Source organism: Nocardia brasiliensis, assembly GCF_011801125.1.
Taxonomy (GTDB): Bacteria; Actinomycetota; Actinomycetes; order Mycobacteriales; family Mycobacteriaceae; genus Nocardia; species Nocardia brasiliensis_C.
The window spans coordinates 6,986,486-7,044,156 of sequence record NZ_CP046171.1; the positions used below are offsets into that span (position 1 = coordinate 6,986,486).

The 57,671-nt window shown below is 69.5% G+C and carries 18 protein-coding genes (2 of these 18 running past the window's edge); 7 read left to right on the forward strand and 11 right to left on the reverse strand.

Annotated features, from left to right (window positions below; genetic code table 11):
• A protein-coding gene (locus tag F5X71_RS32005; protein ID WP_203218235.1) for an NAD(P)-dependent alcohol dehydrogenase crosses the window boundary here: on the reverse strand, positions 1 to 1,007 show its 5' portion. It extends 4 nt beyond the left edge of the window; the window shows 1,007 of its 1,011 coding nt (coding positions 1-1,007); the start codon lies at positions 1,005 to 1,007; its stop codon lies beyond the left edge, outside the window.
• 90 nt (positions 1,008 to 1,097) lie between these two features.
• Between F5X71_RS32005 and F5X71_RS32010 the strand changes: the two genes are divergently transcribed.
• Positions 1,098 to 1,805 (forward strand): TetR/AcrR family transcriptional regulator C-terminal domain-containing protein, encoded by a 708-nt coding sequence (locus F5X71_RS32010; protein WP_167465345.1) that lies wholly within the window; start codon positions 1,098 to 1,100, stop codon positions 1,803 to 1,805.
• Here the strand turns inward: F5X71_RS32010 and F5X71_RS32015 are convergent.
• Positions 1,774 to 2,244 (reverse strand): MarR family winged helix-turn-helix transcriptional regulator, encoded by a 471-nt coding sequence (locus tag F5X71_RS32015; protein ID WP_167465346.1) that lies wholly within the window; start codon positions 2,242 to 2,244, stop codon positions 1,774 to 1,776. The two genes, F5X71_RS32010 and F5X71_RS32015, sit on opposite strands and share 32 nt — an antisense overlap.
• A gap of 108 nt (positions 2,245 to 2,352) precedes the next feature.
• Here F5X71_RS32015 and F5X71_RS32020 point away from each other — a divergent pair, with 108 nt between their 5' ends.
• Complete coding sequence (locus F5X71_RS32020; RefSeq protein ID WP_167465347.1) at positions 2,353 to 3,579, forward strand: GDSL-type esterase/lipase family protein; 1,227 nt, start codon at positions 2,353 to 2,355, stop codon at positions 3,577 to 3,579.
• A gap of 27 nt (positions 3,580 to 3,606) precedes the next feature.
• On the opposite strand, the gene F5X71_RS32025 is transcribed toward F5X71_RS32020, so the two are convergent.
• The 3 genes from F5X71_RS32025 to F5X71_RS32030 form a co-directional block, all read right to left on the reverse strand.
• Positions 3,607 to 4,050, reverse strand: a complete 444-nt coding sequence (locus F5X71_RS32025; RefSeq protein ID WP_342803751.1) for a Uma2 family endonuclease — start codon at positions 4,048 to 4,050, stop codon at positions 3,607 to 3,609.
• Positions 3,969 to 4,181: a Uma2 family endonuclease gene (locus tag F5X71_RS37320; protein WP_238816097.1), complete on the reverse strand. Its 213-nt coding sequence runs from the start codon at positions 4,179 to 4,181 to the stop codon at positions 3,969 to 3,971. The genes F5X71_RS32025 and F5X71_RS37320 overlap by 82 nt, the downstream gene beginning before the upstream one ends.
• Before the next feature lie 118 nt (positions 4,182 to 4,299).
• Positions 4,300 to 4,923, reverse strand: a complete 624-nt coding sequence (locus tag F5X71_RS32030; RefSeq protein ID WP_167465348.1) for a TetR/AcrR family transcriptional regulator C-terminal domain-containing protein — start codon at positions 4,921 to 4,923, stop codon at positions 4,300 to 4,302.
• A 71-nt stretch (positions 4,924 to 4,994) separates the two neighbouring features.
• Here F5X71_RS32030 and F5X71_RS32035 point away from each other — a divergent pair, with 71 nt between their 5' ends.
• Entirely contained in the window at positions 4,995 to 5,555 is a 561-nt protein-coding gene (locus F5X71_RS32035; RefSeq protein WP_174817173.1) for a peroxiredoxin-like family protein, read from the forward strand.
• 55 nt (positions 5,556 to 5,610) lie between these two features.
• On the opposite strand, the gene F5X71_RS32040 is transcribed toward F5X71_RS32035, so the two are convergent.
• The 5 genes from F5X71_RS32040 to F5X71_RS32060 form a co-directional block, all read right to left on the reverse strand.
• A complete protein-coding gene (locus F5X71_RS32040) occupies positions 5,611 to 49,374 on the reverse strand; it encodes a non-ribosomal peptide synthase/polyketide synthase (protein WP_167465349.1) in 43,764 nt (14,587 codons plus the stop codon).
• 376 nt (positions 49,375 to 49,750) lie between these two features.
• The gene (gene cobM / locus F5X71_RS32045; RefSeq protein WP_167465350.1) at positions 49,751 to 50,500 is read right to left on the reverse strand and encodes a precorrin-4 C(11)-methyltransferase; all 750 of its coding nucleotides are present in this window, start codon (positions 50,498 to 50,500) and stop codon (positions 49,751 to 49,753) included.
• A 51-nt stretch (positions 50,501 to 50,551) separates the two neighbouring features.
• A complete protein-coding gene (locus tag F5X71_RS32050) occupies positions 50,552 to 50,977 on the reverse strand; it encodes a PPOX class F420-dependent oxidoreductase (RefSeq protein WP_167465351.1) in 426 nt (141 codons plus the stop codon).
• 84 nt (positions 50,978 to 51,061) lie between these two features.
• Positions 51,062 to 51,679 (reverse strand): LuxR C-terminal-related transcriptional regulator, encoded by a 618-nt coding sequence (locus F5X71_RS32055; RefSeq protein ID WP_167465352.1) that lies wholly within the window; start codon positions 51,677 to 51,679, stop codon positions 51,062 to 51,064.
• The gene (locus F5X71_RS32060) at positions 51,676 to 52,863 is read right to left on the reverse strand and encodes a sensor histidine kinase (RefSeq protein ID WP_167465353.1); all 1,188 of its coding nucleotides are present in this window, start codon (positions 52,861 to 52,863) and stop codon (positions 51,676 to 51,678) included. Before F5X71_RS32060 ends, F5X71_RS32055 begins: the two co-directional genes overlap by 4 nt.
• Before the next feature lie 130 nt (positions 52,864 to 52,993).
• Here F5X71_RS32060 and F5X71_RS32065 point away from each other — a divergent pair, with 130 nt between their 5' ends.
• Genes F5X71_RS32065 through F5X71_RS32075 form a run of 3 tightly spaced genes read left to right on the forward strand, consistent with a single transcriptional unit; the run spans position 52,994 to position 55,737 of the window.
• Positions 52,994 to 54,052 (forward strand): ABC transporter permease, encoded by a 1,059-nt coding sequence (locus F5X71_RS32065; RefSeq protein ID WP_167465354.1) that lies wholly within the window; start codon positions 52,994 to 52,996, stop codon positions 54,050 to 54,052.
• A gap of 18 nt (positions 54,053 to 54,070) precedes the next feature.
• The gene (locus F5X71_RS32070; RefSeq protein ID WP_167466900.1) at positions 54,071 to 54,832 is read left to right on the forward strand and encodes an ABC transporter ATP-binding protein; all 762 of its coding nucleotides are present in this window, start codon (positions 54,071 to 54,073) and stop codon (positions 54,830 to 54,832) included.
• Positions 54,833 to 54,876: 44 nt separating this feature from the next.
• Positions 54,877 to 55,737: a hypothetical protein gene (locus tag F5X71_RS32075; protein WP_167465355.1), complete on the forward strand. Its 861-nt coding sequence runs from the start codon at positions 54,877 to 54,879 to the stop codon at positions 55,735 to 55,737.
• Between the two features lie 19 nt (positions 55,738 to 55,756).
• Here F5X71_RS32075 and F5X71_RS32080 read toward each other — a convergent pair whose 3' ends face one another.
• Positions 55,757 to 56,677 (reverse strand): LysR family transcriptional regulator, encoded by a 921-nt coding sequence (locus tag F5X71_RS32080; RefSeq protein ID WP_174817174.1) that lies wholly within the window; start codon positions 56,675 to 56,677, stop codon positions 55,757 to 55,759.
• 140 nt (positions 56,678 to 56,817) lie between these two features.
• Here F5X71_RS32080 and F5X71_RS32085 point away from each other — a divergent pair, with 140 nt between their 5' ends.
• A protein-coding gene (locus F5X71_RS32085) for an MFS transporter (RefSeq protein WP_167465356.1) crosses the window boundary here: on the forward strand, positions 56,818 to 57,671 show its 5' portion. It continues 538 nt past the right edge of the window; the window shows 854 of its 1,392 coding nt (coding positions 1-854); the start codon lies at positions 56,818 to 56,820; its stop codon lies beyond the right edge, outside the window.

Sequence of the window (57,671 nt, forward strand, 5' to 3'; positions counted from 1 at the left end):
ACCACGAGCACCGTCTTGCCCTGGGCGTGTCCGGCGATGATGTGGTCGAGTGCGACGCCGGCCTGCGCCAGCGGATGCCGCCGCTCGATCAGGGGACGCACCTTACCCGCGGCGACGAGCTCGGCGAGGTATTCGAGGTCGGCTCGCCGCGGGCGCACGAGATGCACCGCGATCCGCTGGCGCACGAACAGGTTGGCCGGCATCATCTTTCCCATCCAGACGAGCGGGCCCGCCCAATTCCCGCCCGGCGCACCCGCGGACGCGACGAACACTCCCCTCGGGGCGAGCACTCGACGACAGTCCCGCAGCGTGCGATTGCCGACCAGGTCGAGCAGCACGTCATAGCGCGCCGCGCCGGTCGTGAAATCCGCTGCGGTGTAGTCGATCACGTGATCTGCGCCGAGTTCTCGCACGGCGGCGACATGGCGGGTGCTGCACACCGCGGTCACCTCGGCGCCGAGCGCCTTGGCGAGTTGGATCGCGAACGTGCCGACACCGCCAGAGGCGCCGTTGATCAGCACCCGCTGACCCGCGCGCAGCCGCCCCGCGTCGCGCAGGCCCTGCAACGCGGTCATGCCCGAATCAGGCACGGCCGCAAGCTCTTCGAGGGGCACCCCGGCCGGAGCGAGCGCCAACCGCTCGGTGGAGACACAGGCGTACTCGGCGAAGGCACCCGCACCGACCTCCCCGAAAACCCGGTCGCCCGGCCGGAATCCGGTGACATCCGCGCCGACCGCGACCACCTCGCCTGCCAGATCGTGCCCGATGACCGGGTCCTTGGGCCGACGCAGGCCGAAGCCCAGGCGCAGCAGGTAGGGCGTGCCGGTGAGCAGGTGCGCGTCACCCCGGCACACCGCCGCCGCACGAACCCGGACCAACACCTCGCCAGCGCGCGGGTTCGGCCGGGCGACCCGCTCGGCCCGCAGCACCGCACCGGTGCCGTAACACGGTGCCACCACCGCCGTCATCTCGGCGGCGGTCACGGTGGTGTCCTCGATCTCGGGCATCGGATTTCCTCGCTACGCGGAGACTTACAGCGTAAGTCACTCCCCTCGGACGGTACGCTTACACCGTAAGTACGTCAACCGAGAGGGTCCATGCCCAAGCCACCCGCCACCGACACACCGCGCACCCCACTGAACCGGGAAAAGGTGCTGCGCGCCGCCGTGCGCGCAGCGGACGAGCACGGCCTCGCCGCGCTGTCCATGCGCAAGCTGGCCCAACCGCTCGGGGTCGAGGCGATGTCGCTGTACAACCACGTCGCCAACAAGGACGACCTGCTCGACGGCATCGCCGACCTGGTGATCGCCGAGATGGCCGCGCCCGCCATCGGCGGCGACTGGAAGGCGGCCATGCGCGAGCGCGCACACTCCGCACACGAGGTGCTGCTGCGGCATCCGTGGGCCACGGGACTCATCGGCTCCCGCCTGAACGTCGGGCCCGCGATGCTGCGCTACATCGACGCCACCCTGGGTTGCCTACGCGCCGCAGGCTTTTCGTACCAGCTCGCCGATCGCGCCTGGAACGCGATGGACAGCCACATCTACGGCTTCACCATGCAGGAGAACAACTTTCCGCTCCAGCCGGACGAATACGCCGCAGCGGCGGCACAGTTCCTGCCACACATTCCGCCGGATCGGTTCCCGTACATGAACGCGCTCTCCCAATTGGTAATCGATGGAAAGCACACGGGCATAGCAGATTTCGACTTCGGCCTGGACCTGATCCTCGACGGACTGGACCGCCTGCTCGCTAGGTCCGGCCCCGCCGAACTCAGTCCAGACCCGCGGTCGCCTCGGGGTTGACCGTGTCGCGCACGATGCGCAGCGCGGTAACGAGCCCGTCGAGCTGCTGCGGGGTCAGCAGCCCGGTCAACCAGCGCTCGACCGCGCGCAGATAGTCCGGCAGCACCTCCGCGAGCCGCCGCGCCCCCGCCGCGGTGAGCACGGCATAGGCGCTGCGCCGATCACCGGGGTCGAGTTCCCGCTCGACCAGTCCAGACCGGGTCAGCCGATCCACCAGCCGGGTCACGCCGCTGGTGGACAGCGCGGTCTGCGTGGCGAGATCAGTCATGCGCAACCGTCGGCCCGGCGAACGACTAAGGCGCATCAGGGCATTCAGATCCATGCCGGTCAAGCCGTGCGCCCGCCAGGTCGGCTCCAGCCTGGCCACCACACCCGCGTGGGCCTCGAACAGCAGGCCCATCGTGGTCAGCCGGGAATCGTCGAACAGGTCCGCGTCCATGCCACCAACCTACCGGAAGTAATTGACCCAGGGATAGTTGACAAGAGGAATACCCCACTGTAGAAATATGCATACGCATTATTCCTCGCAGCAATCACTGGAGTTCCGATGTCTGACACCACCCACTGGGTCGCCGGCTTCCGTTCCGCCGTCATCAGCCCCTATGAGCAGGTCAAGCTCGCCGACTCGCGGGCATTCGCCGACGAGACCGTGCGCCAGGTGCTACACCTGGCAGGCGGCGGCGATCAGGTCCGGATTCGGCTGACCAACCTCTTCGGGCGCGACGCACTGGTCATCGGCGCCGCCCGGATCGCGCTGCGCCGCTCCGGCAGCGCGATCGTCACCGAAACCGATGCGGCACTGCGCTTCGGCGGCGCGGAACAGGCGGTCGTGCCGGTCGGCGGCGAACTCGTCAGCGACCCGGTCGCACTGGCCGTCGCAGCGGGCGACGACCTGATGCTCAGCCTGTACCTACCCGAGCCGACCGGGCTCGCGACCTTCTCGCACCAACCGTCCGAAATCGCCTACATCGCAAGCGGAAACGTCACCGCCGACCCGGATCTCGCTGCGGCGGAAACCTATCCGGCGCGCTTCTTCGTCTCCGGCGTCGACGTGGCCGCCCCGGCGGGCACACCGGTCGCCGTGGCGTTCGGCGATTCCTGGTTCGAGGGCGTCGGCACGACCGTGAGCGCGAACCGCCGCTCGGTGGACGTGCTGAACGGCAGGCTCGACCGCGGCTGGGCGGTGAACCAGGGCATCGCCGGAAACCGCCTGCTCACCAACGAGATCGGCACGCCAGGACGCCTGCGCTTCGATCGCGACGTGCTCAGCGTGCCCGGCGCGGCGGCGGTGCTGTGCAACTTCGGCATCAACGACCTCATCCTCGGCGGCATGTCGGGCGAGGAGCCCGCCACCGCAGACGAACTGATCGCGGGCTTCACCGACCTGGCCCGGCGTGCCCGTGCCGCGGGCCTGACCGTGCACGCCGCCACCATCGGCCCCTACGCCGGGGTCATCTACCCCGGCATGCCCGTCGCCGAGACCGTGCGGACCCGCCACGCGGTCAACCAATGGCTGCGCACCACAGACGTTTTCGACTCCGTCTTCGACGTCGCCCGCGCGGTGGAAGACCCCGCCCGGCCCGACTTCATCCGTCCCGACTACAACAGCGGCGACGGCATGCACCTCAACGACGCCGGCGCCCGCGCCATGGCCGAAACCATCGACACCACCGCTCTATTCGCCCCCGCGATGCCGAAAGTCACCACACCCCACCGCATCCCCCGCCGCGTCAACCAGACCCACGCCAAAGACCTCCTGGCCCTGGCAGTCTGACCCACTTGCCGCACCCCGGCAACGAGATCAGGGCAGGAGAGATCCAGGATCAATCGTGAACTCGAACGGACTGCGCAGGGTGGTCGCCCGACCAGCGGCCACCCGATGGGTCAGCTCATACGCCTGCGCGGTCCCCAGCTCATGAGCGAACAGCACCGGCAACGACTCTCCCGCCGGCTGCCCCTTGAAACTCTTGGGCTCGAAACGCCAGTAGTTTCGAATACCCGCTTCCGCATAGACGACCGGCTTCACCATTCGGTCATGAAACGTCGTCGACTTCGAGACGCCTTCGACAACGAGTAGCACCTGCTCAGGAGGTATTCCTCGAGCGTGCAAATCGATCGGTCCCGTCGCGACGATCAGATCGGGAATCGGTTCGTCGTCCCCGATCAGTACGCCGACACCTTCCAGCGCAAAGCAGTCAGACGGGAGGCGGCATCCAGCGCACGCCCCAACCACTCGAGCAGCCACTGATGCCGAGGCTTCGGCGCCGCGTGCACAACGAGCTGACCGTTCAACACCTCGTGACGCAGTCCGTCGTCAGGGATGTTTTCCAGGTCGGCGGACGTCCAATGGTCGGCATGGGGCATCGGCGTCGCCATCGGAACACCTCCAGACCACGTCGCGCCAGGGCATCTCCAGCCCGCCGATTTCGGTCCGAGTCCGGCCGAACGGGCGGCTCGGGTCGGAGTGCCGTCTTGGGGTGCGGGTGCGTCGGGATCAGTCGTGCGCTGGGTAGTTCAGGCCGCGTAGGACGATGTCGAGGCCGGTGCGGAATTCGTCGTCGCTCGAGATCGTGCGGGCCTCGGTGGCGGTCTCGGTCAGCAGGGGGAAGGTGTCGGTGTCGAGGGCGGCCATGGTGGCGGTGCCCTGGCCGGACAGGGCGGCGTAGTGCTCGTTCTGCAAAGCCCCCAGAAGGAAGGCGACGAGGGTGCGTTGCGCGAGCACGCGGTCTCGACCGGCGAAACCGCCGTCGGCGAGCACGGCCAGCATCGTCTCGATCATGCGCAGCGAGTTCGGTGCCGATTGCCGATGACGCAGCACCAACGGCACCGTTTCCGGGTGCGCCGCGACCGCCGCGCGGCTGCGTTCCAGCAGGATGGTCAAGCCCTCCCGCCAGGACACCCCGGGCGGGAGGGAGCTGTCGATCGCGGCGTAGACCTGGTCGACGATCAGCACCTCGAGCGCTTCGCGGTCGGCGACGTAGCGGTACAGGGCCATGGTGGCAGTGCCGAGCTCCTTGGCCACGGCACGCATGGTCAGCGCGGACAGACCGGCGCGGTCGAGCACCGCGAGTGCGGCGGTCGCCAGATCCGCGGCGGTGAGGGAACGAGGGCGGGGCATGGGTTGACAGCGTACAAGGTACGCGCATACTTGACGTAGGCGTACACAGTATACTTACGAAGGGAACTCGAATGCCCCTGCCGACCACCGTCGCCGATCGGGTGCTGACCACCGTCGCCGATCGACAGGTCTATCTACCCGACCCGAACCGCCTGATCCACTTGCAATTCCGCCGCTTCGCGGGCTGCCCGGTCTGCCACCTGCACCTGCGCTCGATCGTCACCAGGCACGACGAGATCGTCGCAGCGGGCATCCGCGAGGTCGTCGTATTCCATTCCAGCGCAACAGAACTACGCAAGTACACCGAGGGCATGCCGTTCGATCTGATCGCCGACCCCGGCAAACAGCTCTACCGGGACTTCGGTGTGGAATCCTCCCCGCGCGCGCTACTCGATCCGCGTGGCTGGCCCGGCATCGCCCGCGGCCTGACCCACGCCGCGGTGGCGACCCTGCGTCGCAGGCAGCCCACTCCCCCGACCAAGCCCGAGGGCGGCAGCCTCGGCCTGCCCGCCGATTTGCTCATCGCCCCCGATGGTCAGGTCCTGGCCGCCAAACACGGCACGCACGTCGACGACCAGTGGTCGGTGGACGAACTGCTCGCCCTGGTCCCGAAACGGGCACCGCTGCCGTGACCGGGAACCGCCGGTGCGGCGCCTCGAAGGCGCTGCACCGGCGGAGCTTCCGGCGCTACTCGGCGATGACGATCCGCACCTCGGGCTCGGCCACCTCGGTGGCTTCGGCCGGGGTGACGAACCAGTGCGTGACCTCGTTGTCGGCGAGATCACCGGCCGGGTCGCCGGTCGGCAGCACCGACAGGGCGCCCGCGGTGGCGGCGGCCAGGAACTCGAGCACGGCGGCGCGGCCGGAAACGGCCGTGGTGTACGTGGTCGACTCGTAGTCGAGCTCGTAGTCCTCGCGCACGTGTTCGGCCTGTGCCAGCGCCTCGGTCTGGCTGATCGAGAGCACACCGCCACCGGTCACGACGACGAAGGCCGGATCGTCTTCGCCGAGCGGGCGGACCCGGTCGGCATAGGACACCGGATGCGACGCCGCGGCGGCCAGCTCGGACTCGATGTCGGCGGGCACCAGCCAGTGAATCGTGCTGTCCGGCAACGGGTTCGACCCGATACCGAAGGTGGCGCCTGCCTCGGCCAGTTCATCCACCGCGAGCTCGCCCGCGAACAACAGTGCCGCACCGGCCTTGTGCACCGCCCACGCCGCGACCACCGCGTCCAGCGAGCGCGGCAGCGCCACCGCGACGATGTCGCCCGGTCCCGCACCGCGATCGATGAGCACCCGCGCCAGCTGCGAGGAGCGTCGATCCAGTACGTGGTAGGCGATCTCGTCACCGTCGGCGAGCAGCGCGGGCGCCTGTGGATCCTCCTCGACGACCTCGGCGAGCACCTTGGCGACCGTCTGCGCGCCGACCCTGGCCGTGGCCTCCGGCGCGGAAGCCGTTGCCGTGATGCCGGATTCGGTGAGCAGGCGGGCCCGTTCACCGGCATCGAGGATGTCGATGTCGCCGACCAGGGCGTCCGGATCACCGAGCAGCGCCTCGAGCACCCGGATCAGCCTGGCGGACAGGGTGCGCACCTCGTCCTCGGTGAACCGGCTGCCCAGGTACTTGAGCGTCAGCTCGATCGTCGACTCCGCGGTCACCAGCAGGGTCATCGGATAGTGCGTGGCGTCGTTGACGCCGACACCGGTCACCGACATGCCGTCGATGGAGCTGGCCGCCGAAATGGCTTCCTTGTCCATCGGATACGACTCGAACACCAGCAGCGTGTCGAACAGCGACCCGGTGCCGACCACCCGCTGGATGTCGGTGAGCCCCACATAGTGGTGCTCGAGCAGGTCGGCCTGGTCGTGCTGCAACCGCTCGAGCAACTTGCCGATGCTCTGGCGGTCGTCGATGCGCAGGCGCACCGGCAGCGTGTTGATGAACAGGCCGACCATCGATTCCACGCCGGGCAGCTCGGCCGGTCGACCGGAGACGGTGGCGCCGAACACCACATCGCCACGGCCGGTGAGCCGTCCGAGCAGGATGCCCCACGCCGCCTGCACCAGCGTGTTCACCGTGACGCCCAATTCCGCGGCGTGCTTGGTGAGTTGCCGGGTGCGGTCGGCGTCGATCTCGGTGATCTGCTTGCCGATCGCGTACTGCTCGGTCGAACGCGGTTGCGGCGCGAGCTGAGTCGGCTCGGTGACGCCGTCGAGCGCGTTCGCCCAGGCCCGCAGTGACGCTTCCCGGTCCCGCCCGGCCAGCCAGCCGAGGAAGTTGCGGTAGGAGGCCACCCGCGGCAGTGCGGACTGATCACCGCGAACCGCGTAGAGCACCAGCAGATCCCGCATGAGCAGCGGCATCGACCAGCCGTCCAACAGGATGTGGTGGGTGGTGATCGCCAGATGCCACTGCGCCTCGTCGGAGCGGAACAGGGTGAACCGCAGCAGCGGCGGCACCGCCATGTCGAAGTGCGTCGCCTGGTCGGCCGCCACCTGCCTGCGCAGTTCGGCGGTCCGCTGCTCGGCGGGCAGTTCGGTGAGATCCACCTCGCGCCAAGGCGCTTCGATCCGATCGAGCACCACCTGCACGGCCTGTCCGTCGGAATCGGTGACGAACGCGGTGCGCAGGTTGGGATAGCGGTCCACGATGCTTTGCGCGGCCGCGTGCAACCGCTCGACATCCAGTGCGCCGCCGAGGTCGACCACGGCCTGCATGGTGTACACGTCGACCGTCGCCTGGGTCATCATCGCGTGGAACAGCAGCCCGGACTGCAGCGGCGAGAGCGGCCAGACCTCGGCGAGCGCCGGGTACCTGCGTTCCCACTGCTCGATATCGGCCTGTCCGACCCGCACCAGCGACATGTCCGACGGGGTGAAACCGCCCGCGTCGGGCCGCTTGGCGTGGGAAGCCAGCGCGGTGAGCGCGGCGACCCAGAGATCGGCGAACTCCTGCACCTGTTCGCGCGTCAGCAGCCCGGTCGGGAAGGCGAACGACGCGCCGAGCTGCGGACCGTCCGTGCCGTCGGTGACGATCGCGTTGATATCGATCGTCGCGTTGGCCGGCATGTCCAGATCCATCTCGCCGTCGAGCTGACCGAGGTCGGCCACCGGCACCCAGCCGATTTCGGCGAGCTGCTCGGGGATCTCCCCGGCCGACATCCGGCCCAGGTAGTTGAAGCTGATCTGGCCCGCACCGCCGAGTCGCTGACCGGTGGCCGCGTTCAGGTACCGCAGCAAGCCGTAGCCGACACCCTTGTCGGGCACCGAAAGCAACTGCTCCTTCACCGATTTCACGATCTCGCCCAGCGCGGCCCCGCCGTCGAAGGCGTCGGCGAGGTCGGCGCCGTGCAGATCGAGCCGCACCGGGTAGGCCGTGGTGAACCAGCCGACGGTGCGCGAGAGATCCGCGCCCGCGACGACTTCCTCTTCGCGGCCGTGGCCTTCGAGCTTGATCAGGGCGGAGTCACCGTCGCGCCAGCGCGCGACCGCCATGGCCAGTGCGGAGAGCAGACCGTCGTTCACGCCGCCGCGGTAGAGGCCGGGGATCGCGGTGAGCACCGCGTCAGTGACCTCGGCGGGCAGCGTGACCTCGACCCGTTCCACGGTGGCGAAGGTGTCCACCTTCGGGTCGAAGGCACGCGCGCCCAGCAGCGGGTCCGGGGTGTTGGTGACCTGCTGCCAGAACGGCAGTTCCGCGACCCGCGCGGGTGCGGTGGCCTCCTCGACCAGGCTGTGCGCCCAGCGCCGCATCGAGGTTCCGTTGGCGGGCAGCGCCACCTGCTGGCCGGCGGCCAGCTGCGACCACGCGACCGCGAAGTCCGGAATCAGGATGCGCCAGGACACGCCGTCGACCACGAAGTGATGCGCGACGATGAGCAGCACATCACGCCGCTCGCCGGCGAAGGCGAACCAAATGAACTGCGCCATTACCGCGTTCGCCGGATCGAGCCTGCCGAGCGCGGCGTCGAAGGCCGCACTGCCGACCCGCTTGAGCTCCGCGTCGTCGACATCGGCGGCGAGCTCGACCCGGTGCACCAGGGCACCCACGTCGACCGCACCCTGCGGCAGCGCCTCGAACGTCCACTGATCGCCGCGCCCCGGCTCGTCGGAGCCGGTGCGGCGCAACCGCGTCCGCAGCACGTCGTGATGGTCGAAGACCGCCGCGACGGTGCCGACCAGCGTCTCCCGATCGATGCCGTCGGGCAGGCGCAACGCCATGGTCTGCGAGAAGCGATCGTAAGCCGAACCACCGCCGAGGATCTGAGTCATGATCGGCGTCAGCGGGATCTCGCCGACCCCGCCGCCGGGCAGCTCCTCGAGCTTGACCTGCTCCGAACCCGCGCCCAGGGTGGCGATCTCAGCGAGCGAGGCGACACTGCGCCGCTCGAACACCTCGCGCGGGGTGAACACCACGCCGCGCGCCTTGGCCCGCGAGACCAGCTGGATGGACAGAATGCTGTCGCCGCCGAGGGCGAAGAACGAATCGTCCAAACCGATCTGCTCGACACCGAGCACCTCGGCGAAGACCTCGGCGATGATCGCCTCGATCTCGCTGGCCGGCGCCCGGAACTCGCGCGGCGCCAGTACCGGCTCGGGCAGTGCCTTGCGGTCGAGCTTGCCGACCGGGGTCAGCGGAATCTCGTCGAGCACCATGATCGCCGAGGGCACCATGTGTGGCGGCAGGCTGCGCCCGGCGTACTCGCTCAGCGCCGCCGTGTCGATCTCCCGACCCGGCACGGCAAGCACATAGGACACCAGAATCGTTGCGCCCGCTGCGGTTTCGCGACCCAGGGTGATCGCGAACTCGACATCGGGATGACCGGCGAGCACGGTATCGATCTCGCCGAGCTCGATCCGGAAACCACGGATCTTCACCTGGAAGTCCGAGCGGCCCACGTAATCCAGTTCCCAGCGCACCTCGGGCACTGCGGCATTGCCCGCCCGCTCGCCGGGTTCGGCGAACCAGCGCACCACGTCACCGGTGCGGTACATGCGCGCGCCCTCATCGCTCCACGGGTTCGCGACGAAGCGCTCCGCGGTGAGGTCGGGCCGGTTGTGGTAACCCCGCGCCACCGCGCCACCGGCGAGATAGAGCTCACCGGCGACACCCGGCGGCACCGGGTTGAGGCGGTTGTCGAGGACCAGCGCCGACATGCCGCGCACCGGCAGACCGATGGTGACATGGCGTCCCGGCGTCAGCGACGCGTAGGAGGAGATGATGGTCGTCTCGGTCGGGCCGTAGGCGTTGAAGTACTTGCGGCCCGGGTACCACTTGGCCAGCAGCTCCGGTGTCGTGACATCGCCACCGACGGAAGCGACTTCGAGCGCCTCCATGCCCGCCGGATCCATCGTGCCCAGCACCGCCGGGGTGATGATGGTGTGGGTCACCTTCTCGGTGCGCAGCAGCTCCGCCAGCTCCGGACCGCCGATGATGCTCGACGGCACGATCACCAAGGTGGCGCCGGTGTATGCGGCACACAGCCATTCGAGCACCGACGGGTCGAAGCTCGGCGAGCAGATGTGCAGGAACCGGTGGTGCGCCTCGAGCTGGTACAGATCGGTCGCGACACCGACCAGCCCACCCATGCCGGCGTGGGTCACCGTGACGCCCTTGGGCATACCGGTCGAACCCGAGGTGTAGATGACATACACCGGGTGGCGCATCGCCAGCGACGCGATCCGGTCGGCGTCGGTCACCGACGCCGGGGATTGCGCCTCGATCGCCGCACCCAGTTCGGGATCGTCCAACCGCAGCCACTCGACATCGCGCGGCAACCGGTCCACGAACTCGGTGGCGGTGATACCGATGACCGCACCGGAGTCGTTCACCATGTGCCGCATGCGATCTTCGGGGTAGGTCGGGTCGATCGGCACGTGCGCGCCGCCGGCCTTTGCCACCGCCCAGAACGCCGCGACCATCTCGTAGGAACGCGGGAACGACAGCGCCACAATGCGTTCCGGGCCGACACCGCGATCGATCAGCACCCGAGCCAGTCGCGAGGAGTACTCGTCGAGCTCGCGGTAGGTGATCGAACGACCCTGGTAGCGGATGGCGATCTGCTCCGGGTTCAGCTGCGCGCCACGCTGCAGCAGGTCCGGCAGCAGACCTGTGGCCATCACGTCTTCGCCGTGCACGTGGGTGAGCAGCTCGTACTCGGCCTCGTCCAGCAGCGGCAGGTCGCCGATCGGGGTCTGCCGGTCGGTCGCGATCGCGTGCAGCAGTCGGGTGAACCGCTGCGCGAAGACCTCGACGGTCTCGTCGTCGAACAGGTCACGGGCGAAGGAGAACTCCGCGAACATGCCCGCGTTCGCGGACTCCGGTGCTTCCCGGATCGTCAGCGACAGATCGAACTTCGCGGTGTCGACGTCGAAATCGACCGCCGCGACCTGCAATCCGGGCAGCTCGAAGCTGGACTCGGGCAGGTTCTCGAACGACAACGCCACCTGGAACAACGGATGCCGCGCGGTCGAGCGCTCCGGGTTGAGCAACTCGACCAGCCGCTCGAACGGCAGGTCCGCGTGCGCGAACGCCTGCAGATCCGCATCCTTGGTCCGCGCGAGCAGGTCACCGAAGGTCAGGTCGCCCTCGACGTGCGAGCGCAGCACCAGCGTGTTGACGAACATGCCGATCACGTCGTCGAGTTCGGCCTCGCCGCGGCCCGCGATCGGGGTGCCGATCGCGATGTCGTCGGTGCCCGACATCCGCGCCAGGAACAACGCCAGCGCCGCGTGCACGACCATGAACATGGTCGCGTTGTGTTCGCGGGCGATCTCGGTGAGCCCGGCATGCAGCTCGCGCTCGATCGGGAACACCACGCGGCCACCCGCGAACGACTGGGTCGTCGGACGGGTCCGGTCGGCAGGCAGGTTGAGCTCGTCCGGCAGCCCGGCCAGCGCCGCGCGCCAGTACTCGGCCTGCTGCGAGATCAGGCTCGTCGCATCGGTTTCCGCGCCGAGCACCGCACGCTGCCAGAGGCTGAAGTCGGCGTACTGCACCGGCAGCGGCGCCCAGCCCGGGGCCACCCCGGCCGAGCGGGCCGCGTAGGCGAGCATCACGTCACGGGTCAGCGGGCCCATCGACCAGCCGTCGGCGCTGATGTGATGCGCGACGAACACGAGCACGTATTCCGCGTCGGTGACCCGGAACAGCTTGGCCCGCAACGGAACCTCGGTGGTGACATCGAAACCGGCGGTGACCACGTCGATGATCCGTGCCCGGATGTCCTCGGCAGCCACCGTTTCCGGCGTCAGGTCCGGCACCGCCTGCTCGGCGGGCAGGATCACCTGATGCGCGACCCTGCCCTGTTCCGGGTAGACCGTGCGCAGGGTCTCGTGCCTGCCGATGACGTCGGCCACCGCCTGCTGCAGCGCCTCGACGTCGAGTTCGCCGGTGAGCCGCACCGCGACAGGAATGTTGTTGACCGCCGAGGCGGTGTCGAACTGGTTGAGGAACCACATGCGCTGCTGCGCCAGCGACAGCGGAATCTGTTCCGGCCGTGTCCCGGCCACCAGCGCCTTGCGACCACCGGCACCGGCGTGCTGTTCGACCTTCACGGCCAAACCGGCCACCGTGGACGCCTCGAACAGCATCCGCACCGGCACCCGCGCGTCCAGTGCCGCACCGATGCGCGCCGCGACCTGCGTCGCCAGCAGCGAATTGCCGCCCAGCGCGAAGAAGTCGTCGTCCGCACCGACCCGCTCCACCCCGAGCACCTCGGCGAACACCGACGCCACGATCTCCTCGATCGGCGTCGACGGCGCACGAAACACCTGAGCCTCGAACTCCGGCTCCGGCAACGCCTTCCGATCCAACTTCCCATTCACGTTGAGCGGAAGCGCGTCGAGCACCACAAACGCCGACGGCACCATGTACGACGGCAACTCGGTCGACAGCACCGACTTCACCTGCGCCACATCGACATCCCCTGCCGCGGCGACCAAGTACGCCACCAGGCGATCACCGGTCTTGGGATCGGACTTGGCCACCACCGCCGCCTGCGCGACCTCGGGCAGCGCGAGCAACGCCGCCTCGATCTCACCGAGCTCGATCCGGAAACCACGAATCTTCACCTGGAAGTCCGTACGCCCCCGATACTCCAGTTCACCGGAACTGTTCCACGCCACGAGGTCACCGGTGCGGTACATCCGCACCCCGTGCTCGAACGGATTCGCCACGAACCGATCCGCGGTCAAATCCGCACGACCGAAATAACCCCGCGCCAACTGCGCACCCGCGAGGTAGAGCTCGCCGGACACACCGTCGGGCACCGGCTGCAACCGCGCGTCGAGCACATACACCCGGCTGTTCCATTCCGGCGCACCGATCGACACCGAGGTCTGATCCGCCCGGGTCACGCGGTGGCTGGTGATCGAGACCGCGGCCTCGGTCGGGCCGTAGAGGTTGAACAGCTCCACCCGCGGATAATCACGCACGAACCGCTGCGCCAACGCACCCGGCAACGCCTCACCAATCGCCAGCACCCGCCACAACGAGTTCGGGAAATCACCCGCAGTGAGCGCATCCAACATCGAGGGAACCACATGCAGCGTGGTCACCCACTCCCGCGCCATCAACTCATTCAAATACCCCGGATCCTGATGACCATCCGGCGCAGCAATCACCAAACGACCACCACACACCACAGCCGACCAAAACTCCCACACCGAAAGATCGAACGTCGCCGCAGTCTTCAACAAAACCGCATCAGCAGCATCCAAACCGAACTCGGTCACCTTCCACCGCAACTGATTCGCAATCGCCGCATGCGAAACCGCAACACCCTTAGGACGACCCGTCGAACCCGACGTGAAAATCACATACGCCGAATTCTCCGGACGCAACGGCGCAACCCGATCCACATCACCAACCGGCGCCGAAGCAAAACCCGCCAAATCCAGCTCATCAACACACACCACAGGCGCGACACCAGTAACAAACCCCGCCTCGGCATTGGTCAACACACACACCGGAGCAGCCGTCTCCAAAATGTAACCCGTGCGCTCAGCAGCATGATCCGGATCCACCGGCACATACACACCACCGGACTTCGCCACCGCATACATCGCCACAACCAAATCCACCGAACGCCGCAACGCCAACCCGACCCGCGACTCCGGACCCACACCAACAGAAATCAAATACCGCGCAAGACGATTCACCCGCGCATCCAACTCACCGTAGGTGATCGACGCACCGTCCTCGGTGACCAGCGCGACTTCCTTCGGCCCCGCCGCCACGGAGGCATCGAGCAGCGACACCAGCGTCGCCGCCGTATCGACCTCGTAGTCGGTCGCGTTGCGGCGCTCGAGGATCTGCGTCCGCTCCGCGTCGTCGAGCAGCGCGATATCACCGACCGCGGTGCGCGGCGCGGCGATGATCTCGCCGAGCAGCCGCGCGAACCGATCGACGAAGCCCTGCACCGTGTTCCGATCGAACATGTCGGTGGCGTAGGTGAAGAACCCGGTGATGCCTTCGGGTTCGCCCGCGTCGCCGTAACGGTCGGTCGCGATCAGGTGCAGATCGAACTGCGAGAGCTCGGTGTCGATGTCGAGCCCGGCCACGGTGAGTCCCGGTAGTTCCAGCGCCGACTGCGCCAGGTTCTGGAACGAAAGGCCGACCTGGAACAGCGGATGCCGTGCGGTGGACCGGACCGGGTTGAGCACCTCGACCAGCCGCTCGAACGGCACATCGGCGTTGGCGAACGCCTGGATGTCGGTCTCCCGTTGCCGCGCAAGCAGTTCGGTGAACGGTTCACCCGCATCGATACGGCTGCGGAACACCAGCGTGTTGACGAACATGCCGATCAGGTCGTCGAGGGCGGCCTCGCCGCGACCCGCCATCGGGGTACCGATGGCGATGTCGTCGGTACCCGAGAGCCGGGCCAGCAGCACCGCGAGCGCGGTGTGCACGACCATGAACAGCGTCGCGCCCTCGGTGCGGGCCAGTTCGATCAGCGCCCGATGGGTCGCGGCGTCGATCCGCAGCTCGACCTTGCCACCGGCGAAGGACTGCACCGCCGGACGCGGCCGGTCCGAGGGCAGGTCGAGCTGGTCCGGCAGCTCCGCCAGCGCGGCACGCCAGTAGGCGACCTGCTTGGCCGCCAGCGATTCCGCGTCGTCCTCGCTACCGAGCAGCTCCCGCTGCCAGATGCTGTAGTCCGCGTACTGGACCTCCAGCGGCGCCCAGGTCGGCGCCTCACCCGCGGAGCGCGCGGCGTAGGCGATCATCAGATCGCGGGTCAGCGGGCCGACCGACGAACCGTCACCGGAGATGTGGTGGATCACCATCGCAAGGACGTACTCGACCTCGGCGGCGTCCTCGGCCACCGAACCCGCGCTCTCCCCGGCGACCTGGAACAGCGCGACCTTCATCGGGACCTCGGTGGTGACGTCGAAGATCGTCGAAGTCAGTGCCACCACGGCGGATTCGATATCCGCCGGTGCGACCACGCGCACCTCGAGCCGCGGCACGGCCTGCGCGGGCGGCAAGATCACCTGTACCGGACCGCTGTCGGTCTGCGGGTAGATGGTGCGCAGGATCTCGTGCCTGCTCACCAGGTCGGTGATGGCCGCACGCAGCGCGGCCACATCCAGCGCACCGGTCAGCCGCACCGCGATCGGCACGTTGTAGGCCGCCGACTGGGTGTCGAACCGGTTCAGGAACCACATGCGCTGCTGCGCGAGCGAGAGCGGAATGTGCTCCGGGCGCGGCCCTGCGGTCAGCGCCTTGCGCCCACCGGCGTCCGCGTGCTGCTCGACCCGCACCGCGAGCGCGGCGACGGTCGAGGCCTCGAACAGCAGGCGCACCGGCACCCGAGTGTTGAGCGCCTCGCCCAGACGCGCGGCGACCTGCGTCGCCAGCAGCGAGTTACCGCCCCAGGCGAAGAAGTCGTCGTCGAGGCCGAGTCGTTTCGATTCGGCCCCTTCGCGATCCGCGATCCGCAGCACGTCGGCGAAGGTGTTCGCGACGATCTGCTCGATCGGGGTGACCGGCGCCCGGAAGACCGCCTTCTCGAAGGTGGGCTCCGGCAACGCCTTTCGGTCCAGCTTGCCGTTCGCGTTGAGCGGCAGCGCGTCGAGCTGGATGAGCACCGACGGCACCATGTACGACGGCAGCTCAGCGGCCAAGGCCGACTGCAACTGCCGCTTGTCGAGCTCACCCGCCCTGGTCACCACGTAGGCGACCAAGCGGTCCCCGATGCTCGGATCGGTGTGCGCGAGCACGGCGGCGGCCGTGATCGCCGGCTGCCGCAGCAGCGCGGCCTCGATCTCGCCGAGCTCGATGCGGAAGCCACGGATCTTGACCTGGAAGTCGGTGCGGCCCCGGTAATCCAGCTCGCCCGCGGCATTCCACGCCACCAGGTCGCCCGTGCGGTACATCCGCGCACCGGGCGCGCCGAACGGATCGGCGACGAACCGGTCGGCGCTCAGCTCGGGCTTGCCGAAGTAGCCGCGCGCCAATTGCGCACCCGCCAGGTACAACTCACCGGAGACACCCACCGGCACCGGCCGCAGCCTGGTGTCGAGCACGTAGACCCGGCTGTTCCACTCCGGCGCGCCGATCGGCACCGCGAGCTGATCGGCATCGGTGACCAGGTGGCTGGTGATGGACACCGCGGCCTCGGTCGGGCCGTACAGGTTGTAGAGGTCGGCAGGGTTGTCACGACGGAACCGCTGCGCGGTCGTCGCGGGCAGCGCCTCACCGATGGCCAGCACGCGACGCAGCGAGTGCGTCAGGCGACCACCGGATTCGGTGAGCAGCGCGTCCAGCATCGACGGCACCACATGCAGGGTGGTGACCAGCGTGGCGCGCATCAACTCGTTCAGGTAGGCCGGATCGCGGTGGCCGTCGGCCGCCGAGATCACCAGGCGCCCACCGCATACCGCGGCGGTCCAGAACTCCCAGACCGAGAGGTCGAAGGTGGCCGCGGTCTTCAGCAGGATCGCGTCGTCCGCGCCGAGGCCGAAGGTCGCTGTCTCCCACAGCAACTGGTTGACGATGGCCGCGTGCGGCACCGCGACGCCCTTGGGCTGGCCGGTCGAGCCGGAGGTGAAGATCACGTACGCGGTGTCGGCCGGGGCCAACGCGGCGCGCCGCTCGGCATCGGTCACCGGCTCGGCCCCGAACGCCGCCAGGTCGAGCGCGTCGAGCTGCACCGTGTCGGCCGCCGCGGTACGGAAGCCGTCCCGGCCGGTGGTCAGCACGCAGACCGGTGCCGCGGTGGCCAGGATGTAGTCGGTCCGCTCGGCGGGCTGGTCCGGATCGATCGGCACATACGCCGCACCGGATTTCGCGACCGCGTACATCGCGACCACGAGATCGGTGGAGCGGCGGATGGCCAGTGCGACCCGGTCCTCCGGGCCGACGCCACGCTGGATCAGGTAGCGCGCCAGGCGGTTCACCCGTGCGTCGAGGGCGGCGTAGGTCAATTCCTGCTGACCGGTGGGATCGTCGGCGACGAGCGCGACCGCCTTCGGGGTGGTCGCGACCGTGGCGTCGAGCAGCGAGACCAGCGTCGCGGTCGAGTCGACCGCGTGCGCGGTGTCGTTCCACGTGGTGAGGATGCGCTCGCTCTCCTCGGCCGCCAGCAGCTCGATCTCGCCGACCGGCAGGGTGGCGTCGGCGACGACCGCGTCGATCACCCGGACGAACCGGTCGGCGAAGCCCTGCACCGTGGCCTCGTCGAACAGGTCGGTGGCGTAACCGAATTCGGTCACGATCTCGGCCGGGGTGCCGTCCTCGGCGTAGCGGTCGTAGAGCGTGACGTGCAGGTCGGTCTTGGCCAGCTGCGAGTCGAAGTTGACCGCGCTCACCGAAAGGCCCGGCAGTTCGAAGGTGGTCTCGGCCAGGTTCTGGAACGAAAGACCCACCTGGAACAGCGGATTGCGCGCGGTGGAGCGGACCGGGTTGAGCACCTCGACCAGCCGCTCGAACGGCACGTCGGCGTTCGCGAACGCCTCGAGGTCGCGTTCCTTGACGTCGGCGAGCAGGTCGGTGAACCGGTCACCCGCCGCGACCCGGGTGCGGAACACCAGGGTGTTGACGAACATGCCGATCAGATCGTCGAGTTCGCGTTCGCCACGACCCGCGATCGGGGTACCGACCGCGATGTCGTCGGTGCCGGACAGGCGCGAGAGCAGCACGGCCAGCGTCGCGTGCACCACCATGAACAGCGAGGCGTTGTTGGCCCGCGCCAGCTCGTGCAGACGGGCGTGCCGCTCGGGCGAGATCTCGAACCGAATCGCCTTGCCCTGGAACGACTGCGCGGGCGGGCGCGGCCGGTCGGCGGGCAGCTCCAGCTGATCGGGCAGCCCGGCAAGCGCCGTCTTCCAGTAGGCGACCTGCTGTGCGGCCAGCGATTGCGGGTCCTCTTCGGACCCGAGCACCGCGCGCTGCCACAGCGCGTAGTCGGCGTACTGCACCGGCAGCGGCTGCCACTGCGGCGCCTCGCCCTGCACCCTGGCCACGTAGGCGGCCATCACATCGCGCGCCAGCGGGCCCATCGACGAGCCGTCGGCGGCCACGTGATGCACGGTGAAGGCGAGCACGTGCTCGTCGCCGCTGATCCGGAACAGCGCAACCGCGAGCGGCACCTCGACGGTGACGTCGAAGGTGGTCAGCGCGAAACCGATGACGGCACCGAGCAGTTCGGACTCGGTGACCTCGACCGGGGTGAGCGCGCCGGGCGCCTTGGCCACCGGCCCGATCACTTGGTGTGGGCCATCGGCCGAGCGCGGGTAGGTGGTGCGCAGCACCTCGTGCCGGGCGAACACGTCGCCGATCGCCTGTTCCAGCGCGGCCACGTCGAGGGTGCCCGAGAGCCGCACGGCCAGCGGGATGTTGTCGACCGCCGAAGTGGCCGTGTCGAACTGGTTGAGGAACCAGTAGCGCTGCTGGGCCGGCGAGAGCGGGATGCGCGCGGGACGTTCCCCGGTCTCCAGCTTGGGCCGCTGCCTGCCCGAGCCCGCGTTGCGCTCCACCCTGGCCGCCAGCGCGACCACGGTCGAGGCCTCGAACAGGTCGCGCACGGCCAGCTGGGTGTCCAGCGCGGCGCCGAGCCGCGCGGTCACCTGGGTGGCCAGCAGCGAGTTGCCGCCGAGAGCGAAAAAGTCGTCGTCCAGGCCGACCCGGGTGACACCGAGCACGTCGCCGAAGGTGCCCGCGACGATCTCCTCGATCGGCGTGGCAGGCGCGCGGAACACCTTGGCCTCGAACACCGGCGCGGGCAGCGCCTTACGGTCGAGCTTGCCGGAGGCGTTGAGCGGGAACTCGTCGAGCACCACGAACGCCGAGGGCACCATGTACGCGGGCAGCTCACCCGCGAGTTCGCTACGCACGCCGTCGATGTCGACGACCTGCCCGGCGCTCGGCACCACATAGCCGACCAGCTGGTCGCCGAGGCGGTCGTCGGAGCGCACGACCACCACCGACTGGGCGATCGATTCCAGTGCGGTGAGCGCCGACTCGATCTCGCCGAGCTCGATACGCAGACCACGCAACTTCACCTGGAAGTCGGTGCGGCCCAAGTACTCCAGTTCACCATCGGCGGTCCAGGAGACCAGGTCACCGGTGCGGTACATGCGTTCGCCGTCCGCGCCGAAGGGATTGGCCACGAACCGATCCGCGGTCAGCTCCGGACGCGCGACATAGCCGCGCGCCAATTGCGCACCGGCCAGATACAGCTCGCCGGCCACCCCGACCGGCACCGGGTGCAGGCGCGAATCCAGCACGTACACCTGAGTGTTGAACACCGGCGCACCGATCGGCACCGACGCCGTGTCGGCCTCGGTCACCTCATGGAAGGTGACATCGACCGCGGCCTCGGTCGGACCATACAGGTTGTGCAACCGCGCACCGGTCAACTCCCGCAGCCGCTGCGCGGTCACCGCGGGCAACGCCTCACCGGAGGCGAAAACATTACCCAGACTGACGCATTCGCCCGCACGCTCCTCAGCGACGAACACCGAGAGCATCGACGGCACGAAGTGCGCGGTGGTGACGGCTTCGGCGGTGATGACCTCGATGAGGTAGCCGGGGTCACGGTGACCGTCCGGCTTGGCGACCACCAGGCGCGCGCCGACCTGCAAGGGCCAGAAGAACTCCCACACCGACACGTCGAAGGTGGCCGGCGTCTTCTGCAGCACCACGTCGGTGCTCGCCAGACCGTATTCGGCCTGCATCCAGACCAGGCGGTTGACGATCGCGGCATGGCTCACCGCGACGCCCTTCGGGCGACCGGTCGAGCCGGAGGTGAAGATCACGTACGCGGTGTTCGACGGGCGCAGCGGGGCGACCCGCTCCGCGTCGGTGACCGGCGCGTCCGCGTAATCGGTCAGCGTGATCCGATCGATCTCGACGGTGCGGGCGGTGCCCGCGTCGAAACCGTCGCGTGCCGTGGTGAGCACGCACACCGGCTGCGCGGTGTCGAGCACGTAGCGGGTGCGCTCGGCCGGATGATCGGGATCGAGCGGCACGTACGCACCGCCCGCGACGCTGACCGCGTACATGCCGACGACCAGATCGATCGAGCGGCGCATACCGAGGGCCACCATCGAGTCCGGGCCGACACCGAGCGAGAGCAGGTGGCGCGCGAGACGATGCACCCGCGCCGCGAACTCGCCGTAGGTAACCGTCGTCCCCTCGAACGTCACGGCGGCGGTCTCGGGGGTCCTGGCCACCTGCGCCTCGAACATCGACACCAGGGTCGCGGCCGCGTCCACCGGATGCGCGGTGTCGTTCCAGCGTGCGACGACTTGCGCGTGCTCGGCCGCATCCAGCAGCTCGATGTCGCCGATCGCCGCGGTCGGATCCGCGACCACCGCCGACAGCAGCCGGACCAGCCGGTCCGCGACGCTCGCGATCGTGGCCGCGTCGAACATGTCGGTCGCATAGGCGAATTCACCGATCATGCCGTCGGCGGCGCCGTCGGCGTCGACCCGATCGGTGAGGCTGAGGTGCAGATCGAACTTCGCGGTCACCACATCGAGCGGCACACCGGCGACCTCGAGGCCGGGCAGCTCGAACGAGGCCTCCCCGGTGTTCTGGAACGAGAGCATCACCTGGAACAGCGGATGGCGCGCCTGCGAGCGGGCCGGGTTCAAGATCTCGACCAGCCGCTCGAACGGCAGGTCGGCGTGCCCGAACGCCGCCAGGTCGCTCTCCTTGGTGCGCGCGATCAGATCCGCGAACGGCTCGGCCGGATCGACCGCGCTGCGCAGCACCAGTGTGTTGACGAACATGCCGATGGCGTCGTCGAGCACGGCCTCACCGCGGCCGGCGACCACGGTGCCGATGGCGATGTCGTCGCTGCCCGAAAGACGCGCCAGCAGTGCGGCGAACGCGGCGTGCACCACCATGAACAGGCTGGCGCCGTGCGCCCTGGCGAGCGCGTTGAGTTCGCGCTGCAGGTGCGCGTCGAGCGAGAACTCGTACACGCCACCGCGATTGGACGCGACCGCGGGCCGCGACCGGTCCGTTGGCAGGTCCAGCTGGTCGGGCAGCCCGGCGAGGTTCGCCGACCAGTAGGCGACCTGCTGTGCGATCAGCGAGGTCGGGTCGTCCTCGGAACCGAGGGTTTCCCGTTGCCAGAGTGCGTAATCGGCGTACTGCACCGGCAGCGGCGCCCACGACGGCGCCTCGCCGCGCGAGCGCGCCACGTAGGCCACCATCACGTCGCGGGCCAGCGGCCGCACCGACCAGCCGTCACCGGAGATGTGGTGCACGACGAACACCAGCACGTGGGTGTCGGGCTGCGAGCCGTCCATCGAGCCCGCCACCCGGAACAGCGCCGCCCGGACCGGAACCTCGGTGGTGACGTCGAACCCGGTCAGCACCAATTCCGCGACCCGGTCCTGGATATCGGTCTCCGACACCTCGATCGGGGTGAGCTCGATGGCGTCCTGGCCCGCGGGCAGCACCACCTGCACGCCCTGACCGTCCGCGGTCTCCGGGTAGACGGTGCGCAGCACCTCGTGCCGGTCGACCACGTCGGCCACGGCCTGGCGCAGCGCGTCGGTGTCCAGCGTGCCGGTGAGCCGGACCGCCAGCGGGATGTTGTTGACCGCGGAATCGGTGTCGAAGCGGTTGAGGAACCACATCCGCTGCTGGGCCAGCGACAGCGGGATGCGCGAGGGGCGCTGGCCCGCAACGAGTTCCCTGCGTCGCCCGCTGCCCTGGTGCGCCTCCATCCGCGCGGCGAGCGCGGCCACGGTCGGCGCCTCGAACAGCATCCGCACCGGGACGCGGGTGTCCAGCGCGGCACCGAGCCGGGCGACCACCTGCGTCGCGATGAGCGAGTTGCCGCCCAGGTCGAAGAAGTCGTCGTCGAGGCCGACGGCGCGTTCGCCCTCGGCGGGCACCAGCCCGAGCACCTCGGCGAAGGTGTTGGCCACGATCTCTTCGATCGGGGTGGACGGTGCGCGGAATTCCCTTGCCTCGAAGGCGGGTTCAGGCAGCGCGCGCCGATCCAGCTTGCCGTTGGGGTTCAACGGCATCGCGTCGAGCACGACGATGGCGGCGGGCACCATGTAGGAGGGCAGCTGCGTGGCCAGATGCGCGCGCAGCTCCGCGATGTCCACCGTGGCGCCCGCGACGGGCACCACGTAGCCCACCAGCTGATCACCGGTGTGCGCGTCCGAGCGCACCAGGGCGACCGACTGGGCGACCGAATCGTGTGCGGCGAGCGCGGTCTCGATCTCGCCGAGCTCGATCCGCAGGCCGCGCAGCTTCACCTGGAAGTCGGTGCGACCCAGGTACTCGATGGCCCCGGTGTGGTCGCGGGTGACCAGGTCACCGGTGCGGTACATCCGGGCGCCGGAAGCGCCGAACGGGTTGGCCACGAACCGATCCGCGGTCAGGTCGGTCCGGCCGTAGTACCCGCGAGCCAGCTGTGCGCCCGCCAGGTACAACTCGCCCGCCACCCCGGCAGGCACCGGGTGCAACCGGCCGTCGAGCACGTAGGCCTGCGCGTTCCACACCGGAAGACCGATGGGAACAGCGCCTTCCACGTCGGCGGCGACCGGGCCGTGCGTGGCGTGCACGGTGAACTCGGTGGGGCCGTAGAGGTTGTAGAGCGCGGCCGAGCTGACCCGGCGCAGGGCGGTGACCGCCTCGGCGGTGAACGCCTCACCGGCGACGAACAGCGCGCGCAGCGAAGCCAGTGCCGCACCGGCGCCGCTCGCCTCGATGTTCCCGGCGAACACGGTGAGCATCGACGGCACGAACGAGGTCATGGTGACCCGCTCGGACGCGATCACTTCCGCGAGGTACTGCGGGTCGCGATGCCCGTCCGGCGTGGCGACCACGATGCGGCCGCCGGTGGTCATGGGGCCGAACAGCTCCCACACCGACACGTCGAAGGTGGCCGGGGTCTTGAACAGCACGATGTCGTCCGCGCCGATGCTGTATTCGCCGGTGATCCACCGGATCTGGTTGACCACGGCGGCGTGCGGCACCGCGACGCCCTTCGGCCGCCCGGTCGAGCCGGAGGTGAAGATCACGTACGCCGGGTGCTGCGGACGCAACGGCGCGATCCGCTCGGCATCGGTGACCGGCTCCTCGGCGTACCCGGACAGATCGAGGGTGTCGATCGTCAGCGTCGCGCGGCCCGCGGCGTCGAACTCGTCGCGCGCGGTGGTCAGGACGCAGACCGGGTCTGCCGAATCGAGCACATAGTTCACCCGTTCGGCGGGCTGGTCGAGGTCAAGCGGCACGTAGCCGCCACCGGCGGCCTGCACCGCGTACGCGGCGACCACCAGGTCCACCGAGCGACGCAGCCCGAGGGCGACCAGGCTCTCCGGCCCGACGCCCGCCTCGATCAGCTTGCGCGCCAGCCGGTTGACCCGCGCGCCGAATTCGGCGTAGGTGAGCGAGGTCGCGGTGGCCGGGTCGACGACCGCGGTCGCCGCCGGGGTGGCCGCCGCCTGCGCGGCGAACTCGGCGACCAGCGTGCTCGGCGCGCCGAGCGCACGCGCGGTGTCGTTCCAGCCGCGCAGCGCCTGTGCGGTCTCCTGCTCGTCGAGCAGGGCGAGATCGCCGACCGGCCGATCCGGCTCGGCGGCGAGCGCGCGCAGCAGGCGGTTGAAGCGCTGACCGAACCGCGCGATCGTGTCCGGATCGAAAAGATCGGTGGCGTAGATCATTTCAGCGCTGATGCCGGCCGCCGCGGTGCCCGCGGTGGTCTGCTCCGACAGCGTCAGCTGCAGGTCGAACTTGGCCACGTCGATCGGCAACTCGACGCCGCTGACGGTAAGGCCGGGCAGCTCCAGGCTGTTCTGGCCGAGGTTCTGGAACGAGAGCATCACCTGGAACAGCGGGTGGCGCGCCTGCGAGCGCACCGGGTTCAGGATCTCGACCAGCCGCTCGAACGGCAGATCGGCGTGCCCGAACGCGGCGATATCGGCCGCGCGCACCGTGCGCAGCAGATCGGTGAAGGTCGCGCCGTGATCGATCGGGGTCCGCAGCACCAGGGTGTTGACGAACATGCCGATCAGATCGTCGAGCGCACGCTCGCCGCGACCGGCGACCGGGGTGCCGATAGCGATGTCGTGCTCACCCGAGAGCCGCGAGAGCAGCACGGCCAGCGCGGTGTGGGTGACCATGAACAGCGTCGCGCCCCTGGTGCGGGCGAGTTCGGTGAGCCTGGCGTGGGTTTCGGGATCGATCTCGAAGGCGTGCGTCGCGCCGCGACCGGAGGCGAGCGCGGGCCGCGGCCGGTCGGCGGGCAGATCCAGCTGCTCGGGCAGCCCGCGCAGCGCCTCGGACCAGTACGCGATCTGCTGAGCGATCACCGATTCCGCGTCGTCCTCGGCGCCGAGCACCGCGCGCTGCCACAGCGCGAAGTCCGCGTACTGGACTTCCAGTGGCCGCCAAGCGGGTTCGCCGCCCTCGACGCGAGCGCCGTAGGCGGTCATCACGTCCCGGGTCAGCGGGCCCATGGAGAAACCGTCGGCCGAGATGTGGTGCACCACGATGGCCAGCACGTGCTCGGTGGGGCTGATCTCGAACAGCCTGGCACGGAACGGAACCTGACTCGTGACGTCGAAGGCGGTCAACACCAGTTCCGAAAGCCGCAGCGGCAGTTCGGCTTCGGTGACCTCGAACGGCGCGAGGTCGGGAATCACCTTGCCGGTGGGCACCGTCGCCTGGTACGCGGTGCCGTCCACCTCCGGGTAGTAGGTGCGCAGCGACTCGTGCCTGGCCAGCACGTCGGCCACCGCGACCTGCAACGCCTGCCGGTCGAGCAGACCGGAAAGCCGCACCGCGGCCGGGATGTTGTCCACCGCCGATTCCGGATCGAACCGGTTGAGGAACCACATGCGCTGCTGGGCCAGCGACAGCGGCACCAGCTCGGGCCGCTGCTGGGGCACCAGCGCCGCGCGGGCACCGGCACCGGCGTGGGTCTCCGCGCGGGCGGCGAGCGCGACCACCGTGGAGGCCTCGAACAGCTCACGCACCCCCAGATCGGTGTCCAGCGCGGCCGACAGCCGCGCCGCGACCTGGGTGGCGCTGAGCGAGTTGCCACCGAGGGAGAAGAAGTCGTCATCCAGGCCGACCCGCTGCACGCCTAGCACCTCGGCGAAGGTCGCGGCGACGATCTCCTCCACCGGCGTGGTCGGGGCGCGGAACACCGCGGCCTCGAACACCGGCGCGGGCAACGCCTTGCGATCCAGCTTGCCCGAGGCGTTGAGCGGGAACTCGTCGAGCACGATGACCACCGACGGCACCATGTACGCGGGCAGCCGCTCGGCCAGATCCTCGCGCAGCAGTTCGGTGTCCACCCCGGCACCGGGCGCGGCGATCACATAGGCGACGAGCTGATCGCCGATGTGCTGGTCACCGCGGACCACGACGACCGCCTGCGCGACCTCCTCGAGCGCGCTCAGCGCGGCCTCGATCTCGCCGAGCTCGATCCGCAGACCGCGCAGCTTCACCTGGAAGTCGGTGCGGCCCAGGTACTCCAGCTCACCGGCGGCGTGCCACTGCACCAGGTCACCGGTGCGATACATCCGCTCGCCCGCACCACCGTAGGGGTTGGCCACGAACCGGTCACTGGTCAGGTCCGGGCGCGCGACGTAGCCGCGCGCCAGTTGGGCGCCCGCGAGATAGAGCTCACCCGCGACACCGACCGGAACCGGCCGCAGCCGCGAATCCAGCACGTACACCTGGGTGTTGAACACCGGGGCGCCGATCGCGACGGTGTCGGTATCGGTGTCGACGACCTCGTGGAAGGTGACGTCGACCGCGGCCTCGGTCGGGCCGTACAGGTTGTGCAGTGCCGCGCCGGTCAGCTCGCGCAGGCGATGCGCGGGCTTGGGCGGCAGCGCCTCACCGGAGGCGAACACCAGCCGCAGCGAATCGCACCGCGCCGCGGCGCCGTCGGCGACGAACACCGCGAGCATCGACGGCACGAAGTGGGTGACGGTGATCCGCTCGGCGCTGATCACCTCGGCCAGGTAGGCCGGGTCGCGATGGCCGTCCGGCTTGGCGATCACCAGGCGCGCGCCGATCTGCAAGGGCCAGAAGAACTCCCACACCGACACGTCGAAGGTGGCCGGGGTCTTCTGCAACACCGCGTCGGCGGTGTTCAGCTGGTAGGCGCTCTGCATCCACACCAGGCGGTTGACGATCGCCGCGTGCGCGACGCCGACGCCCTTGGGGCGGCCGGTGGAACCGGAGGTGAAGATCACGTACGCGGTGTTCGACGGCCGCAGCGGCGCCCAGCGATCCGCGTCGGTGATCGGCTCGTCGGACAGCCCACTCAGGTCGAGCAGGTCGATGCGCACCTGGGCGGTGTCGATCTCGAGATCGCTGCCCGAGGTGAGCACGCAGACCGGATCGGCCGTCGCCAGAATGTATTCCGTGCGCTCGGCCGGATGATCCGGATCGAGCGGCACGTACGCGCCACCGGCCGCCGCGACGGCGTACATGCCGATGACGAGGTCGACCGAGCGCCGCATGCCCAGTGCCACATACGATTCCGCGCCGACGCCGCGGGCGATCAGCCAGCGGGCGAGCTGGTTGACCTTTCCGCTGAACTCGGCATATGAGAGCGTCACGAAGTGACTCGGTGAGGGTTGGTGGTCGGGCGACAGGTGAGCCGGAGTTGTCCCCTCGAAGGTGAGCGCGGTCGCGTCCGGGGTCCGTTCGGCCTGCGCGTAGAACATCGAGACCAGGGTCGCGTCCGTGTCCACCGGGTGCGCGGTGTCGTTCCAGCCGGCCACCACGAGCTCGCGTTCGACGTTGTCGAGCAGCTCGATATCACCAACGGGCACACCGGGTTCGGCGGTGATCGCGGTCAGCACCCGGAGCAGGCGATCGGCGATGCGGCGCACGGTCTGCTCGTCGAACAGGTCGCGCAGGTATCCGGCGCGCACCCGCAGCTTGGAGTCCAGCTGGGCGATGAGCGTCAGCGGGTAGTGCGTCGCGTCGGCGGCGTCGAGACCGATCACGGCCATGCCGTCGATATCGGCGGCCTGTTCCCGGATGCCGTCGGCGTCGACCGGGTAGGACTCGAAGACCACCAGGGTGTCGAACAGCCCGCCGATGCCCGCCGCGGACTGGATGTCGGCGAGGCCGACGTAGTGGTGATCGAGCAGGTCGGCCTGCTCGCCCTGGGTCCTGGTCAGCAGCTGCTGGGCGGACTCGGCCGGATCGAAGCGCACCCGCACCGGCACGGTGTTGATGAACAGCCCGACCATCGACTCCACCCCGGTCAGCCCGGCCGGGCGGCCGGAGACCGTGGTGCCGAACAGCACGTCCTCGCGGCCGGTCATCCGGCCGATCAGGATGCCCCACGCGGTCTGCAGCACCGTGTTCGGCGTGACACCGAGGGAGGCGGCCAGCGCGGTGAGCCGCGCGGTGGCCTGCTCGTCGAGTTCGAAGAAGTACTCACCCGACAGCGAGGTGATCTCGCGGCCCGCGTCCGGGCGGGCAAGCAGGGTCGGCTCGCTGACCCCGCGCATGGCGTCCGCCCACACCGCGACCGAGGCCGAATGATCCTGCTGCGCCGTCCATTCCAGGAAGTTGCGGTAGGAACGCACCGCGGGCAGCACACCGCTGTCCGCGTGCGCGGCGTAGAGCACGAGCAGATCCTGCATGAGCAGCGGCATGGACCAGCCGTCGAGCAGGATGTGGTGGTTCGACACCACGAACTGCCAGCGCTCGCGCGCCACCTGGATCAGCGTGAAGCGGATCAGCGGCGGCTCGGTCAGGTCGAAGCGCTCGGTCCGGTCCGCGGCGATGATGTCGGCGCCGGTGCCCGATTCGATCCGATCGTGCTCGGCCCAGGCAACCCGCACGCTGTCGAGCACCACCTGCACCGGGCTGCCGTCGCGATCGGTGACGAACGCGGTGCGCAGGTTCTCGTAGCGATCCACCAGAGCCTGTGCGGCCGAACGCAACCGGGCCGCGTCCACCCGGCCGGTGAGTGTGAGCACCGCCTGCGCGGTGTAGACGTCCACCGAGCTGGCCGCGAGCCTGGCGTGGAACAGCAGTCCGGCCTGCAGCGCCGAGAGCGGCCAGATGTCGGCGAGGTTCGGGAACCGGCGCTCCCAGCCGTCGATATCGTCCTGGGTGCTGCGCACCAGCGCGAAGTCCGACGGGGTGTGCCCGCCCGCACCGGTCGAATTGGCATGCCGGGCAACCGCTTCGAGTGCGGTCGTCCACAGCTCACCGAACTCGCGCACGGCGGCGGCCTGCAACAGCGTCGACGGGTAGCCGATGTTCGCGGTCAGCTTGTCCCCGACCACGATCGCGTTGATGTCCAACGGCGCCATCGCGGGCATGTCCGCGTCGTAGGCGCCGCCGAGGGAGCCGAGTTCGGCGGCAGGCACCCAGCCGAAGCCACGCAGCGACTCGGGCACGTCGCCCTCCACGACCCGGCCCAGGTAGTTGAAGCTGACCTGACCCGGCAGCTCCGCGGGCAACGAGCTCGCGGTCTCGGGGTTCAGGTACCGCAGCAGGCCGTAACCGACGCCCTTGTCCGGCACCGCGAGCAACTGCTCCTTGACCGCCTTGACGGCCTGGCCGAGCGCGGGTCCACCGGCCAGCGCGGCATCGATGTCGATGCCGGACAGGTCGAACCGGACCGGGAAGATCGCGGTGAACCAGCCGACCGTGCGGGACAGGTCCGCGCCGGGGACGATGTCCTCTTCGCGGCCATGGCCCTCCAGGCGGATCAGCAGCGAGTCCTCGCCGCGGGTACCCGCCCTGCGGGCCCGCCACTTCGCGGTGGCCAGGGCCAGCGCGGTGAGCAGACCGTCGTTCACCCCGCCGTGGAACAGCGCGGGCACCTTGGTCAGCAGCGCCTTGGTGACCTCCGCGGACACCTCGACCCGCACCTTCTCGATGACACCTGCGGTGTCGATCGCCGGGTCCATCGGCCGTTCGGTCAGCAGCGGATCGGCGGCATCGACCACCGAACGCCAGTGCTCGAGCTCGGCGACACGCTCCCGGCTACGCGCCTCGCGTTCGAGCGCGTGCGCCCAGGCCCGCATGGAGGTGGCGGGCGCGACCAGTTCGGGCGTCTGCCCGGCGGTGCGCTGCCCCCAGGCAGCGACAAAGTCCGGCACCAGAATGCGCCACGAAACACCGTCTACGACAAGGTGATGCCCGACGACGATCAGTCGTCCGGCGCGCTCGCCGCTCGTCGGCTCCAGCCACACGAACCGGATCACCACGCCCGCGGCCGGATCCAGCCGGTCCAGCGACGCATCCAGTGCGGCCGAGGCGATTTCGAGCAGCGCAGCATCGTCGGCGGCCGCGTCGAAGGCGGTGTGGTCGATCAACGCGTCCACGTCGACCGTGCCGGGCGCCGCGGTCTCCACGATCCAGTCCGCGCCCGCGCGGCGCAGGCTCGCGCGCAGCATGTCGTGCCGATCGATGACCGCGGCCGCGGTCTCGGCGATGCCGGCGCGGTCGATGCCGACCGGCAGCTCCAGCGCGAGCGTCTGGTTGAACCGGCCGAACGAACCACGCCGCTCGGCCATGAACCGCACCACCGGCGTGAGCGGCATGGTGCCGACCCCGCCGCCGGGCAGCTCGGCCAGCACCACCGCCGCCGTCGCGGCGGTGTCGGCGGTCTCGGCGACCGCGGCCAGCCCGGCCACCGTGCGCTGCTCGAACACGTGCCGCGGCGTGAACACCACCCCGCGGGCCTTGGCCCGCGACACCAGCTGGATGGAGACGATGCTGTCGCCGCCGAGCGCGAAGAACGAATCGTCGACACCGACCCGCTCGACGCCGAGCACCTCGGCGAAGACCTCGGCGATGGTCTGCTCGACCGGCGTGCGCGGCGCGCGGAACACGACCTCGGTCGCGAACACGGGCTCGGGCAAGGCCTTTCGATCCAGTTTGCCGACCGGGGTCAGCGGCACCCGGTCGATCACCATGATCGACGACGGCACCATGTACGCGGGCAGGCGCTCCTCGACGTGCGCGGTCAGCGCCGCGACATCGATCGAACGACCCGATGCCGCAACGACATACGCCACCAGCGAGGTGGCGCCCGCGGCGTTCTTGTGGCCGAGGGTGACCGCGAAGTCGACCGAATCGTGCGCGGCCAGCGCCGCGTCGATCTCACCGAGCTCGATGCGGAAACCACGCACCTTGACCTGGAAGTCGGAGCGGCCGACGTATTCGACCTCCCCGGCGCGGGTCCAGCGGACCACGTCACCGGTCCGGTACATCCGCGCGCCCTCGACGTACGGGTTGGCCACGAACCGCTCCGCCGACAACCCGGCCCGCGCGTGGTAACCACGGGCGAGCTGGACGCCCGACAGATAGAGCTCACCCGCGACACCCACCGGAACGGGCCTGAGCTGGGCGTCCAGGATCAGCGACTGCATACCGCGGGTCGGGCCACCGATGGTGACCCGGTCGCCCGGGGTCAGCGCGTCGCTGATGTTGGTCATGATCGTGGTCTCGGTCGGACCGTAGCCGTTGTGGAAACGACGTCCGGAACCGTCGGCCGCGCCGCCCCACTTGGTGACCAGATCGGCGGGCACCGCCTCGCCGCCCGCCACGATCACCCGCATCTGCGCCAGCGCCGCCGGGTCGAGCGAGGCGAGCACCGACGGGGTGATGAACGCGTGCGTGACCCGCTCGGCGCGGATCAGCTCCGAGAGCTCCTCGCCGCCGTACACACCCGGCGGGCAGACCACGAGCGCGCCGCCGCGACCGATCGCGAGCAGGAACTCGAGGATCGAGGCGTCGAAGCTCGTCGACGCGAAATGCAATGCGCGCGTATCGGAGTCGACCGCATAGCGCGCGTTCTGCTCGTCGCGGAAGTTGGCGAGACCGGCGTGGGTGACCACGACGCCCTTGGGCACACCGGTGGAACCGGAGGTGTAGATGACATAGGCCGGATGCGCCGGGCTGATCGGGCGCACCCGATCGGCGTCGGTGATCGTCGCCGCGTCGACCGCGCTGAGATCGAGTTCGTCGAGCACCAGCCATTCGACCGAGTCGGGCAGCTCGGCCCGCACCGAGGAGACGGTCAGGCCGACCGGGGAACCCGAATCGGTGACCATGTGCGCGATGCGGTCCGCCGGGTAGGTCGGGTCGATCGGCACGAACGCGGCGCCGGACTTGGCCACCGCCCATTCGGCGAAGTAGGAGTCGTCCGAGCGCGGCACCGCGACGGCGACCAGGTCCTCGGTGCCGAGGCCACGCTCGATCAGCAAGCGCGCCAGGCGGTTCGAGCGCTCGTCCAGCTCACCGTAGGAGGTGCTGCGGCCCTGGAACACGACCGCGGGAGCGGCCGGGTCGATGGCCGCCGCCTCGGCGATCAGGTCGGGCAGCGTCCGCGCCGGGGTGGCTTGCGGCCCGAAGCGAGCCGTCAGCTCGGCCCGTTCCGCCGGGTCGAGCACATCGATGGCGCCGACCGCGATCGACGGGTCGGCGGCGATGGCCTCCAGCACCCGCTGCCAGCGCTGCGCGATCTCGGCCACGGTCGACTCGTCGAACAGGTCGGTGGCGTAGGTGAGCGCCAAAGCCATGCCCGCCGAACCGGATTCACCGATCTCGGACAGGGTGAACTGCAGATCGAAGCGCGCCACGCTCTCTTCGAGATCGAGCGCGGAGACCGAAAGGCCCGGCAGTTCCAGCGAGGTGCGGTCCAGGTTCTGGAACGCGAGCATCACCTGGAACAGCGGATTGCGTGCCTGCGACCGCTCCGGCGCGAGCAGCTCGACGAGCCGCTCGAACGGCACGTCGGCATTGCCGTACGCGTCCAGGTCGGTGCGGCGCACCCGATCCACCAGCTCGTTGAACGAGGCGCTCGCGTCGACACCGGTCCGCAGCACCAGGGTGTTGACGAACATGCCGACCAGGTCGTCGAGCGCCTGCTCGCCGCGACCGGCGATCGGGGTGCCGACGGCGATGTCGTCGGTGCCCGACAGCCGCGACAGCAGCACCGCCAGCGCGCTGTGCATCACCATGAACAGCGACGCACCGCGGCGGCGCGCGATGTCTTCGAGCGCGCCGACCAATTCGGCGGGCAGCTCACGGTGCAGCGTCGCGCCGCGCATCGAGGCGATCGCGGGCCGCGGGCGGTCCGCGGGCAGGGTGAGCTCGTCCGGCACGCCGTCGAGCGCGCGCTGCCAGTGCGCTACCTGACGCGACAGCAGCGATTCCGGATCGTCCTCGCTGCCGAGCACCTCACGCTGCCAGACGGCGAAGTCGGCGTACTGCACCGCAAGCGGCGCCCAGCCGGGCGCGCTGCCCTGCGTGCGCGCCGAGTAGGCGACCATCACGTCCCGGGTCAGCGGGCCGATCGAGAAACCGTCGGCCGCGATGTGATGCACGACCACGACGAGCACGTGCTCGTCGGGGCCCGCCTGATACAGCCGGGTACGCAGCGGAACCTGTTCGGCCACATCGAATCCGGTGGTCACGAACTCGGTCACCACGGCGGTCAGCTCGGCCGGATCCACCGGCACCGCACGCAGGTCGAGCGCGATGTCCTCGGCGGGCACGATCACCTGCACCGGGGTGCCGCCGTGCTCCGGGTAGCGGGTGCGCAGCGACTCGTGCCTGCGCACCACGTCGGCCACCGCGAGCCGCAGCGCGGCCACGTCCAGCGCGCCGGTCAACCGGATGGCGACCGGCAGGTTGTAGGCCGCCGAAGCGGTGTCGTACTTGTTCAGGAACCACATGCGCTGCTGCGCGAACGACAGCGGCACCAGTTCGTCGGCGGAGCGGGGCCGCGCCACCAGACGCGCCCGCGCGGCGCCGTCGGCGTGCGATTCCACCCGGGCCGCAAGGGCTTCCACGGTGGGCGCCTCGAACAGCGCGCGCACCTCGACGGTGGTGCCGAGCGCGGCGCCGATGCGGGAGACGACCCTGGTCGCGATGAGCGAGTTGCCGCCGAGGTCGAAGAAGTCGTCGTCGACGCCGACCCGCGGCAGGTCGAGCACCTCGGCGAACACCGAGGCAACGGCCTCCTGCACCGGGGTCACCGGCGCACGGAAGGCCCTGGCCTGCACCGCGGGCGCGGGCAGGGCACGTCGATCGAGCTTTCCGTTGACCGTCAACGGAATCCACTCGAGCCGGACCATCGCCGAGGGCACCATGTAGGACGGCAGCCGCTCGGCGGCGCCGTCGCGCACCTGGTCGAGCTGCGGCACGGCGTCGGGCTCGGCGACCACGTAGGCCACGATCCGCTGATCGCCCGGCTGATCCTCGCGCACGATGACCGCCGCCTGCGCGATGCCCGGCTGAGCCAGGATCGCGGATTCGATCTCGCCGAGCTCGATCCGGAAGCCGCGGACCTTCACCTGGTCGTCGGCGCGGCCCAGGTATTCGAGCTCGCCGAAACGGTTCCAGCGCGCGAGGTCACCGGAGCGGTACAGGCGCGAGCCCGCCGCGTCGGCGCCCGCCAGCGGGTTCGCCACGAAGCGGGTCGCGCTCAGGTCGGGACGTCCCAGGTAGCCACGGGCCAATTGCGGTCCCGCCACATACATTTCGCCCGCGACACCGACCGGCACCGGCCGCAGCCGGTTGTCGAGCACGTACACCCGCAGACCGGCGATGGCCCGCCCGACCACGCTGCCGGAGGCGGCCGCGATGGTCGCGGCGTCCAGCGCGCGATAGGACACGTGCACCGTGGTCTCGGTGATGCCGTACATGTTGATCAGCAGCGGGCCGTCCGCGGGCGAGCTCACCGAGCGGCCGTCGGGACCTGCACCGTGGCGGGCCACCCAGTCGGCGAGCCTGCGCAGCTCCAGCGCCTCGCCGCCGAACACCACGTAACGCAGCGACAGCGGCGCCGCGTCCGGCGCGGCGTTGCGATCCGCCTCGGCCAGTTGGTAGAACGCCGACGGCGTCTGGTTGAGCACCGTGACCCGTTCCGCGCGCAGCAGTTCCAGGAACTGCTCGGGCGAACGCGAGGTGTAGTAGTCGACGACCACGAGCGTGCCGCCGAACAGCAGCGGACCCCACAGCTCCCACACCGAGAAGTCGAAGGCGTAGGAGTGGAACAGCGTCCACACGTCGTCGGGGCCGAAGCCGAAGTCACGATCGGTATTGGCGAACAGCCGCACCACATTTCGATGCGCGACCGCCACGCCCTTGGGCCTGCCGGTCGAGCCCGAGGTGTAGATGACGTAGGCGACGTGATCGGGCGAGAGTGCGGCGTTGCGATCGGCGTCGGTGATCGGCGCGTCGTCGGCGTCCTCGACATTGCCGGTCTCCACGGCGAACCCGTCGAGCACCACGCTCGGCAGGTGCTCGGGCACGGTCACCGGCACCGTCGAATCCAGGATCACGCTCGTCGGCCGCGAATCCTCGAGCACGTAGGCGATGCGCTCGGCCGGGTAGGTCGGGTCGACCGGCACGTAGCCCGCGCCGGTCTTCACCACCGCGACCAGCGCGACGACCAGATCGAGCGAACGCGGCAGGATCACCGCGACCAGCGATTCCGGTCCGGCGCCGTCGGCGATCAGCCTGCGCGCCAGCACATTCGCGCGTCGGTCGAGCTCGGCGTAGGTGAGTGTCTCGACACCGAAACGGGCCGCCGTGCGGTTCGGGTGCGCGGCGACCGCCGCGTCGAACACGGTGACCAGGGTGGTGCCCGGCGCACCGAACAGGCTGCCGTCGGAGCCGGAGCAGACCCAGCGCTGGGAGACGTCGAGGCGCTCGGCCTCACCGAGCAGATCGATGTCGCCCACGGCGATCTCGGGGTCCTCGGCGACCGCGTGCAGCACCCGCACCAGCCGATCGGCGAACGCGGCGACGGTCTCGGGATCGAACAGTTCTGTGGCGTAGTTCCACGACATGGCCAACGCGCCGTCCGCGGTCTCGCCGACGGTCAGCTGCACATCGAACTTCGCTGTGCCCGGGTCGAATTCGACTACGTCGAGATCGAGGTCCGGCAGCGCGACGGTGCCCATGTCGGCCGCCGAGGCGGCCTCGAAGGTCAGCGCCACCTGGAACAGCGGATGATGCGCCTGTGATCGGGTCGGGCTGATCACGTCGACCAGTCGCTCGAACGGCACGTCGGCGTTGGCGAACGCGGCCAGGTCGGTGCGGCGCACCTGCTCGAGCAGCTCGCTGAACGGCGCGGCCGGATCGACCGCGCTGCGCAGCACCAGGGTGTTGACGAACATGCCGACCAGCTCGTCGAGCGCGCGCTCGCCCCGACCCGCGATCGGCGTGCCGATCGCGATATCACTGCTGTTGGACAGCCTGCCCGCCCACGCGGCCAGCGCGGCGTGCACCACCATGAACAGCGTGACCCCGCGCTTGCGGGCCAGCTCGGCCAGTGCCGCGTGCAGCTCGGCGTCGACCGAGAAGCTGTGCGTGGCACCGGCATTGGAGGCGATCTCCGGACGCGGGCGGTCGGCGGGCAGCTCCAGCTGATCGGGCAGGTCACGCAGCTGCTCGACCCAGTAGGCGATCTGCTCGGCCGCCACCGATTCCGGGTCGCTCTCCGCGCCGAGCACCCCGCGCTGCCAGAGCGCGTAGTCGGCGTACTGGACCTCGAGCGGCGCCCAGGCCGGCGTTTCGCCCCGGGTGCGCTCGCTGTAGGCGAGCACCACGTCACGCAGCAGCGGCCGCAGCGAGAAACCGTCGGCGCTGATGTGGTGCATGACCAGCACCACGACGTGATCGCGCTCGTCCAGGCCGAGCAGGGCGGCGCGGAAGGAGATCTCGCGGGTCACGTCGAAGTGCGCGCTCGCCAGTTCGACGATGCGCGCGGGCAGTTGCTCGGCGGTCACCGGCTCCGGTGTCACCGTGAACGAGACCTCCGAGACCGGCAGGATCTGTTGGTAGCCGGTGCCTTCCAGCTCCGGATACACGGTGCGCAGGGACTCGTGCCTGGCCAGCACGTCGCCGATGGCGGCGTTGAGCGCGTCCAGGTCCAGCGCGCCGGTGAGCCGGATGGCCACCGGGATGTTGTTGACCGCGGTGCGGTTGTCGAATCGGTTGAGGAACCACATCCGCTGCTGCGCCAGCGACAGCGGCACCAGATCGGTCCGCTCCTGCGGCACCAGCGGCGCCCGGCCGCCCTGTCCCGCGGCCGATTCCACGCGCGCGGCGAGCGCGGCGACCTGCGAGGCCTCGAACAGCACACGCACCGGGATCTGGGTGTCGAGCGCTTCGCCGAGGCGGGCGGCCACCTGGGTGGCGACCAGGGAGTTGCCGCCGAGTTCGAAGAAGTCGTCGTCCAGGCCGACCCGTTCGACGCCGAGCACCTCGGCGAAGGTGGTGGCGACGATCTCCTGCACCGGCGTCGCGGGGGCGCGGAACACGGTGGCTTCGAAGGTCGGTTCGGGCAGCGCCCTGCGGTCCAGCTTGCCCGACGGGTTCAGCGGGAACTCGTCTAGTTCCACGTAGGCCGAGGGCACCATGTACGCGGGCAACTGCTGGCCGAGGGCGGCCTTGATCTCGTTCACCTCGACCGCGCGGTCCGGGTCGGCGACGAGGTAGGCGACCAGCTGATCGCCGGTGCGCTCGTCGGTGCGCACCAGCACCACCGCCTGCGCGACCGATTCCAGTGCCGTGAGCGCGTTCTCGATCTCGCCGAGCTCGATACGCAGACCACGCAACTTCACCTGGAAGTCGGTGCGGCCCAAGTACTCCAGTTCACCATCGGCGGTCCAGGAGACCAGGTCACCGGTGCGGTACATGCGCTCGGCGGTGCCGAACGGGTTCGCGACGAACCGCTCGGTGGTCAGGTCGGGGCGGGCCACGTAGCCGTGCGCCAGCTGCGCACCGGCCAGATACAGCTCGCCCGGCACACCGACCGGCACCGGCCGCAGGCGTGAATCCAGCACGTAGACCTGAGTGTTGAACACCGGCGCACCGATCGGCACCGAGCTGGTGTCGGCCTCGGTCACCTCATGGAAGGTGACATCGACCGCGGCCTCGGTCGGACCGTACAGGTTGTGCAACCGGGCACCGGTGAGCGCGAGCAGCCGCTGCGCGGTCACCGCGGGCAGTGCCTCACCGGAGGCGAAAACATTACGCAGACTGACGCATTCGCCCGCACGCTCCTCGGCGACGAACACGGAGAGCATCGACGGCACGAAGTGCACCGTGGTGACCCGCTCGGCGATGATCAGGCGGGCCAGATAAGCCGGATCGCGGTGACCGTCCGGCTTGGCGATCACCAGGCGCGCGCCGACCTGCAAGGGCCAGAAGAACTCCCACACCGACACGTCGAAGGTGGCCGGTGTCTTCTGCAAGACCACGTCATAGGCGGCGAGGCCGTATTCGGCGTGCATCCAGACCAGGCGGTTGACGATGGCCGCGTGCGAGACGGCGACGCCCTTCGGGCGACCGGTCGAGCCGGAGGTGAAGATCACGTAGGCGGTGTTGGCCGGGCGCAGCGGCTTGTGCCGGTCCGCGTCGGTCAGCGGCGTGTCCGAGAACTCCGACAGGTCGAGCTGATCGATGCGCACCTGCCGTGACGCCGTGGTCGCCAGGTCGGTGCCGGAGGTCAGCACGCACACCGGGCGCGCGGTCTCCAGGATGTAGTCGGTGCGCTCGGCCGGATGATCCGGATCGAGCGGCACATACGCACCGCCCGCCGCGTTCACCGCGTACATGCCGACCACGAGATCGATGGACCGGCGCATGCCAAGGGCCACATACGATTCCGGGCCGACGCCGTTCTGCTTGAGCCAGCGCGCCAACCGATGCACTCGGGCGGCGAACTCGGCGTAGGAAAGACTTGTCCCCTCGAAGGTGACCGCGTCTGCCTCGGGCGAGCGCGCGACCTGGGCTTCGAACAGCGAGACCAGCGTCGCGGCGGCATCGCCGACCGGCGAGGTCAGCGCCGCGTCCACCGGGAATCCGGTGTCGTTCCACCGCTGCACCACCAGCGTGCGCTCGGCCGCGTCGAGCAGCTCGATATCGCCCACCGCCGCGGTGGGCTCGGCCGCGACGCCACCGAGCACGCGCAGGAACCGCTCGGCGAAGGTGCTGGCGAACGCACCGTCGAAAAGGTCGGTGGCATAGAGGAGTTCGGCGTCCATCGCCGCCTCGGTGCCCGGCACCTCGCTCAGCGTCAGCTGCAGGTCGAACTTCGCGGTCGGCTGGTCGATGCCCAGCTCGGACACGGTCAGACCGGGCAGCTCCAACGACGCGCGCCCGAGGTTCTGGAACGACAGCATCACCTGGAACAGCGGATGGCGGGCCTGCGAACGCGCCGGGTTGAGCACCTCGACCAGCCGCTCGAACGGCACGTCGGCATGCGCGAAGGCCTGCAGGTCGCGCTCGCGCACCTGCGCGAGCAGCTCGGCGAAGGGCGCGTCGGTGTCCACCTGCGCGCGCAGCACCAGGGTGTTGACGAACATGCCGACCAGGTCGTCGAGCGCCTGCTCGCCACGACCGGCCACCGGGATGCCGATGGCGATGTCCGCGGAGCCGGACAGGCGCGCCAGCAGCGCCGCGAACGCGCTGTGCACCACCATGAACAACGTGGTGCCGTGCTCGTGCGCGACCCGGTTCAGCTCGTCGATCACCGTGGCGGGCACCCGGAAACGGTGCGTCCCGGCCTGATACGACGCGACCGGCGGACGCGGGCGACCGGCCAGGCGCAGTTCGTCAGGCAGCCCCGCCAGCGCGCCGCGCCAGTAGTCGAGCTGCTCGGAGATCAGCGAGGTCGGGTCGTCCTCGGAACCGAGCGTTTCCCGTTGCCACAGCGCGAAATCCACGTACTGCACCGCCAGCGGCGGCCAGCCCGGCTCGGCTGCCGAGGTGCGCGCCACATAGGCGGTCATCAGGTCGCGCACCAGCGGCCGCATCGAGAAGCCGTCCGCGGCAATGTGATGCACCACCACGACGAGCACGTAGTCCGCCGTGCTCGCGCCCTGCTCGCCGCGCTCCTGGGTGCCCGAGGCGAGCTGGTAGGCGCGCAGCCGCACCGGCGGCTCGGTGGTCACGTCGAAGCCGCGCTCGACGAATTCGTACATGGCGCCGAGCAATTGGCCCTCGGCGACCGGGAAGACCTCGAGGTCCGGGATCGCCCGCGTCGCGGGCAGCACCCGCTGATAGGCGACACCGTCCTGGGACGGGTAGATGGTGCGCAACGACTCGTGCCGCGCGACCACATCGGCGACCGCACCGCGCAACGCGTCCAGATCCAGCGCACCCTCGAGCCGCACCGCGGCCGGAATATTGTTCGCGGCCGAATCCGCGTCGAAGCGGTTGAGGAACCACATCCGCTGCTGAGCCAGCGACAGCGGCGGGAACTCCGGACGCACCTGAGCCGTCAGCGCCTGGCGCGCCCCGCTGCCCGCCCGCGACTCCACCCGCGCGGCCAGCGCCGCGACGGTCGGCGCCTCGAACAGCGCGCGCACCCCGACCTCGGTGTTCAGCGCCGCGCTCAGCCGCGCCACGACCTGCGTGGCCACCAGCGAGTTGCCGCCCAGCTCGAAGAAGTCGTCGTCCACACCGACCCGCGCCAGCCCGAGCAGCTCAGCGAAGACCTCCGCCACGATCTCCTCGATCGGGGTCGCGGGCGCACGGAATCGCTTGGCCTCGAACACCGGAGCAGGCAGCAGCTTGCGATCGAGCTTGCCGCTGGCGTTCACCGGGAACGCGTCGAGCACCACGATCGCCGCCGGAATCATGTAACCGGGCAGCAGCCCGCTCAGCGCGGACTTGATCGCGTCGGTGTCGAGCACCGTATCCGCTTCGGCGACAACGTAACCCACCAGCTGGTCGCCCGCGTGCGCGTCGGCGCGCACCACCACGACCGACTGCGCCACACCGGGCTGGGCCAGCAGCGCGGCCTCGATGTCGCCGAGCTCGATGCGCAGACCGCGCAGCTTGACCTGGAAGTCGGTGCGGCCCAGGTATTCCAGCTCACCATAGGCGGGCCCACCCGTCGCCCGGCCACCACCATCCACGGAATCGCCACGCGATGCAATAGCCCATCGGACCAAGTCACCGGTGCGGTACATCCGCGCGCCCGCGCCGCCGTAGGGGTTGGCGACGAACCGGTCCGAGGTCAGATCGGGACGGCCGAGGTAGCCCACCGCGAGCTGATCGCCCGCGAGATAGAGCTCACCCGCGACACCCGGTGCGACGGGGTGCAACCGGGCGTCGAGCACGAACACCCGGGTGTTCCACACCGGGCGACCGATCGGGACCGACACCGTATCCGCTTGCGTCACTTCGTGATACGTGACATCGACGGCGGCCTCGGTCGGGCCGTAGAGGTTGTGCAGGCGCGCGCCGGTCAGCTCGCGCAGCCGCGCGGCGGTCGGCGCGGGCAGCGCCTCACCGGAGGCGAACACCTGCCGCAGCCGCGAGGACGGGTAACCGTCCGCGTCGCCGCTCTCGTTGCCGAGGGTGGAGACGAACACCGACAGCATCGATGGCACGAAGTGCACCGTGGTGATGCCCTGCTCGGCGATGATCTGCGCCAGGTATACCGGGTCGCGGTGCCCGTCGGGCTTCGCGACGACCAGCCGGGCGCCGGTCTGCAAGGGCCAGAAGAACTCCCACACCGACACGTCGAAGGTGGCGGGGGTCTTCTGCAGCACCGCGTCGTCGGGGCCGATCGGGTACTCGTGCTGCATCCACAGCAGCCGGTTGACGATCGCGGCATGGCTGACCGCCACGCCCTTCGGCCGGCCGGTCGAACCCGAGGTGAAGATGACGTAGGCGGTATTCGACGGGCGCAGCGCCCTGGTGCGCTCGGCGTCGGTGATCGGCGCGCCGCTGGAGGCGGCCATGCCCGGCACGCCCTCGATGCCCTCGATCGCGATGACCGGGACCTCGCGCTGCAGATCGATGCCGAACCCGTCGGCCGAGCGGTAGAGGATCATCCGCGGCTGCGCGGTGTCGACGATGTGGTTGATCCGGTCGGCGGGCTGATCCGGATCGAGCGGCACGTACGCCGCACCCGTCTGCAGTACCGCGTACATCGCGACGACCAGCTCGTTGGAACGGCGGATCGACAGTGCGACAAGCGATTCCGGTCCGACACCGGCCTTGATCAGCTGCCGCGCGATGCGGTTGGCCCGCACCTGCAACTCACGGTAGGTGAGGCGTTGCTCGTCGAAGACCAGCGCCACCGCGTCCGGCGTCGCCGCAACCTGCGCGTCGAACAGCGAGACCAGCGTCTCGGCCGGCACCTGCCGGGCGTTGTCGTTCCAATCGACGAGCACCTGCGCGTGCTCCTCGGGCGCGAGCAGGTCGATGTCGCCGATCGGGACGCTCGGGTCCGCGGTGACCGCGGCGAGCACCCGGTCCAGTCGCCGCGCGAACGCGGCCACCGTGTCCTCGTCGAAAAGATCTAGGGCATAGGAGAATTCGGCCGACATACCGGCGGCCTCGCCGAGCTCGTTCTGGGTCTCCTGCAGGGTCAGCTGCAGGTCGAACTTGGCAAGGCGGGCGTCGTAGTCGACGCCGTTCACCGACAGTCCGGGCAGCTCCAGGCTGGCCTGACGGGTGTTCTGGAAGGTCAGCATCACCTGGAACAGCGGGTGGCGCGACTGCGAACGGGCCGGGTTGAGCACCTCGACCAGCCGCTCGAACGGCACGTCGGCGTGCGCGAAGGCGTGCAGGTCGGTCTCCCGGGCGTGCGCGAGCAGGTCCGCGAAGCTCGCCGCGCCGTCCACCTGGGTGCGCAGCACGAGCGTATTGACGAACATGCCGATCAGGTCGTCGAGCGCGGCCTCACCACGACCGGCCACCGGGGTGCCGATCGCGATGTCCCCGGTGCCGCTCGCCCTGGCCAGCAACACCGCGAGCGCGCTGTGCATGACCATGAACAGCGACGCGTTGTGCCTGCGGCCCAAATCGACCAGTGCGCGCTGGGTCTCACCGGAGATCACGAACGGATAGGTGCCACCGCGATAGGAGGCGGCGGCCGGGCGCGGACGATCCGCGGGCAGCACCAGTTCGTCGGGCAGATCCGCGAGTTCGCGGGTCCAGTACCGGATCTGGTTGGCGATCAGCGAACTCGGGTCGTCCTCGGAACCGAGCACCTCCCGCTGCCAGAGCGCGTAGTCGGCGTACTGGACGGGCAGCGCCGACCAGGCCGGCGCCTCCCACGAGGTGCGCGCCGCGTAGGCCACCATGACGTCGCGGGCCAGCGGGCCCATCGACCAGCCGTCGGCGGAGATGTGGTGCACCACCATGCCGAGCACGTACTCGGTCTCGCTGATCTCGAAAAGCCTTGCGTGCAAAGGCACTTCGCTGGTCACATCGAAGGCCATCGAGGCCAGTTCGACCAGGTGGTCGATCAGGTTGTGCTCGGTCACCGGCACCGGCGTCAGGTCCGGCACGATCTGCGCCGCGTCCAGCACCACCTGCACCGGCCCGGTCTTGGTCTCCGGGAACACGGTGCGCAGCGACTCGTGCCGGTCGATCACGTCGATGACCGCGACCTGCAGCGCGGCCACATCGAGATCGCCGGAGAGCCGGATGGCGACCGGGATGTTGTTGACCGCCGACTCGGTGTCGAACCGGTTCAGGAACCACATCCGCTGCTGCGCCAGCGACAGCGGCACCTCCTCCGGGCGCACCCTGGCGACCAGCGCCTTGCGCGCGCCGTCGCCGGCGTGCGACTCCACCCTGGCCGCGAGCGCGGCGACGGTGGAGGCCTCGAACAGCATGCGCACCGGCACCCTGGTGTCGAGCGCGATGCCCAGGCGCGAGGCGACCTGGGTCGCGATCAGCGAGTTGCCGCCGAGCTCGAAGAAATCGTCGTCGACGCCGACCCGGTTGATGCCGAGCACCTCGCCGAAGATCTGCGCGACGATCTCCTCGATCGGGGTTGTCGGAGCACGGAATTCGCGCACCTCGAACACCGGGGCGGGCAGCGCCTTGCGGTCCAGCTTGCCGGAGGGGTTGAGCGGCAACGCTTCCAGCACCACGATCGCCGAGGGCACCATGTAGGCGGGCAGCGTGCGATGCAGGGCGTTCTTGATGTTGTCGATGTCGACCGGGCCCGCCGGCGCCACCACGTAGGCGACCAGCTGATCGCCCGCGACGGTGTCCATCACGAGCACGACCGCCTGGCCGACCGCGGGGTGGTCGAGCAGCGCGGCCTCGATCTCGCCGAGCTCGATGCGCTGGCCGCGGAACTTCACCTGGAAGTCGGTGCGGCCGATGTACTCCAGCACGCCGGCGCCGCCGACCTCGGGATCGCGCGGCTCGACCCAGCGCACCAGGTCACCGGTGCGGTAGAGCCGCGACCCGGGCGGACCGAACGGGTCAGCGACGAAACGCTCCGCGCTCAGGTCGGGGCGGCCGTGATAACCGCGCGCCACCTGGGCGCCACCGAGGTACAGCTCGCCGGGCACACCGACCGGCACCGGCGCCAAACCGTCGTCGAGCACATAGGTCTGGGCGTTCCACACCGGGCGCCCGATCGGCACCGTCACGGGCGCGACCTCGTTGAGATGCCACGCGGTGGCGTGCACGGTGAATTCGGTGGGGCCGTACAGGTTGTGCACGGCGGCCGTGGAGAACTGCCGGAACGCGGTGACCGTTGCCGGGGGCAGCGCCTCACCGGCCACCAGAACCGCGCGCAGCGAGGCACATTCGGCGGTCGAGGCGGCCCCGGCGAACACCGAGAGCATCGAGGGCACGAACGAGGTCATGGTGACCTGGTGCCTGCCGATGATCTCCGAGAGGTACATCGGATCGCGATGCCCGTCCGGCGCGGCGATGAGCATCCTGGCACCGACAGCGAGGGTGCCGAACAGCTCCCACACCGACACGTCGAAGGTGACCGGGGTCTTCTGCAGGATCACATCGGCGGGGCCGATGCGGTATTCGCCGGTGATCCAGGCGATCTGGTTGAGCACGCTGGCATGGCTGACCGCGACACCCTTGGGCCTGCCGGTGGAACCGGAGGTGTAGAGCACGTACGCGGCGTTGGTCGCGCGCAGCGGCGCACGGCGTTCCACGTCGGCGATCGGCGCGTCGCTGAACTCGCTCAGATCGAGCGCGTCCAGCGCCAGCACCGGGCAGTCCGCGGCGCGCACGTCGTCGGACAGGGTGGTCAGCACGCACACCGGCGCCGAATTGGCGAGCACGTATTCGGTGCGCTCGGCCGGATGATCCGGATCGATCGGCACGTAGCCGCCGCCCGCGGTCATGGTGGCGTAGATGGCGATCAGCATGTCCACCGAGCGGCGGATGCCGACCGCGACCAACGACTCCGGGCCGACGCCCTCGGCGATCAGCTTGCGCGCCAAGCGATTCACCCTGGCCGAGAACTCGGCATAGGAGAGCTCGACCTGCGGGCCGAACTCCCCCGCACTGCGGGTGCCGCCGTCGAACACGACGGCGATATCGTCCGGACGCAACCGCACCTGCTCGTGGAACAGATCGAGCACCGTGGCCGCGGGCAATTCGTGCGCGGTCCGGTTCCATTCGGTGAGCACGGTGGCGCGCTCGGCGTCGTCGAGGATCTCGATATCGCGCACCGCGGTGTCCGGCGCGGCGACCGCGGCCTCGAGCACGCGCAGGTAGCGGCGGCCGAACTCGGTGACCGTCGCGGCATCGAAAAGATCGGTGGCATAGGACACCACGGTCGCCATGCCCGCGGGTTCGCCGTTGGCGCCCCGCTCCTCGGTGACGGTCCACTGCAGATCGAACTTGGCGATGTCGACCTCGAGCTCGTCGGCGGTGACCGAGAGTCCGGGCAGTTCCAGCGTCGCGTGCGACATTTCCTGGAACGAGAGCATCACCTGGAACAGCGGGTGGCGCGCCTGCGAGCGGGTCGGGTTGAGCACCTCGACCAGTCGCTCGAACGGCACGTCCGCGAACGCGAACGCGGCCAGGTCGGTTTCGCGGGTGCGGCCGAGGAACTCGGTGAACGGCGCCGCGCCGTCGACCTCCGAGCGCAGCACCAGGGTGTTGACGAACATGCCGATCAGGTCGTCGAGCGCCTGCTCGCCACGCCCGGCGACGGGGGTACCGATCGCGATGTCGGTGGTGCCCGACAACCGGGCCAGCAGCACAGCCAGCGAGGCGTGCATGACCATGAACAGGCTGACGCCCTGCGCCCGCGCCAGCGCCGAAAGGCGCTGGTGCAGTTCGGCATCGATCTGGAACCCGACCCGGCCGCCGCGGAAACTCTGCACCGGCGGACGGGGACGGTCGGTCGGCAGATCCAGCTGATCCGGCAGACCGGCCAGCGCCCGGCGCCAGTACGCGATCTCGCGCGCGGCCATCGAGCCGGGATCGGACTCGGCGCCGAGCAGTTCGCGCTGCCAGACGCTGTAGTCCTGGTACTGCACCGGCAGCGGCGCCCAGCTCGGCGCCTGCCCGGCCGAACGCGCCAGGTAGGCCGCGGCGATATCGCGGGCAAGCGGCCCGAACGAGAAGCCGTCGGCGGCGATGTGGTGCACCACGAAGGCGACCGCGTAGTCCCCTGCGCCGTTGTCGTTGCCGCCGGTGACCGCGTACACCCGCACCCGGATCGGCAGCTCGCGCGCGACATCGAAGCCGGTTGCGGCGAATCCGGTGAGCGCGCCGTGCAATTCGGCCTCGTCGATCGGCTCGATCGCGATGCCGAGATCGACCTGGTCGACCGGAAGCACCTGCTGGTAGCCGCCGTCACCGGACTCGGGGAAGATCGTGCGCAGCGACTGCTGACGCTCGAGCACATCGGTCAGCGCGGCGTGCAGCGCGTCCAGATCGACCTGCCCGCGCAGCCGGACCACGAACGGCAGGTTGTAGGCGGGCACGGTCGAGTCGAACTGGTTGATGAACCACATCCGCTGCTGTGCCAGCGAGAGCGGAACCCGTTCTGGCAGTTGCTGCGCGACCAGGGGCGGTCGCGCGCCCTCGGCCGGGGAGGCGTTCTCCATGCGCAGCGCGATACCGGCCACGGTCGGGGTCTCGAACAGCGCCCGCACCCCGAGCTGGGTGCCGAACGCCGCACCGATGCGCGAGACGACCTGGGTCGCGACCAGCGAGTTACCGCCGAGGTCGAAGAAGTTGTCGGCGATGCCGACCCGGTCCTGGCTGAGCACGTCGGCGAAGATGCCCGCGACGATCTGCTCGGCCTGGGTGCGCGGCGCCCGGAACTCGGCGGCGTCGGCGCTGAACACCGGCTCCGGCAACGCTTTACGGTCCAGCTTGCCGCTGGTGTTGAGCGGGAAGGCGTCCAGCACCATGATCGAGGCGGGCACCATGTAGCTGGGCAGCTGCTCGCCCGCGAACCTGGTCAGCTCGACCGGATCGATCGAATGTCCCGGCGCGGGAACGACATAGGAGACCAGCTGCTGACCGGTGGCGGTGTCCATCACCAGCACGACGGCCTGGCTCACCGCGGGATGGGCGAGCAGGTCGGTCTCGATCTCGCCGAGCTCGATCCGCTGGCCGCGGAACTTGACCTGGAAGTCGGTGCGGCCGATGTATTCCAGCGTGCCCGCGTCGTTCCAGCGCACCAGGTCACCGGTGCGGTACATGCGCTCGCCGGTGGCCGAGAGCGGGTTGGCGACGAAGCGGTCCGCGGTCAGATCCGGGCGGCCGCGGTAGCCGCGCGCGAGCTGGCGCCCGCCCAGGTACAGCTCACCCGGCGCGCCGATGGCGGCCGGTCGCAGCCGCGAATCCAGCACGTAGACCGAGACATTCCACTCCGGGATGCCGATCGGCACGGTGACCGTGTCGGCGGCGGTCGCCTCCCAGTAGGTCACCGAGACCGCGGCCTCGGTCGGGCCGTACAGGTTGTGCAGGCCCGCGGCGGTGATCGCGCGGAAACCGGCGGCGGTCTCCGGCGGCAGCGCCTCACCGATCACGAAAACGGCGCGCAGCGTGGCACATTGGGCCGCGGTCGCGTGCGCGACGAAGACGGTGAGCATCGACGGCACGAAGTCGGTCACGGTGACGCCGTGCCGCTCGATCATGTCCGCGACGTACAGCGGATCCCGGTGCCCGTCCGGGCTGGCGATGACCAGCTTCGCACCGGCAAGCAGCGGCAGGAAGTAACCCCACAGCGAGACGTCGAAGGTGGTCGCGGTCTTCTGCAGGTACACGTCGTCCGCGCTCAAGCGGTACTCGTCGAGCATCCACAGCTGCTGGTTGACGATCGCGTGGTGGGTGACCGCGACGCCCTTGGGGCGCCCGGTCGAGCCCGAGGTGTAGATGACGTAGGCGGTGTTGTCCGGCCGCAGCGGGGCGATCCGGTCGGCGTCGGTGATCGGGTCGGCCGAGTATGCCGACACGTCGAGGGTGTCGATCGGCACCTGCCGCACCGACTCCGGTAATTCCAGCTCGTCGGCGGTCAGCGTGAGCACACAGACCGGTGCCGCGCTGTCGAGGATGTAGGCGGTGCGATCGGCCGGATGATCCGGATCGATCGGCACGTACGCGCCACCGGCCTTCAGCACCGCGTGCATGCCGACGACCAGCTCCAGCGAGCGGCGCATACCCAGCGCGACAAGCGATTCCGGGCCGACACCGTCGGCGATCAGGTAGCGCGCCAACCGGTTGACCCGCGCGTCGAACTCGGCGTAGGTCAGGGTCGCGCCCTCGAAGTCGAGCGCGATGTTGTCCGGCGTCAGCGGCATCTGCGCGTCGAGCAGCGCCGCCAGCGTGGTGTCGGGCACCTCCTGCTCGGAGTCGTTCCACTCGACGAGGGTCAACTGCCGCTCGTCGTCGCTGGTCGCCGCCAGCGTCCAGACCGCCGCGTCCGCGTCGGCGGCCAGGAAACGCTCGAAGAACTCCAGGAACCGCGAATGATGGCGGCTCGCCGCCTCTTCGGAGTACAGGTTCGGGTTGGTCTCGAAGTCGATGCGCGCCCGCGCGCCCGCCTCGGACTGATAGAAGTTGACGCCGAGATCCTCGATGCTGCCGGTCGAGAGCACACTCATGGTGCCGACCATCGAACCCATCGTGATCTGGTTCTGGAACAGCATGATGTTGACCCACGGACCGAAGAACTCCGTGGTCACCACACCGTCGCCGGCCGCGTCGCGGCGAATGTCCTCGTGCCGGTAGCGCTGATGACGCAGCGCACCCGACACCTCCACCGTCACCTGCTCGAGCAGGTCGGCGACCGTGGTCCGATGCCCGACGCGCAGACGCAGCGGCACGATGTTCGACGACACACCACCGGAACGCTTCATCGAGGCGGTGGTGCGCGCGGTCACCGGCAGGCTCAGAATGACGTCTTCGGTACCGGTGAGCTGGGCCATATACACCGCGAAGGCGGCGAGCAGCAGCCCGGCGGGCGACGAATCATGGCGCGCCACAGCCGCTTCCAGCAGCGCGCTCTGCTCGTCGGAGAGCAGGGTGCTCGCGATGCCGTTGATCGCCGCGGGCGGCGCGGAACGGCCGACCAGGCTGGTGCCCTCCTCCAGACCCGCGACCCGCTCGGCCCAGTACGCCTTGTCCGAGGCGAACCGAGAGCTCTCCCGATAGGCCATCTCCTGGTCGTAGAGCGTGCGCAGATCGGTGGTCTTGGCCGGGGCGATTTCGTCGCCGTTCAGCATCGCCGTGTAGACCTCGGCGATGCGGGTGACGTTGGTCATCGCGGCGAAGCCGTCGAGCGAGATGTGATGCGCGCGCAGATACCAGTACCAGTGATCGTCGGCCAGCTGGATACCGGCGATCCGCATCAGCCGGTCCTTGGTCAGGTCCAGCGGACGGCTGTACTCGGCGCGCATCCACGCCATCGCGGCGGCGGCGGGATCCTCCTCGCCGCGCACGTCGACGTAGTAGACCTTGTCGCTGTCGGGGATGGAGTGGTCGATGTACTGATACGGCTGCCCGTCCAACTCGACGATGCGCAGGAAGCCCGACCCCAGCTCGGTGGACGCGACGATGAGCGCCTCGCGCAACACCGCGAGATCCAACTCACCACGCAGATCGACGTACTGGGCGATATTGATCGGCACCTGCGGGTCGACATGCTGGGCGTACCAGATACCCAGCTGTGCAGGGGACAGCGGGAAGTAATCGGCCGAACCAGCTGCTGCCCGTTCGTTACCAGCTTCGCCGTTTCCGCCGAAATCCTGCCGGTCCAACCGTAACCTCGCTTCCGGAACACCACGCAAGCGCTCCCCGACGACACCCGGACAGGACGCACACCTATCCCAGCGTGGCGCCCGTGTCTCGGGGTTCAGTTCTCATATAAATCAGGCAAAAAAGCTCATTGGCACTATCTGTCGGCCAGGGTGACCTTGTTACATAGGCGCGACCGCGTCCTTTATCCAGCCACCGGCACTACCGGCAATCCCATCGCGAATCACCGATCCAATCTACCGTCGTCGCGCGCACCGAACCAACCAACCGCCATAGCGGAAGAACATGATCACAGGCAGTGCGGTTGTGTGCGATTCGAGCACCTCGTGTTGCGGTCCTCACATCCTGCGCGACACCGTCGGCGCGCACCGCGGCGGGTCACCCCTCGCGGATCCGCGCCGGGTCGTAGAGGTGCGATCGCGCGCACGACGACGTGGCCGAGAGCGCGCGACCGACCAAGATCACCGCGGCCTGCCGCAGCCCCGCCGCCTCGACCTGATCGGCGATGTCGGTGAGAGTGCCGCGCAGGATCAGCTGATCCGGTTGGCTGGCCCGGTAGACGACCGCGACCGGGCAGTCCGGGCCGTACGCGGCGACCAGGTCCGCGGCCAGCGCCCGCACCCGGGTGATGGCCAGGTGCAGCACGAGGGTGGCGCCGGTGGCGGCGAACCCGGACAGTGCCTCGGTGGCAGGCATCGCGGTCGAGCGCGCCTGGGTGCGGGTGAGCACCACCGACTGGACCAGCTCCGGGACGGTGAGCTCGGTGCCGAGCAGTGCCGCCGCGGCCGCGTAGGCGGGCACGCCGGGCGTGACGTCCCAGGCGATCCCGTGCGCGTCGAGCCTGCGGGTCTGCTCGGTCAGCGCCGAGTAGAGCGAGGGGTCACCCGAGCACAGCCGGGCCACGTCCTTGCCGGAATCGTTCGCGCGCACCAGATGTGCGGTGATCTGATCGATGTCCAGATGCTGGGTGTCGATCAGCTCCGCCTCGGGCGCGCAGTGTGCCAGCACCTCGGGGTCGAGATAGGTGCCCGCGTACAGGCACACCGGCGCGGCGCGCAGCAGGCCGACCGCGCGCACGGTGAGCAGGTCGGCCGCGCCCGGCCCGGCGCCGATGAAGTGCACGGTCATGCCGGTGAGTTTAGGCAGGTGGCCGCGCGCCCGAGCGGCGGTGTCGGCCGATCAGGCCGTGGCGTTGAAGTTGGCGATCACCTTGCTCGGCCGCAGCCGGACGACCAGTTCGCCGGGCACCCCATTGCGCTTGCCGAACTCCTCGGCCCGGTCCGCGCCCATGTAGCGACCGCCGATCTCGGTCGCGGTGCGCAGCAGTTCCCCGGGGTCCTCGGAGAGCGTGACGAACCCGCGCAGCTGCACCGAAGGGTACGGCGGCGCCTCCTCGTCGACGGTCACGGCGATCCGGCCGTCGCGCAGGAACGCCTTGCCCTTGGCGGTGCTCTTCCCGGTGTTGAACACCAGCTCGTCACCTTCGATGATGTACCAGACCGGCGTCACGCGGGGGCTGCCGTCGGCGGCGGTGAAGGCCACCTTGCCCGTCCGCGTGCCGTGCCGCAGGAACTCGCGCACCTCAGGATCGGAGAGTGATGCCATGCGCCAAGCCTATTGGTCGGCGCCGCCGCGCACCGCGCACGCCGACGGCATGTTGCGCATCGACCCGCCGCAGCGGTCCGTCGCTCAGATCGCGCCCTGCTCCCTGGCTCGAGCCACCGCCGAGGTCCTGGAGCGCACACCGAGCTTCGCGTAGATGTGCACCAGATGCGATTTGACGGTGGTCTCGCTCAGGAACAGCTCCTTGGCGATCTCCCGGTTGGACCGGCCGTCGGCGACCAGCCGCAGCACCTCGATCTCCCGCGGGCTGAGCGTGGTGTCGGCGCGACGCACCCTGGTCATGAGTTTCGAGGCGACGGCGGGCGAGAGCACGCTCTCCCCCGCGGCCGCCGCGCGCACCGCCGCGAGCAGCTCGCTCGGCGGCGTGTCCTTCAGGATGTAGCCGCAGGCGCCCGCCTCGATGGCGCCGAGGATGTCGGCGTCGGTGTCATAGTTGGTGACCACCAAGACATTCGGCGGCTGTGGGAGCGCGCGCAGTTCCGCGGTGGCGTCCGCGCCGGAACGGCCTTGACCGAAGCTCAAGTCCATCAGCACCAGGTCCACCGCGGTGGTCGCGCAGAACGCGACGGCGGCCTCGGCCGTTGGCACGTCACCGACGACGGTCAGCTCGTCGCCGCCGTCCAGCAGCGCGCGCAGGCCGGCGCGCACGATCGCGTGGTCGTCGGCCAGCAGCAGGCGAATCATCGTCCCTCCACCGAATCCGGTTCGGGCAGTACGGGTTCGAGCGGGAATGCGACGGTCACCGCCGTGTGCCCCGGCTCGGACTCCACCGCCATGGTGCCGCCCTGCTGTTCCACCCGCGAGCGCATCGCGGCCAGGCCGAACGAGCCGGAGGGCGGATGGGCGAGCACATCGGCGGCGATGCCGACGCCGTCGTCGACCACATCGAGCAGGACCTGCGCGTCGGAGTAGGTGAGCGTCAGGCGCATCCGGGCGGCGCGTGCGTGGCGCACCACGTTCGCGACCGCGCCCTGCGCGATCCGCACCAGCGCCGCCTCGATCGGCATCGGCAGGCGCTCCGGGGTGCCCTCCACCACCAGCCGGGTGGCCAGGCTCGGCGACGCGGCGCGCGCGCAGATCCGCTCCAGCGCCTGGGCCAGCGACTGCCCCTCCAGCGCGGCGGGCGCCAATTCGGCGATCAGCCTGCGGGTTTCGGCAAGGTTCTCGGCCGCGGTCGAGCGCGCCATTCTGATCTGTCGCAGCGCGGGATGTTCCGGCGCCGCTTGCTCGGCGGCGTGCAACAGCAGCTGAATGCTGCTTAGCCCCTGCGCGACCGTGTCGTGGATTTCCTTGGCCAGCCGCTCCCGCTCGGCCAGCTTGCCCGCCGTGCGCTCTTGCTCCGCGAGAGTGGCTCGGGTACTGAGCAATTCGTCGATCAGTCGCTGCCGTTGCGCCGATTCGCGGAACAGCGCCTGATAGCCGAGGCCGATGCCGACCGCCACCGCCGCGCCGAAGACCGGGCCGATCACACCGGCCACCGACCAGCCGCGGTGTGCCCCGAAGCCGAGCACCGCGACGCCGGTCGCGGCCGCGACGACCGCCAGATTCCACGGCCGCGGCAGCAGATGCAGGTAGAGGAAGAACAACCCGAAGGCGAGATAGCCCGCGTCGGGGGCGAGCACGACCAGGCCGAGCCACCAGAGCGTGAGCGCCACCAGCCACAGCCGAGTGCCGCCCCGGCGTCCGACCAACACCGATCCCGCGAAATAGGTGAGCAGGAACAGCGCGGTCAGCGCCACCACGGGCACGGGGTGCGGCGCGCCCGGCAGCAGCGCGCGCACCGCGATCACCACCGCCAGCGCCGTCATCAGCACGTGCAGCCCATACCGCAGCGCGGTGAAGACCGGGGTGAGCGGTGACGAGTGCACCCTGCCAGCTTATGTGCGGCTACCTCGGCGGCATCCATCGAAAGGTGTAAAACGGCACCCACCGTTCGATCGGGCGCGGTTCCTTCCCCTGCGCGATGGCGGCGGACACCGAACGCGCGACAGTGAAGTCATGTTCGTCGCACTCCGAGATCTGCGCGCCGCCCGCGGTCGTTTCCTGCTGATCACCCTGGTCGTCACCTTGGTGGCGTTGCTGGTGAGCTTCCTGAGCGGGCTCACGGCGGGGCTCGCGCACCAGAACATCTCGGCGGTCGAGTCGTTTCCCGGGGACACCGTAGTCTTCGCCGACACCGGCGCGGCACCCTCGTTCGAGGCCTCGACGCTGAGCCGGGAGCAGGTCGCGGCCTGGCAGGCCGCGGCCGGGCCCGGCGGCACCGTCGACCCGATCGGCATCGGCCACGGCAAGGTCGAACCCGCCGCCGGTCCCGCGGCACAGGTCGCGTTGTTCGGCACGCAGGGCACGGCATTCGGCAATCGGTCGGCAACCGAGAACGGCACGGTGGTGCTGAGCACCGGGGCGGCCAAGGACCTCGGCGCGGGCGCGGGCGACACCGTCACGATCGGCGGACGCTCGTTCAGCGTGCAGGCCGTCGCCGGGGACGACTGGTACAGCCACACGCCGGTGGTGTGGCTGACGCTGGCCGACTGGCAAGCGCTTGACCCGCGCGCGGGCGCGGCGACCGTGCTCGCGGTCGCCGGCGTGCCGGACACCGCCGCGGTGAACGCGGCCGCGCACACCCAGACCACGACCGGGTCCGGCGCGCTCGCCGCGCTCAGTGCCTATCAGGCCGAGAACAGCTCACTGACGCTGATGACGGTGCTGCTCTTCGTCATCTCGGCGCTGGTGATCGGCGCGTTCTTCACCGTGTGGACGGTGCAGCGGATGCCCGATATCGCGACGTTGAAGGCGCTCGGCGCCACCTCGGGCGCACTCGTCCGCGACGCGCTCGCCCAGGCCGCGATCGTGCTCGGCGCCGGAGTCGCGGTCGGACTCGGCAGTACCGTCACCGCGGCGGCCTTCCTCGGCGACGCGCTTCCGTTCGTCCTCAGCCCGGCCACCACGCTGCTGCCCGCCCTCGCCCTGATCGTGCTCGGCCTGTGCGGCGCCGCGTTCGCCCTGCGCTTCCTGTTCACCACCGACCCGTTGACCGCGCTCGGCGCGGCGCGTTGAGCCACTGGAGTTTTCGAGATCATGCGCACCTCACTCACCGTCGACGACGTCACCCTCACCTACCCCGACGGCACCGGTCGGCTCACCGCTTTGGATCGGGTGCGCCTGCACGTCGACGGCGGTGACATCGCCGCGATCACCGGTCCGTCCGGTTCCGGCAAGTCCAGCCTGCTCGCCGTCGTCGCCACGCTGATTCGACCCGACTCCGGCCGCATCGAGCTCCGAACCGCCGACGGCAGTGTCGATCTCGCCGCCGTCGGCCGCCGCGAGGCCGCCGCGCTGCGCCGCTCGTCCATCGGCATCGTCTTCCAGCAGCCGAACCTGATCCCCGCGCTGACCGCCGTCGAGCAGCTGGAGGTGATGACCCATCTCGGCCAGCGGCTCCGCCAGCCCGCCCGCCGTCGCCGCGAAACACATTCCAGGGCAATGGAACTCCTGGACTCCGTCGGCCTAGCCGACCAGCATGCCAAACGCCCCGCCCAGCTCTCCGGCGGGCAGCGCCAACGCGTGAACATCGCCCGCGCCCTCATGCACAACCCCGCCCTGCTCGTCATCGATGAACCCACCAGCGCCCTGGACACCGAACGCGGTTCCGCCATCATCGATCTCATCCTCACCATCACCAAAGACCACAACGCCGCAACCCTTCTGGTCACCCACGACCACACCCACCTCCACCACATGACCACCGTCCACCACATGACCGACGGCCACCTGACCCAAACCCGAAACAGTGAAAACTGGAACGTTCCAAAGCAATACGTTCCAAAAACAGCCTGAGACCAGCAGTTTTGCCTGTCGGAGCAAGGTGATAGCTTTCGCGCATGCCCAGCCATCTGCACGAGCGCCTGATCGATCTGTTCCGGCAACGTCCGCAACTCGCGGCCGAGCTATTGACGACCGTGCTGGGCACCCCGTTACCCGAGTACGACCACGCTCGGCTGGAATCCAGCGACTTCCCCGACATCAACCCCACCGAATACCGCGCGGACCTCGTGGTGGTGTTCGCGAACGGAACCACACCCGCTGTGGCGGTGGTATTGGAAGTCCAATTGCAACCCGACAAGGACAAAACCTGGACATGGCCGGTCTACCTCACAACGCTGCGCGCCCGGCTCAAATGCCCGACCATCCTGCTCGTGCTCTGCCCCGACAAACGCACCGCCATCTACTGCCGCAAACCCATCACGGTCGCCCCGAGCTTCACCCTCTCGCCCTTGGTGCTCAGCCCCGAGGATGTCCCCGTGGTGACCGATCCGGCGACCGCGAAGACAAACCCCGAGCTGACTGTGCTGTCCGCCATCGCGCACGGGGAGCACCCCGAGCGTGAATCCATCCTGACCGTCCTGGCCACCTGTGTACTCCCGGCGGAGCGCGGGACGATGTACATTGACCTGGTAACGGGCCTTCTGCCCGTAGCCGCCCGACACTTCCTGGAGAGCGTCATGACCGCTGGCTACGAATACCAAAACGAGCTCATCCGGACCTACTTCTTCGAAGGCAAGGCCGAAGGCAAGGCCGACGGCGAGGCCAGCGCGCTGCTGCGGATTCTCCGCCACCGCGGCTTCGAAGTGGACGATGCACTCGTAGCCCGAGTCGAGCAGCAAACCGACCTCGCCCAACTCGATGCCTGGCTCGATCGCGCCCTCGACGCGACCGCGCTCGACGAGGTATTCAAGGACTAAGCCCGGCCACCGGATGGGGTCAGGTGGGGAGGCCGAGTAGGGCGTTGTGTTCGTGGTGGACCTTGGTGCGGAGCGCGTCTACGAAGGCGGCTACTTCGGGGCGGCGGAGGGTTTCGGGGCGGGCGACCAGCCAGTAGGCGAGTTGGACCGAGACCGTTTCGGCTAGGACGCGGTGCAGGTCGGGGTGGCGGTCGGCCATGAAACAGGGAAGCAGGCCCAGGCCAGCGGCGGCGCGGGTGGCCTCGACATGGACGAAAACGTTGGTGGACGTGACGGATTCGCGCATCGCGGGCGCGAAGCTGGAGGCCAGGTCCAGATCGTCCACCTGGAGCATGGAATCGATGAAGTAGACGAGCGGATGCGCGGCGAGGTCATCGATGGTGGCCGGAATCCCGTGCTCAGCCAGGTAGTCCCGGGCGCCGTAGAGGCCGAGGCAGTAGTCGGAGAGCCGAATGGCGGTGGCGCGGTGCACCTGCGGCTCGCCGACCACCACCTCCAGATCGAGACCGGAACGCTGCGTCGAAGCCCGGCGCGTGGTCGCCACGATCTCGACGGTGATCTTCGGGTGCTGCCGCTGCACCTCGGCGGCGGCGGGCGCGGCGATATAGGCGCTGAAACCGTCAGTCGCCGAAATCCGCACCGTCCCTTCCAGAATGCGGCTGCCACCCGCGTCGGCACTGAGCGATTTGACCGCCGACTCGACGATCTCGGCCGCCGCCAACGCCTCCCGGCCGAGATCGGTGAGCTCCCAGCCACCCGCGGCCCGCGTCAGCACCCGCCCGCCGAGCGTGTGCTCGAGCGCGGCGATGCGCCGGGAAATGGTGGTGTGGTTGATGCCCAATTCCTCGGCGGCGGACACGAATCGCCCGGACCGGCCGACCGCCAACAGCACCAGCAGGTCGTCGGCACTGGGGCGCCGGGCGAATCCCGCCATACTCATGTGTGCATTCTCGCAGATACCTCCTGCAGTTCTAGTCATTGCGGACAAACCGATCTGCACTAATACTTCGTTGCAGCCGAGATTTGTGGGGGCCATCACATCTAGAGCGTGTTGTGGCCCCGGGCACGAAGGAGAGTTCGATGAGCGTGCGCAGTGCAGTGTGGCCGACGGGCAAAGACCCGGGCGGAGCGCCGAGCGGCCTGAGACGGGTGGTCGCCGCGTCCATGGCGGGCACGGTCGTCGAATGGTATGAGTTCTTCCTCTACGGCACCGCCGCGACGCTGGTGTTCAGCAAGGTCTTCTTCGCCAAGGGCACAAGCGATCTGGACGCGATCCTCGCCGCGTTCGTCACCTACGCGGTCGGCTTCGCCGCACGCCCGTTGGGCGGTATCGTCTTCGGGCACTTCGGCGACAAGTACGGGCGCAAGAAGCTGCTGCAGTTCAGCCTGATCCTGGTGGGCAGCGCGACGTTCCTGATGGGCTGTCTGCCGACGTTCGGCCAGATCGGCTACTGGGCCCCGGCGCTGCTGGTGGTCCTGCGCTTCATCCAGGGATTCGCGGTCGGTGGCGAGTGGGGCGGCGCGGTTCTCCTTGTCGCCGAACACAGTCCGAGTCGCAGCCGGGGCTTCTGGGCAAGCTGGCCGCAGGCCGGTGTGCCGGTGGGAAATCTGCTTGCCACCGTCGTGCTGCTGGCCTTGACCACCTGGTTGTCGGAGTCGGCGTTCCTGAGCTGGGGCTGGCGGGTGGCGTTCTGGCTGTCCGCGGTGGTGGTGCTGATCGGCTACTACATCCGCACCAAGGTCACCGACGCGCCCATTTTCGTTGCGGCGCAGCAGGAGATGGAGCAGATCAAGGCGACCTCGCTGAGCGTGGTCGAGGTGCTGCGGCGGTATCCGCGCGGCGTGCTCACCGCGATGGGCCTGCGCTTCGGCGAGAACATCCTCTACTACCTGGTGGTCACCTTCACCATCACCTATCTCAAGGTGCAGGTCCA

What these genes read in the sequence shown, in the direction of transcription:
- F5X71_RS32010 (WP_167465345.1), top strand. Translation starts at nt 1,098, where the DNA reads ATGCCCAAGCCACCCGCCACCGACACACCGCGCACCCCACTGAACCGG.
- F5X71_RS32015 (WP_167465346.1), bottom strand. Translation starts at nt 2,244, where the DNA reads ATGGACGCGGACCTGTTCGACGATTCCCGGCTGACCACGATGGGCCTG.
- F5X71_RS32055 (WP_167465352.1), bottom strand. Translation starts at nt 51,679, where the DNA reads ATGATTCGCCTGCTGCTGGCCGACGACCACGCGATCGTGCGCGCCGGC.
- F5X71_RS32050 (WP_167465351.1), bottom strand. Translation starts at nt 50,977, where the DNA reads ATGGCATCACTCTCCGATCCTGAGGTGCGCGAGTTCCTGCGGCACGGC.
- F5X71_RS32075 (WP_167465355.1), top strand. Translation starts at nt 54,877, where the DNA reads ATGCCCAGCCATCTGCACGAGCGCCTGATCGATCTGTTCCGGCAACGT.
- F5X71_RS32030 (WP_167465348.1), bottom strand. Translation starts at nt 4,923, where the DNA reads ATGCCCCGCCCTCGTTCCCTCACCGCCGCGGATCTGGCGACCGCCGCA.
- cobM (WP_167465350.1), bottom strand. Translation starts at nt 50,500, where the DNA reads ATGACCGTGCACTTCATCGGCGCCGGGCCGGGCGCGGCCGACCTGCTC.
- F5X71_RS32035 (WP_174817173.1), top strand. Translation starts at nt 4,995, where the DNA reads ATGCCCCTGCCGACCACCGTCGCCGATCGGGTGCTGACCACCGTCGCC.
- F5X71_RS32080 (WP_174817174.1), bottom strand. Translation starts at nt 56,677, where the DNA reads ATGAGTATGGCGGGATTCGCCCGGCGCCCCAGTGCCGACGACCTGCTG.
- F5X71_RS32020 (WP_167465347.1), top strand. Translation starts at nt 2,353, where the DNA reads ATGTCTGACACCACCCACTGGGTCGCCGGCTTCCGTTCCGCCGTCATC.
- F5X71_RS37320 (WP_238816097.1), bottom strand. Translation starts at nt 4,181, where the DNA reads ATGGCGACGCCGATGCCCCATGCCGACCATTGGACGTCCGCCGACCTG.
- F5X71_RS32065 (WP_167465354.1), top strand. Translation starts at nt 52,994, where the DNA reads ATGTTCGTCGCACTCCGAGATCTGCGCGCCGCCCGCGGTCGTTTCCTG.